The organism is Psychrobacter sp. K31L (assembly GCF_017942195.1).
Classification (GTDB): Bacteria; Pseudomonadota; Gammaproteobacteria; order Pseudomonadales; family Moraxellaceae; genus Psychrobacter; species Psychrobacter glaciei.
Map to the genome: position 1 here is coordinate 1 of NZ_JAGKSC010000007.1, position 57,671 is coordinate 57,671.

The following is a 57,671-nucleotide window of genomic DNA, read 5'->3' on the forward strand; positions in this document are numbered from 1 at the left end:
ATTCACTAGTCGTACTCTGTATGTCATTCGCTGATTCAAACTTGTTGCCCGTTAAGACGTTGATGGGGTTGCCGGCGACTAACCATGTCTCGCTTTGTTCTACGTTGGTTACGCTTGACGTTGTAGAACAAGTAGGCCTTCCATTAGTACCTGTGACATTACAAGCAATAGCTGCGGTGGTGGTACTTCTTGTTTCCTCAGTTCTATAGTCAGCCACTACAGATATAGGTAATAAAATGATGAAGCTCGCAGCAAAGGGTTTGAAGTGCATAAGGAATGATCTCAAGAATGGAAATATGACATAAAGTAATGTAAAGAAGCTTGCATGAACTACTGTTTTTTAGTTTTTAAATTCCAATATAATATCAAGATTGACTGAGATCTTTCTAAATTCAAAAAAAAGTACATTAGTAATTTTGATTACCATCGCTTTTAGGGATAAGTAAATTAGAAGATGTAGTGGGAACTGGACAAAAATTACCTTGTGCCCCAAAATCTCTTAACGAGCTAAGATCAGTAACTACATTACCGTTAGAACCTGTAGTAAAGGAGCTTCCTAAACTATCCAGTTGAGAAGCACCATAACCTACGATACCGACTGCTGCTAAGAGCTTTAACCAATCTATATTGCTCATACTCTTATCACGTTTGCCACCACTAACCATGATATCTTCAAGAATCTCTTCACGACTCATGCCCTCATAACCTTCAGGCAGCTTAATAGTCGATAAATCAGGTAACTCGTGGTTTCCGTCTATAGTACCTCCAGCACCTTCTGGATTGTATGCCACTGTTTTCAACCCATTCTGTACGGCTGGACTCAACATTTGTGATGATACATCAACCACAATAGGTATTTTACCTGCTGCGAATAACATAGTTCTAAAGGCGTCTTTAGGCCCAGACAAAAAACTGGCCACACTAGCGACTACGTGACCCACTAATGGAATCGCAGGCTCGTATCCGTAAGTTATTCGAAGTTTTAATACATTTGCCTCCGACACACTCATACCAGAACTTGATCCTTTTCCTTTAGAATGTTTAGAGTTTTCTATGTCAGTGAGTTTATTAGGAATAACTTTTTGTTGAGTTCCTAAAGTTTTCTGTAATGTGGGATTATTAAAATCATTAAAGGCTTCAGCAGTAGGGTTAATGATTTCGATCTTTGTGAAGGGTGCTTCTTCTAACCGAGTTTGTACTAACAGCTTTGCAACATCTGCAGGACTACCACTACTACCCTTAGAAGCGCTCAAATAAGGCAAAAAACCTTTAAATAATCCCATTTCAATCTGCTCAGGGCTGGCGTTTTCAATAGCACCCGCTCTAGCCGCTTCGTATGAGGCGTAAGTTAGATTAGTCTTTGCATTATACATAAGCGTATATTGCACACCCGTCATCCCCAAGAAAAATATCATTGGTCCAATAGTGATGAACTCTATTAGCGTTGCCCCAAGTTGATTTGATTTCATAGCCTACTCCCAATGAATTTCTTACCGATAACTGTCGAGGGTATTTCTTCGAACTCTGCTGAAAACTCTACTACCTTGGACGCCTTTGGAGAACCTAGACAAAATCGATTAGGTTTCAAGTTATTTTTGACCCTTAAAATCGTAAAATCATCCGATAAAAAAATGACATGGATACTGTAGCGCATGCCTATAGTATGTATAGACCCACAAGGCTCAATCAAGATGCAATCTGAGGTATTTAATTGTTTTATGAACAGCAGGCCCTTTAGACGCGATAAAAATTTATCCGCTGTGTATATATTAAGTTCGCCTAATATAGTTTTTCTTTGAATAGCTTTCATAAAAAAGCATCCTTGATCATTACATATACTGGAAAGCCTATCACTATAAAAGTACCAGGGAAAATAAAGGCAACTAATGGAAACAATAGTTTTACAGGCGCCTCCATTGCCATCTTTTCAGCCTTTTGAAATCGCTCTATACGGCGTTGATCAGCTTGACTTCTGAGTATCGGCCCCAAGTTCATACCCATCTTTTCAGCTTGAATGATAGAAGAAACTAGACTTTTTATAGATTGATCATCTATTCTTAGACTCATTTTTCGAAATGCGTCTGCCCTGCTCACACCAGTTTTGACATCTCTTACCACTTTTTCAAACTCTTGCCTAACAGGGCCATGCGGACTCTTATCTACCGCCTGTCTAATAGCACCGTTCAGGTTTAGCCCTGACTCAACGCTAAGAGTAATCATATCTAAGAAAAAAGGTAGATTCTTAGAGATACTATTGTTTCTTTTTTTCTTAGCTTCTTTTAGCCATAGATCTGGATATATATATCCAAAAAGGGTAGCTAGCAAAACGAATATCAATTTTTGCTCAGCTAATACCAACAATATAAAAACAAAGACTGTAAAAACAAAAGCGCTTATTATTTTACTGGCAATAATGTGTTCTGGCTTGAACTGATACTCTACTCCTGCATAAACGATTTTTTTCTCATAATTATCGTAAGTATTTTTGTTTATAAATGGAGAGAGATAAAAAGCTATTACGTTGATAAAAAAACCAAAAATCTTATAAAATAACGGTGGATCATCAAAATATTCTCTATTATCATCTGGAACACGAAGCATGATAAAAAGTAAATACCAGCATAAAACAAAGACTACGATAGCTATAAATCCAATAAGCGCATAGATTTGTAAAGAAGAATCAAGCATAAGTAACCTAAATATCTATATTGACGATTTTTCGAATAAAGACGATACCTAATATCTCAAAGATTATTAGCGCGCCCAGAGCAAGATAACCTTCCTTCGTCGTCCAAAGCTGTGACATAGCTTCAGGCTCCATTTTAGCCAAAACCATAATCAAAAATATTGGCATCGAACCTACTACCCAAGCTTGCATTTTTCCTTGAGCAGTCAAGGCTCTAATTTTACCCTCTGCCTGATCTATGCTTCTCAAGGTGCGAGCAACATTCTTTAATGCATAAGAAAGCTCGCCACCTGTCTCAACTGAGGTTCTGATGACAGATACGGTAAGAATGACTGAGTTAAGAGGCATTCTCGTTATAAAATTTTGTAGGGATTGATCGACAGAAACGCCAAGCTTTTGCTCTCGAACCACCATACCTACCTCTTGTGACAAAGGCGCAGGATACTCCTCAGCAATTAAGGCAAAGGCACCACTTAGACTGTTACCAGCTAGTAATGAGCCACCCATTAAATCAATAGCGTCCGGTAGTTGTTTTTCAAACAAACTTATACGTTTCTTCTTGATATGTCTTACGACTACATATGGAAAAGCAATTAAAGCTGAGATCAAACCAAAGGTTATTATGTAATTGTCTATAAAAAATAATATAAATAGCAATAATGTAAAGGAAAATATAATGTAGCCAAAAAAATACTTGTTAAAGGTACTTTCATTCATACTATTTTCAAGAACTTTTTTAACACCAGCCAATTTATCTACTTCAGAAAAATTAGAGGGTGCTTTTAAGAACAATGTATATAGTATATAAAACACAATTACTAGCATGAAAAATATGGCTGTAAATATAAACATATGTTTTTCGCTTATAAATTAAAGTAATCAGTTTTTACTTCACTACCACTATCTATCAGTTCCTGATAAAAAGAGGGTATAGTCTCAGTTGACTGAAATACCCCTTGAACAGAACCATCACTACCATAACCTGACTTTGAATACTTAAAGATATCTTGAAGTTGAATAGTATTTCCTTCAATACCAGTAACCTCAGTAATATGAGTTATTTTACGAGAACCACAGGCAAAACGAGTTTGTTGAACAATAATATCTATGGCAGATACAATCTGCTCACGTATTGCTTGTAGTGGCAGATCCATACCAGCCATCAATACTAGGGTCTCTAACCTAGATAGCGCATCTCGAGGTGTGTTTGCATGTAGCGTAGTCAAGGATCCTTCATGACCTGTATTCATAGCCTGCAACATATCCAATGATTCAGCACCCCTACACTCTCCTACAACAATTCTATCTGGACGCATCCTTAGTGAGTTTTTTACGAGATCACGAATAGTTACCGAGCCTTTTCCCTCAGCGTTAGCGGGTCTTGATTCCAGTGATATTAGATGATCGTGATCCAATTTTAGCTCTGCTGCATCTTCAATAGTGATAATACGCTCACCGTTTGGAATAAAGTTAGATAACACATTTAACAGTGTTGTTTTACCAGAGCCAGTACCACCTGATATGATGATATTACGTTTGTGCAAAACACAAGATTCTAGAAAGTCTGCCATGTCTGCAGATACACTATTCATATCAACTAAATCTTTTACTATCAATCTTTTTTCAGGGAACTTACGGATAGTGATAGTCGGACCTTTTAATGCCAGTGGCGGTATAATAGCATTGACTCTAGAGCCATCTTTTAAACGTGCATCTACCATAGGAGAGGACTCATCAATCCTTCTACCAATAGGTGATACAATTCTTTCAATAATATCGAGAACGGCTTGATCACTACTGAAAGCTGCGCCACTTAAGTATATTTTTCCTTTTTTTTCTATGTATATCTCATTCGCAGAATTAACCATTATCTCTGAAACATCTTTATCAGCCAAAAAACACTCTAAAGGTCCAAGTCCTACAGCCTCATTAAGGACTAGCTTTTTTATTCGCTCAATATTTGATCGACTAATATTTAAATCATTCTCTACAATCTTATTAAGACATGTAGAAGCTGTTTCATATAGTTCTTTGTCCGACATCTTAGAGATATCATTTCTTTGAAGATCCATAGTCTCAACGAGTTTTTTATGTAGCTCTTTCATAAGCTTCATATCTTTTTCTAACTGTGCTTTGTTGTCTCGAAACAGTGTCATACCTGTTTCGATAGTTTCTGCATTACTTAATTCTGAATTGAAAACTTGCTCATGTTTCTTTAATTTTATATGCGATTCTTCGTCTTGAAAACTTTCTTTCTGTTTGTTTTTAGCTTGAATACTTTCTATCTCTTTATTATTTTCCTCAAAATCTATTGAATCAATAATAAAGAGATACTTTCCAATTGATATTACGTCTTCTTCAATCAAGGGTCCATATAGGTCTATTTTTTCTCCATTAACATAAGTTCCATTTGCACCTCGATCTAAATCTTCAATAACATAACCCGCTGGTAGTTTTTTTATTACCGCATGGTTTTGAGATATTAGCCATCCTTTTATCTGTAACTCAGCATCAGAACCTTTACCAATTATTATGTTAGTATTATTGAAACTAACTACTGATTCATTATCCTTATAAACAACTTTAATTTGTAACATTCATTTAATTCCTTCTTGGAAGTAAATTCTATTACTATCGCTATTAAAAAAATCTTTAGGTAAAATCTTGTTGTTTGCATTGATAGTATCAACCACTTCATTCGCTTTAGCTGCTAAATTTTTAGAAGGGTCGTCTTTTTCGCTATAAATGAATGGAGTAACTATAAATAAAAGTTCTGTCTGAGAGTTCACTTCACTATTATTTTTAAAGAACCTACCTATCAAAGGTGCTTTGTGTAATCCTGGAACCTTGGAGCTAGTATCAGAATTTCTATTATAGTTCAGACCGCTTAATACTAAAGTTTCTCCATTTTGGAGACTAAAGTCTGTAGTTGTTTTTCTGGTTAGCAGACCGGGTACATTGTCTATCTGTACAGCTGGGTCAATCTCACTTATCTCAGACTGTATATTTGCAAGAATACTTCCATCGCTTTGGATAATTGGTGAAACATTTAGCTTAATACCATATTCTTTAAAATCAACTGAAGGCGTCCCTGTTGGGCCTGACGAAGAATAAGGAACTTCACCTCCCGATAAGAACTCTGCATTACCACCATTTCGACACGAAAGTACTGGATGTGCAATAAGGTTGGCAACTCCCTCACTCTCCATTAAGTTGATACTACTAGTAATAGATGATATAAGTCCTGCATAGGTTTGAAATGGACGAATCGCACTACCGACAGGGATATTATCAAACCCCAGATCTGACACATCTGGTGATTTAAAGGCATTGCTTTTTTTAAACTCTCCAATGACTCCTACACGTGGACCATTCACTTGTGATGACCATTGAATTCCAAGGTTCTGGCTTGCACTCCTAGTAACTTCTACGATTTTTACGTCGAAATAAATCATCCTAGTGTCGTTCTTATCAGCAGCCTGACTGTTAGGACTAGTTAAATTTGTTATATACTTATACTGAGCTAAGAAGCTATCTACCTTTCCTTTATCATCGTCACTTAAATTTGAACCCTCTACTATGATAGTATCACCAACGATATTAGCTTCCAAACCAGGGTATTTCATAAGAAAAAACTGAATCTCATTAAGCATTCTTGGTAAATTTGCTGGGTAGATATGAGTATTTATGCTTTGAACTGAATTGTTTCTCCAAACTTTTATAGTGGTATCACCATTCTTTACGCCTGTTAACAGAATACCTTTTTTATCAATGGGTAGAGCATTGACTATTTCATCACTACCAACAGATACATTCGTAATGCTACTATCTTTTACAAATTCAGATTGACCCACATATAAAGTCATAACTCCATTATTGATATTAGCAGCAGCGTAAGTAGAAGCGCTTATTAGAATTAAACATAATGATCTTTTAAACATAAGTTACTCTTAATTAGTTATTAGTACTACTGCTACTTCTATTGCCATATATCACATCAATCGAAGGCTTTTTTGGTGGAGGTGCTACATTTTGAACAGGGGGTTCTATTCTTGCTTCATTGCGATCTTGCATACTTTCTATTTGATCAAGATAGCTATTGAAATCAGACTCAGGAAGGCGTTCGTTCTCGATATTTGGTTGCTCAGAAAAAGTTTTGAGGTTTAATTCTCTTTGCAAAGTTTCAAGACTAACAACGTTCGTTGTGTAAGACATATCATTAGGATTACGTAGTACAGCAGATAGTCTTCCAAGCTCCAATGCTGTTGTCACTCTGGAAACGTCATCTATACTAAGATCTAGAGTTATCGTTGAATATCCGTCTCCATAATCAGAACTTTCTCCATAACTGCTATCAACGCTTACAGAATCACCAGTAGCGAGCACTCTAACGTTTTGCATTAGAGGAGCTGCTATAACATTCCCAAGTTTCTGATAAGTTAGTATAAGGTCGATGTGGTCATTAGGATTGAGCATTGAAGATATAGAACTTTGATCATCTACAGGGATAGTAAGAGCGCGTCTACCTGACAACAATCTACTTGAAAGCTGTCTTCTTTCATCGGTGTCAACAGATTGCCACGTTAGAATATCCCCTCTTTTGATATCTGTTAATAGCATAGCACCATCAACATTTTCTGCTTGTTCAGGTGTTATACCTGTAGACTGGGCAAATTCAGCTGGAATATCACTTCTTACTGCAAATTGTGTGTCATCAAAAGGATCTATTATTGTTCCTTCAGGTAGATCATTATTGGCGACAATATAACTAACTTTGTCAGTATCTAAAGAAGTCGCTATCTTTTTATCAACGACAACTTTTAGTAGTAAAGCGCACAATAATGCCAAGACGACTGATACTATCAAGGCTAAAACGTTTTTATTAATCTTAATTTTCTTCATTTTGACTCTGTTGTATTAGTAAATCTACGTTATCTAGGTTCTTGATAGATTGTGAATAGTTGTCGTGACGAGTTTGAAAAGAGTCTTGGAACATATCCCAAAGGTTTTTGTCATTTACTTGCACTCCAAATATAACCGCTACGACCATTGCGGTAGCGAGTAAATACTCAGTAGAGATGTTTCCTTTTTGACTTTTCATAATCATCTACTTTCTTCAATAATAAATATAAATTCTCCACGAGGAGTCAATTTGGATACTTTTATCACTCTTTTATCACCTTTTGATGTAAGTTTGTAGTTTACAAATCCAATGGTAGACTCTCTATTTTTAGTTAATCTATTAAGTTGACCTAATATTTTTGAATAACCGCTTTTACTATATTTTTCAAGATTAATAGTACGAGTTGTATTCTTATAGTCCGTTGTTTGCAGATCAAGTGTTATTTTTCTATTATTTAAAATTATAGGATTAGATACATACTTTCTCTTTGCTGTGCTTGAGCAAGTCATATATCCAGATATTGATTGTCGGTAACTGCTATCTATTATGATGGTCGCTACGCTATATTTATCGAAGATAGATATATTGTTATTATTTAATGAATGTGATATTCCTTTTTTTTTCAAATTTTTCAATAGACAACTGGTATTGCATTCGCTTACAAAGGAATAGTAATTAAGAGGTTTTCCATTGATTATCGCATTATCAAAAAGTGCTTCTGAAGAAAAACCCTCAATATTTTTAATTTGATTGCATACTGCGCTGTTAGCAGTGACAGAAAAAAAACTGATAGAAAAGGCTATTAGTAATTTATTCATTACGGATTAAACGTAGCGAGACGATCTTCAGGAACAGCATCATGATCTACCTTCACATCTTTTATCTTGTGGTGGTCTAATACATCAAGTAATCCTAGTGCAGAATCGCTAATTAATTTAAGGCCTTCTATAGCAAAATTCGCAGGTTCAACAAATAACTTTTGACTACTTCCATTATTTGGAATGACTACATTATCAAAATTATTCATTGAATTTTGGATCTGTGCCTGGTCTCTAGCAGTTAGCGCCTGATTATCCACATATAGACTTTTACTTATCACCATAGAACTTGCAATCTCTGGAATAACATCTAAGTTTTCTAACGGTACGTTGATACTTACTGTGCCCTTTTTATCATACATACCTAAATTAGTTACTCTATTTAGATTATTCCAGACTACTCCTTGAGTGCCACTCATGTTAGAGCTATCTGCATTATACTCAATGGTCACTGAATCATTTTGATAGATTTGCTGATTACTACGACCAGTTCCAAGATTGGCACCTTGGTCATTTATTCTTTCATCATCCACGATCAGTGCTGTTTCTCCAAAGTATCTGTCACTTACTTCTCGACTAAGCTCTTGGTCATTTGTATTGCCTTCGCGTACTCGCCAAGCTGCATAATCCAAAGCTTGAATACTCATGATATTTGCATTTGCAATTTTGGCTAAAATAGGTATCGATAACACTAGCGCTATGAGAACACTAAAAGATACTGCAAATTCAACTGCTGCCTGACCTAATTCTCTAGTTTTCATAATACATTAGACTCCGCTAGTGCTCTTCCACTATTGTTCGTCAATCTAACTTGCCAATAGGGGTTAAGAAGACTCGCTTTTTCCAATCTATTTTTATTAAAATAATTAGGTCTACCGAGCATATCCGTAAATGGGCGCTCAAAGTAGACTTCAGCAGTAGATACTGCGGTCACATCATCCTTTGAGATAATATTTAACTCATCCCCCACTTTTAAGCTAGAAGCACCGCTGGTCGTATCAAGTCCATTTGCTCTTTTTGATACTCGAATTGAAGTAGGTAGAGTCGGTTCATCTTGCGCCAACATTTGAGTTTCGAGATCCCAAAATTGCGGTACTCCAGATTCTCCTACATTCATGGTACGATTACGTCGGGAGTCCCAACGAGGTATAAACTGATTACTTCTTCTTAAAGCATCTTTATTCCTATTGGCGTTGTTGTAACCTGCATTATTTCTCCTGTCATTGTCTCCTGTACCACTATTTCTTACCACTGCACTACCATAGCCCATCTGATCTTCTCGCCATGTCAGTTTGGGTAGTCTCCATCTTCTGGTTTTCCAGAAGCGATAGTGATGAGAGAAGGTATCTACACCTTTCCATTGATTAAGATCGTTACTAAGCTCAGTGCCGCCTCTGGCTTCAAGTCGATTTTTAAACAAAGGGATTGAGTAATCATCAACACTCTTTTCCCGACGCTCGCGAGTAAAATCATCTCGTGATGCTAAAACAACATCTTTTAAGCGAGCACGACCTATGGAAGGGTTTGTACTGTTACCACTGTAACGCTTTATAAAACTTCCACCTAAAGGATTGACCGCATACTTTGAAGCCGTCATCAGGGGTCGAGAGGTGAATCCTGCACCTATAGAAGACTTATCTATAGTATCTTTGTGAACTTGTTGAATAGGTATGAGAGAAGTGCTGTTTAGCAAATTCTGTTGAAAAGATATAACTTCAGTTGCTTGGTTATTGATTAAGATAGTTGGAGCAGCTAGATCAGCGAGTGGCTGTACTGCTCTTGAATATTCAGTAATAGCTTCTTGAACATATGGACCAACATATGGTATGTATCGAATAGTACCAGTGTTTCGTGGCATAGGCTCAAAATGCTTGGCCCAGCTAGCGACACTTACTGCCTGCGCAGTAGCCAGTTGGTTCGCAATTTTGGCCTTATTCATATAGGCATTGGCATTGAGAAGCTGTGCTTGCTTGATTGCTGTATTATACGCAGCATGATCAGCGAGTACTTTTGCTTGTGTACGCTCAGCCAAAAGCTGAGAAGTATTAAACAAATAAATCATCGATACAGACAATACTAACGTGAAGGCAAGCATGAATATCAGTGCTTGTCCTTTTTGAGATGAGACATTTATAGGTGTTGAACTCATGGATAGTATACTTACTACATAGTTAAACTAGAATGAGATAGAATGAATAGAGAAATTAATTAGAATTTAGTGTTAATTCTACTGACCGTTATCATTAAAATTTTTCATACTTTTCTTAGCACTACCTTGTTTTCTCGATTCATCAGCAGCTTTTTTAGCATTTGCTGTATCAGTTGCGCCACTTTCCCCTGCTAATTCTTGTGCGGCGGCAGCGGCTTGGCTACGAGCCGTCTGACCAAAAAACTGAAATGATCCAATAGCTGCAATAGCTATCAATGCTACGATAATAATGTATTCAGTCATACCCTGACCTAACTGTTTACGCATGTTCGATAGTTGCATGTAAAATCTCCGGTTGGTCAATTAAATGTAAATTTTTGTCTGCTTTATTGACGCGATATTAAAACATAACAATTGTTATATCAACAACTATTTTAACTATTTCAACTAGATATATATATTTATTCTATACGAGTATGTTTTTTTGAAAAAACTATATTAACAATTGTTGTTATAATTGAGGCGTTAATGCTAAGATGTGAAAAGTGAAATGCTCAATATCTACCCAAAATGGATTAAATGGCTGGTGATAAAGAGATTTAAGCTATAAGAAAGCTGTCACTTATTATGAAATAAGATCGCTTAAATAAGCCTTTCAATCAATAAGATCGGAGGGCAAGATGAAATGTTAGATCAATTCAATATATATAACAGTGTTAGGAGTAGTAAATTTAGCTACATTTTTTTGCGAAAATTATTTTTTATGGTTTTCGTTAATGTATCCAAGGTTAAAATACTGGTTAGGTTATATTCAATATTTTAACCTTAATATATAATACTTTTATCGACCTTCTTTAACCATTCGTACTTGATAAAAAGAATAGCTATTTCAATATCCTTTAGACTATGCAGCACTTACTATAATTGAATGCAAATGATTTCGATACAAGAAGGAAGCCAAGTGTAAGCTATACATTACTAAGGTTAGCGAGGAGGAGGATGTAGCAGATTTATATAGATTTGATTATACGGAACCAACTCATAGCTCGTACTACGCCCTGAAGCCTCAGATTTTTTCAGCATGCCCTTCTCTACTAAATTATTGATATCCCGTAGTGCTGTATCTATGGAACACTTAGTCATAGTTAGCTTCCCATAAAAATCAGTTAGTAAAGTATTCAGCATAGTCACTTGCCTAGTGTTCAGAGCATGCTGTCGATGTGTCTGCCAAAAATTTGATTTATTAATAATTTTATTGGTGGTCGTTTGAGCCGCAATCAATGCCTGCTCTTAGCGGTTGTAAGAACCAGACTAGCCAATCAGTGATATCTTTACCACCTTTTTGCGTTCGCTCTAGTATTTTGTAGTAGTCGTTGCGCTCCTTCAGAATCTGCGCTGATATACTGTAAAAGCGCTGGGCGCTATCATCTCTTTGCGCCAGCACTCTCTGTAATTGCATGGGTCAACCGCCCATTTCCATTATCAAATGGATGGATCGTTATGAACCATAAATGAGCAATACCCGCTTTGATGACGACATCTACCTCAGCTGGCAACCTATCCGCACTCGGGGCAACAAAATAAACCTGCTCACAACCATAACTATCAAAAACTACTTGCATAGGTCCTTAACTGTCATCACGTATGCTGCTCGCTTTAATACGATGACGTCCACTATATCCGTTCGGAAATAATGCTCTATGCCATCTAAGTAAATCGTCCAGCGCTTATGGTTGTTGATAATGGTAGGTAGCATTTAACATCATCTCCATCCCTGCATTAATCTCATGAGTAGCAGTTGGTATACCTTAGTCATCTAACTCTAAATGCCACGCAATTGAGGAACGTACTGGCTCAGTATTTAATGCCTCACCTTCTATCTCAGAGGCTTCAACGATTTTTAAAGTACGACATCCAATTGCGCCCCAACGTTAAGATCAAGCCCTAGTGTTAGTAATTTTCCAATCAAACGGTCTTGTAACATCGGCACACGCCTGACCAATGGCAGCAGTTTTTTATCTGACCACTGCCACTCAATAAAAACAATACAGTGATGTACTGACAGCGATATTCAAGAGGCACCGATTCTCATCCAAATAGTCACGCCTGTGTAGGCAATGATTTTTGATGATGCAAGGCATACAAGTGCAGTTAGCAACCAAGGTAAGTAGTGATATAATGCCTCAATTATCGATATTTTATGAAAGGTTTACATTATGGCTCGTACAGCTAGCGCATTACATATTTTAGTAAAACACAAAGAGCAGGCTGAAGACATTATTGCCAAGCTTAAAAAAGGCGCCAAGTTTGATGTACTGGCTAAAAAACACTCAACCTGCCCATCAGGTAAAAAAGGTGGCAGCTTAGGTGAGTTTGAAAAAGGTGACATGGTACCGCCATTTGACAAAGTCTGCTTCAGCGGCGAACTCTTCACCCCACATTTAGTGAAAACCAAATTTGGCTGGCACGTGGTTAAAGTGCTTTATAGGACGTAAGCACTAGCGCCGGAGCTCTAAATGGTAGCTGACTGAAAGATGTCTTAAACATTGTCCTGACTCATATATGATCTAAAACAACTTACAATCTAATGTCAGTGTCATAGCTAACAACATAAGAGGCTATCCTAGATTATTTTACTTATCTAGGATAGCCCCGCTAACTATCATCTAAGATATTATGGACAGAGTAGAGGCCGAAAACACTGCCAAATGGCAATGCCCAATTACAAATTGAATATGAATTTACATCAATTTCATACCGATATATAGTCAGTCCAATATGAAAAAGATACAGCAGGACTGAGATGCTTAGTTTTTAATGTTGGTTTTGCAGCCTCTGTCGGTATAGGCACAGCAAGCCAAAAAAATTGATATCAGCAGTGCCGTAGCGTTTTTAGGGTGTTTTGACTATGAGCAAAAATTAGCATGGTAAATAGCAAATTTAGCCATCATAAAAGTATGATTCTCTCTAATAGAAAAACCTTGGCTCTCTACTTATTTAAGATTGACCGCTCTCACGACACTCCTAAAGTCATTATGCAAGCCATTGATTTATATCAATTCGATGGCGATTGAATACCTTTAGAGATGGTCACTAAATTAACCATATCGCATCGCCATTGTTCTCACGGTATAGAGTTATACCGAAATATATTAGGGGTCTGTGCTGAAATTTCTAGAACTAAAGATAGCCTGCGACGTATAGGCATTCCAACTTAACGCCTAAAATTCAGCCTTAGTAAAGTATGGAAGTGTGGGTAAGAAGTCCCCTAGTACGCCAGCAGCATCTTATGGCATTTTAGTGTTTTGAACGGCTTGATTGAAAACGGATAATGATAGCGGTGGTTAACGTTAGTCTTTTTAGATTAAGCATGAGTGATCCTGTTTATCATCGTGATATCCTTATCAAGTATGTTATCTATTAACATCTTAAATCTAACAAGATTATTGCAGGCGTCAGTAGATGCATTCGAGTCATTGATGATGCCTACTGTGACAATTCGGGGCGCGTTAGGACGTGTACTCAATCTAAACGGAAACGACTACATGAGCCAAACATAGATAAATCTTGCCAAACAGTGTTAAATAGCGGGTCAACAAAAATTTATAGCTTATTTTGGTACACAAATGGTGTTCCCATTTTATTTACTGAGTCAATGACGTTAGAAATTACTCAAAAACGCTAGAAAACACCGCCAACAAGTGGATAATGATAGGTCGAATCTTCTCAATTCCAGTTTATACGCTCATAAAAACCAAATATGGTCAGTCCTCTATAAATCAGATACGGTGTCAGGCTCGCTTAGTCTACTATTTGTAGTACTTTCCCTTGCCTTCCTTGTATCCAAATTATATTGAACCGACTATGGTTAACGAGCGTTCAGTGAACTGGAGTCATTATCAGTTAGTAGAATAAAAGGATTTAACATGCGACTGTCATCATTCATGCAAAAAATGCACAAACGCAACCCTAAACTGGGCAAAGTCGCCTCGCTTGCAACGGCCACAGGTGTGCTTGCTGGTAATAGCTTAATTGTTGCGCTACCCGTATGGCTGATGGGTGCCACCAAAGTCGTGACTGGTGCAGCGATCGCTGATGACACGATGATCAAAGTGACCAATTATTGGATAAACAGTAATAACACTTTAATCGATAATATCTTGCCAGAGAAAGACTGGCGTATCAGCCTACCCGATGACGTCAATATGCAGGGCAAATACCTACTGATGAGCAATCATCAATCATGGGTAGATACCAGTATCGTGCAATATATTAGTGAAAATCGCTTACCATTAACGCGCTTTTTCACCAAGTTTGAGCTGATATATATTCCTGTTATTGGTCAAGCTTTTTACTTTTTAGACTTTCCTATGATGCGTCGGCACTCTAAAGAAGCGATTGCTAAAAACCCAGCCTTACAAGGTAAAGATATCGAAGAAGCAAAACGCGCGTGTGCACTCCTCAAAGACAAACCCTTTACCCTATTGAACTATTTAGAAGGGACGCGCTTTACCCAAGACAAGCATGACAAACAGCAGTCACCTTATAAGCATCTGCTCAAGCCTCGCGCGGGTGGTCTCTCATTGGCGATCAATGCGTTGGGTGAAGAGATGGATGGCATCTTAGATATGACCATCGTTTATCCTGACGGGGTGCCGACGTATAGTGATCTGTGGAAGGGCAACATTAAGCGTCTGGGTGTCGACGTGCGACATGTCGAGATACCTGATGCGCTTTTTGATGCGGTCAAAAACGGTGGTTATGAGAATGATGAGGCCATCAAGGCGCAAATGTTTGCTTGGATAGAGGAAATGTGGCATCAAAAAGATCAGCGTATTAGCGCTATGCTGGCTGAATTTGATAGCCATCCTGACGTCTAAACCAATCAATAGAAAAGGCCATAAATAAGGCTTATATATTTTGATACTTTGACCCCCACATTAAAAAAGTGAGTGGGGTGTCAAAAAGTATGCTTGGTGGTTAGAGCATGACTATAATCAGGTTAATACAAGACAGAGAAAGAGAAAGAGAAAGAGACAGCGCAGAGAATATTAACTAGCTGTTTGGCAAGATTTAGCCGTTTTTAACCCATTTAGTCACTTTCGTTCAGATTGAGGACACGCCCTGACTCATCAAGGTATTTAAATATGAAACGTGCCAATCAATTACAGCCATTATCTCGCCAGCATCACCTTGGTCTCAACTTGTCTCGTCATGCGAAAGAATGCACTGACACGGCTACAGAGATTGCCCAGCACTGGCATAATCTCACCGCTTATATCGACGATATGCATTATCACTTTCAGATTGAAGATCATTTTCAGATTGAAGACAGCTTAATTGCTAATGCGTTAGAGCCTTATCGAGCATCTCAAGCTGAGGTGGCATCGGTATTAGCGGCGCTTGCTGGTCAGCATAAACGCTTGCAGACTCTGATAGATGCGGGACAAAAAACGGCAAGTCGGTCTCTAACGAGAGTACAAGTCAGAGAGCTTGCCACGTTACTATACGACCATATTCGTTTTGAGGAGCGCGAACTGTATCCCATTGTGGAAAAGTATCTAACAGAGGATGAGCTGGATGCTGTTTATCAAGCAAGCCCAGACAGTATTAAGCGCTCAAACGAGAACCGCTAGAAATTAGAGTATGTTAAAAAGGCTGTCTGCGTCGCTTCTATCGACGTTAATTGAGCATCAGCGTTGATTTAGCTTATTGACAGTGGCAATCAAGGCGACCATGATCATACCAATGATAATAAGAATGCCGGACATCATATGTGCCGCTTCATAATTCAGCGCCTCAACTTGCTCATAGATAGCAATCGAGACGACTTTGGTCTCACCTGAGATACTCCCACCTATCATCAATACCACTCCAAACTCGCCAATGGTATGGGCAAAGCTAATTAAGCTGCCAAGAATAATACCAACGCGCGCTTGTGGCAATGCTACTTTCATAAAGCGCCTCAGACGACTTGGCTCCAATAAATGCGCCACTTCGATGACGCTGGCTGGAATGCGCAAAAACTGAGCGTAGACAGGCTGAATATAAAAGGGCAACGAGTAAATAATAGAGCCGATGACAAGCCCTTCAAAGGTAAAGATGAATGGGCTGATATCATGCTCAGCGAGCCATCTACCGATACCCACGTTGGGGCTTAATAGCAGTAATAAATAAAAGCCAATCACGGTAGGCGGTAATACTAACGGCAACGCGATAACGCCCATTAGTAAGACTTTAAAACGACTAAGTACTCGGCCACGGCTCGGTTTGGCGAGCCAATAAGCGACAGGCGTGGCAAACAGTAATAAGCATAAGGTCGTAACACTAGCGAGCTTAATGCTCACCCACAATGGACTGAGCATGTCTGCCATAAAAGATTGGGCTATCATAACGTCATTGCTCTTTCTTGGTCGTTGCTAGCCATTAATGATCGTAACAAGTAATATAGTCAAAATATACTAAAAACGCGACGGTCTTGCTGATATCAATTTTTTGTCGCCTCTGTCTGTGTAAGCACAGCAAGCAAGGAAAATTAATATCAGCAGTGCCTGATGGTTCAATATTACTTTTCACTCACTATATCATTCACAAAAATTAGAGTAGCAAGGAAAAAGAGTACAAGTAATACGCATTGTAGGCCAAGCAATTTTGACACAGCTAATCGTATTTTTGGGTTTGGTATAAGGATAATGCTTGGTTATTTAACCATTAAATAGCCCGCTTGTGAGAAATAGTGTTGTCCTGCTTTTGAACGTAAATAATCTGTAAAATCTGTGGCAATGAGTGCATCACTAATGACGATTCCATCTTGCAAAATCGCTGGATAAGAGGTTGGTGCTAACGTGATAAATTGTTCGGGTTTGGCTTTGATAGCGATGATTTGCGACTGTGCAACAAAGCCATAGTCCACACTGCCCGTATGTGCGTATTGAAATGCTTGGCCGATATTTTCTGCTTGTATCAGGCGTTTTTGCTTATTTAAAGTGTTATATAAATTTTGCGATTTTAGATAGGTTTGTGCCGATGCGCCATAAGGGGCAAGCTCAGGATTGGCGATGGCTATCTTGCCATTAGCGTCTTTCACTAATAAGTCACTCACCGCTGCTTGCTCAAGCCCATGCAATGACTTAGTGACGCTATATAGTGCCAACTGACCTTGCGTATAAGTAAATGGTGTATAGCTCTCATCATTTTTAGCGTTATCCACGACTCTTTCAGCCGCCAGTTTGGCAGGAAATTCTTGATTGGCAGATAAGAATATATCGTAAGGTGCGCCTGCTTTTATTTGCGCGTATAACTTGCCTGACGAGGCATAAGTGACGTCAATATCCTGTGCCGCTAAGTTTTCATCTGTTTTATAACCGTCAATAATTTGAGGCAACACATCCGATAAATTGGCAGCAGCAGCGATACGCAGGGTTTGGGTTTGCTCAGGTGTCTGGCTAGCAGAATCCGTGTCAACCGTATTTTCTGCTGTACAAGCGCTTAACGCTACTAGTAAAAATGCAAAGATAGGTGTCACTGCCATCAACTTAGCCATTACTAACCATCCTCGTTCTTAACCGTTATTGCTAAGCCACTTCGAAACATCATTGTCGTAATACTCTTGTTTCCACACCGGAATGTCTGCCTTAATCGTATCTAGTATCCAGCGGCAAGCATCAAAAGCGGGATAACGATGGGCAGAAACCACGCCCACCCAGACAGCGACATCGCCTATCTCTAAAGCACCGATACGATGGATGGCAATAGCATGAGTGATTTCAAAACGCTTTTTGGCTTCTTCGATAATTGCGCGACCTTGATTCAGTGCCAAGTCTTCATAGCCATAATAGGTTAAGCGCTCAACGCTGGCGGCATTATTGTGATTGCGTACTCTACCCTCAAAGCAAACGAAAGCACCGCAGCTATCATCATCGAGGGTGTTTTTAAGTCGGTTTTCATCAATCGCCACATCCAATAACGCAAAGCCATCACGCTCAGCGATTAGGTAGGCCTCGTCGATGCTACGCTTGATGGTCATTGAGTGGCTATGGACGTTATCTGTCATGTGATATCTCTATTTGCTGTCTTTTTAAATAGGAAGCGGTCTACTAAAATTTAACCACCCGCGACTGGCGTGATAAATACCACACTGTCACCGTCATGGATCTGGTCTGTCCATTTGGCAAAGTAATCATTTACCGCCACGCGTAGCTCTGCCTGCGGGTGACTAAAGCGATGCTTTTGACTGAGTTGTTCATACAGCTCAGTCAACGAGGTCGACTGCTCAACGCTGACCGTTTCTTGTTGGCAGTTGGCTTCATCCGCTAAGCTGGCGAAATATAGCACGTTGATAATCATCGTTGCTTCAGTGTTTGATGCTACGTCAATAGTACTCATAAAAACCTTCCATTCTGTGTAAGCTATCGAGCGTTATACTGATATTATTGCTCATCTGGTACTGCTCATCGTGAAAAAATTCCATCAATCTAAGCCTGATTTTAAGCATGACTATAGTCTGATTTGCCGCCTGTTTTTGTCACCAAATGAATATTATTAATAACGATATCATGCGATAGTGCTTTGGTCATATCATAGATGGTCAGACAAGCAATACTAACGGCGGTTAAGGCTTCCATCTCGACCCCAGTTTTATGCGTGACTTTGACAGTGCCGCTGACGATAATGGCATGCAGCGCATCATCGTAGGCAAAGGCTAGACCAATCTTGTCTAGCGGCAATGGATGACACAGTGGAATCAAGTCGTGCGTGCGCTTGGCGGCCATGATACCGGCGATATGCGCCGTCTGAGTGATGCTACCCTTTTTGGTCATGCCATCAGCAGCTTTGATTTGTGCATAAATCTCGCTTGGAAAACGCACTTGTCCAACCGCGTTGGCTTCTCGCGTCGTTGCCGTCTTGCCACTGACATCGACCATGGTAATATCGCCGTTGCCGTCTAGATGCGATAAGCTAGATTGCTTGCTTTCCTGATTATTGCTATTCATTGCTAATTTCTCTTAATAATGTCTCTTGATAATTTTTTATAAATCGCTTAACGCTGCGCAGGCACGTTGGAAATCTTCAGGGGTATTAAAGTTGGTCAGATGCTGCCAATTTTCTGTCAAAGGCACAGCTTGCGTAAGAGGCTTAATACATGATATGACACGGCGTTGACCACTATCAATATAAGCCTTCAAATCAGCCTCAATACTTAATTGATAGAGTCCCAATAATGGATATAGATGGCTATCATCGGTTAGACAAACCACTTTTTTATCGGCCACTTGACTAATCACTGGTTGTAATTTTTGCCATAAATCAGTTGCAGGTATTAAGCTATCGCAGCTAATAACGAGTAACCATGAGGAGCCGGATTTTTGGTTTGGCGTTGCATCAGTGAGCTTGGCTAATGTCTGCAAAGCTGATTCAATAGCAACCAAAGCCCCGCCGTTATCGCTCTGCTCATTACCTTCGATAGGATTATAATCAGCAATATGCATAATTGGAGATTGTGGATTACCAATACTTAAATCTAAATCAACCGTAAAACCACGCTCATTGTCTGCAATCATAATCGGTATATTGAAACCAGCGGTATTTAAATCAGCCGCTGTTAGTTCAAGGGCATGACGCACATGATAATCTAACAGCCGCTCACCTGTCGGTAGGGTGAGTTCCGCTTTGGGCACGCCCATACGCTTGGACGCGCCACCCGCTAAGATGACCACGCCTGCTAAGCTATTTAGATGTGGTGCAGTATTAGCCATCATTGAATATCAGTCATGGCTAGGATTTTGTGCCAAAAAGTGCGGCACAAAATTGCACGGACGAGTACGACTATCAAACTGCTCTTTTAAGATATTTTCCCAGCCAGTACGACATGCGCCTGATGAGCCCGGTAAGCAAAATATACCTGTACCATTCGCCATGCCAGCAACCGCTCTTGATTGTACCGTAGACATGCCAATTTCATCTTTTGAGATGAGACGAAACATTTCACCAAAGCCATCGATCGACTTATCAAACAGTACTTTTACCGCTTCTGGCATGCTATCTCTGATAAAAAATCCCGTACCGCCCGTCGTAATCACCGCATGAACCTTTGGATCTGCAATCCAGCCACTGATAACCGCTCTTATCTGATAGATATCATCAGAGATCAGCTGCCGATCTGCTAAGTGATGCCCTGCTTCGGTTAAGCTGTCTGCCAAGTATTGTCCTGAAGTATCTTCTGCGATTGTGCGACTGTCAGAGACGGTTAATACGGCAATATTAAGCGGTGTAAATGCTGCAGCGGGTTTGCTCATAGCGTTTCCTAGAGAAGGTGATGTTAATGTTCAAAAAAGCGTAACGTGCTTATTAATTTAACCGCCAATGATTGACAGGTTGTGCATAATGCCACTATTGGCATCATGCAAATGATGATGCTCAGGTTTGATCGGCATAAAACTATGTAGGTCATTGACCAAACCCTGCACATCATTGTTCTGTAAATGCTGACGAATATCATAGTTGCCTTGATCAAATAAGCACAGATGCACTTTGCCTTGACTACTCACCCGCAAGCGATTACAGGTATCACAGAAATGCGCCGCGTAAGGGGCAATCATACCAATGCGCCCCAGATAATCAGGATGGCTGTACTCTACTGCAGGACCATCGCTACTGCCACGCTCGTGTGGCTGCCAACCATGCTTTAATAAATAATCGGTGATAATATCGGACTGGGCATGCTGGGCAAAAAACAGGTCGCTATTGTCACTCGTCTGCATGAACTCAATAAATCGATAAGTCACTTGTCTATCTTTGACGTAATCAATGGCATCTATCAGATTTTCAAAGGCAGTTTCTGCCATCAACACACTATTAATTTTAAGCTTAATATCCGTGGTTTGGAGTAAGGTATCCATATCAGAAAGTAGTTGTGGCAAGCTATCAAAGCCCGTCATCTTATGAAAGGTAGCAGCATCAAAGCTGTCCATGCTGATATTTAACTGGTCGAGTCCAGCGGCTTGCCAGCTGGCTAAATGCTTACCGAGCTTATAACCATTACTGGTCATCGCCACCGTTTCAATGCCATCAGTTTGTTTGATGGTTTCAATAATCTCGACGACATCGCGACGGATAGAGGGCTCACCGCCAGTGATTCTAACTTTTTTGGTGCCGACTTGAGCAAAGCCGCGTATCAGTGTGGCAATCTCAGGGACACTGAGCTCATCATCAGGGCGTTTGCCTTGATAGCCGTTCGGCAAACAGTATTCACAGCGAAAATTACAGAAGTCAGTAATAGACAAACGCAGATAAGTGAGACGTCGAGCAAAACCATCAGTTAACGGTTGAGAGTGCTCAATATCTTGCTCGGTAGGTGCTGCTACAGACGGGGCTTGATATTTATCAAAAGCCGTAGTGGCTGTTAATGTAGACATACTAGGCGAATACAGTTGTGCATGGCCTATCTTAATGTTGTCATCACTCATATTTTCCTACCATCAGTAGTGCTTGTGAGCAGCATTACTTTATTATTCGTGTTTGGCCTACCATTGTATGATTTATTTTCAGCTTTTTTGTATTCATCTTATAGAGATTTAGAAAACTATCACTACGCATGTAGCCAAGGGAACGGCTGCACAATGACGCTATCACCTGATGCCACATTACCACTGTCTTTGTCCAAAACAACAAAGCAATTCGCTCGGCTAAGCTGTTTGATTCTATGTGATTGCTGACCTGAGAAGCACTCAACTTGATAACTGCCAGCATCGTTTTGTGTGAGAACGCCGCGCTGAAAGTCCTTACGACCGGCTGATTTTCTGATATCGTTTGTGAGTGTCGCTTTGACACTCAGTTGCATAGGTCGCTCTGCTAGATCAGCGCCTGACATTTGCCACAATGCTGGTATCACAAACTGTAGTGCCCCAACGACCGTCGATAGTGGATTACCCGGCAGACCAAAATATAACACGGGTTTAGCTATATCTTTATTTAATTCACCAAACACAAACGGCTTACCCGGCTTCATCGCGACTTTATAGTGGTTAATCTGACCCAGCTGTTCAATCACAGTGGTCAAAAAATCATAATCACCAACCGAGACGCCAGCCGTGGATATCAGAACATCGCAGTCTTGCATTGCTTTATGGACAGCAGCAGTCGTCTGCTCTAGATTGTCAGGGATAATGCCGTAATCACGAATGGTCATCGGCAGATCAGCCAGCATGGTTTTGAGTGTGGGCGTATTGGAATTATATATTTGCGCCAAGCTTGTCAGCTCATTGCCAATAGCAACCAGCTCATCACCAGTTGCTAACAAGCCTACGATCAACGGCTGAAATACCTTGACTTGGCTGACTCCCAAATTAGCCAATAAGCTAATATCAGTAGCATTAAGGCGTTTACCTACCTTCAATACGGTCTCGCCCGATTCGATTTCTTCACCTTGTTTGCGAATATTGCTATCGATCTGAGCCGTTTGCGACAGCGTCACCGTGTAAGGTTTTGATTTATCGATTGTATCTCTAATAGTGGCAAAGTTAGTATTCTCTTGCATGATGACCGTGTCACAGCTATATGGAACGACAGCGCCAGTAAAGATACGCACACCTTGTCCCGCTGCTAGCTCGCCAGTATAAGCACTGCCCGCTTGTGATTCGCCAATGATTTGAATGCTGCTGTCGTTTGATATATCACTGCCATGAGCAATGGCATAACCATCCATCGCTGATAGATTCTGCCTTGGTATATCGAATGTTGCGGTGATATCTTGCGCCAGTATTTGATTACGACTGGCTAGCAGCTCACAGGTGTTGAGCACCCTTGTTGGTAGTGGAAAGTCATTATTATTATAAGTATCTACGCGCAGCTTTATCGCTGTCTGTAACGCTTCCATCGTAATCATAAGAGCACACTCAGTTTGTCGGTTGTTATTAGTATTACATTATAATTATTCATTATAGTGAGGCATTGCTGACAGTTTATCATTTGCAGCCCGTATTTTTTGCTATCAGCGTTAATTGCATCTCTTCTACAATTGCATCCTTTCTATATTGTTGTAGCCGGTTTTATATAACGTCAATGTAGGCATACTTACGTTTTTGATAGCATCATACAAATAGGTTTATATAGCACCGTTCTCGTTAAACACTAACAGATAATCGACATCAGGGCATGTCCTCAATCTGAACGGAAGAGACTAAACAGGCTAAATACTACCAAACTGTATCAAATAGCTGGTCAATATCTCGATATTATCTACGCTATTTTTCTTGTTTGGCTACCATTTATCTCGTTTTTATCGCCATTTTTAAAATGATGACATGCCCGAATAGTGAGTACTTAATTTTAACTGCTTAATTTTCAATGCGAGCCTTTTAAGTAAGCTGACACCTGTAAATCAATGCCTTTAGATAGGGCATAAAAAAGCACCTAGGTTAAGGTGCTTTTTGTGTTCATAATTATTTATAATCCTGAACACAGTCGTCAAAAACGGTGGCGTTGATTATTACATAATAACGCCAGCAACCAACTTCACCATGATGTCAATGAAGAAGCACTCCGCTGACTGATAAAACCGTCTGGCGTTTGGCTATTATCGGCTTGCCAGCGCTGGAATGCTTTGCGGGTATTGGTACCGATAATACCATCTGTACCTTTGGTGTCATAACCTGCACTGGTTAAGCGCTGCTGCAATCTGGTCACTTGAGAAGTCGATAATGGGTTTTCGTAGCGCGGCCATGATTTTCGTAGACCACTTTGCCCAGCCAGTGCTTTACCGAGCAAGCTCACACCCAGCGCATAGCTCGATGAGTTGTTATAGACTTTGATCACATCAAAATTTGGGCTTAACAATAGCACTGGGCCATCTTTACCCGCTGGTAGCCATAGCTCCATTTGCGTATTGGCATCAAGATAAATATCATCTATGGTATCAACGCCAAGCGCTGCCCATCTGGCCGCAGGTTGCTTGCTACCGACAACCGAGTAATCAAATGAAGCCGGAACCGTTACTTCATAAAAAGGCGCCAGACCGCGAACCCAGCCTGAATTGCTGAGATAATTGGCAGTAGAAGCTAAGGCATCACCCGTTGACCATGGGTTGCGATGACCATTACTATCGCCATCGACACCATGCTCTAACCAAGTACCTGGGATGAACTGTGTCTGTCCCATACCGCCAGCCCAAGAGCCTTCTAACTGCGACCAAGACACATCACCACGCTGCAATAGCGTCGCTAATGATAGCAACTGCGTTTCGGCGAACTCTTGGCGACGACCATCATAAGCAAGGCTAGAGAGCGCGCTTGGTAAGTCACTATTGCCAGTCACCACACCATATGACGACTCCATGCCCCAAATCGCGGCGATGGTTTCTGCACTTACCCCATACTGCGATTCCAGTTGTGACAAAAATGCGCGTTGCTCAGCAAACTTACGCTTACCCGTACTCACACGCCCATCTGATACCGCAGAATCAACATATTCCCACGGCATCTTTGAAAACTCTGGCTGTCCTGAATCAAGCGAGATGACCTGCTGATTTAGGTAAGCAGAATCCATCAGACGTCGAATCGTTGAGGCATCATAGCCTGATGACAGCGCACGCATGGAGAAGTCAGACTTCCAATCAGAAAAGCTGTTGTAGCTTGGTTTTGCCACTGGTTGCGGCTTGATAACCGGTGCTGGTGTTGGCTTTACTTGAATGGTTTGGGTCTGGGTAATCTGTACATTACCTTGACGCACAGGCTTGCTAGGCTTCTGCATCGCCTGTTGACTGGTACAACCTACCATCACTAAGGCAGGAAAAAGGGCAATATACTGTTTTTTTAACATCATAAAAACTCTCAATTATGAATAAGTGACTTAGCGATTAGCGGCAACAATTAGCAGCAGTTCATCAAATTTAACGTCTAAGCATTTAACGTCCAAGCATTTAACGTCAAGGTATTTAACGTCCAAGTACAGCCCGTGGATCGATAGGATTGCCATTCAAGCGCACTTGAAACTCTAGGCCGACTTGGTTGGTTTGACCACTACTACCCATACTGGCAATACGCTGGCCAAGTTGTACTTGCTCGCCTTCTTTGACTAATAATTGACTATTGTGAGCGTAGGCGGTGATGTAATTATCGCTGTGGCGAATCATGATGAGGTTGCCATACTCTGGTAGACCACTGCCCGAATACAGCACAGTTCCAGATTGGCTGGCAAGCACAGGATCACCTTCGTTACCAGCAAACCACATGCCCATGTTACCCGCTGCCGCATCAAAGTTGCGAACCACTTGGTTGCGACTTGGATAGTCATAGCCCGATGTCGCGTTGGCCGTTACTTCATATGCTGGCGTTGGCGTGCTGGTGACAGGAGGGGTATAAGTCGGCTGTGACGGAGCAGAGGTATTAGCACCATTATAAGTGTTATAGCGATTGTTGCTAGTTGCCGTTACTGGCGCGCCTTCCCATAGCTTCAACCATTGACCGCTATAGATAGTATATTTACTATCCAAACCGTTCATCGCCCCAATTTGACGATAGCTCAAGCGATAGCGCTCAGCGATTTGACTGACCGTATCGCCACGCTGCACGCGATGATAGTTAGGAACGCCTTTAGCATTGGTAATAATCTTAGGTCCCGCTTGGTTAGCTGATTGGTAAGTAGGCTTCGTCGCACAGCCGACTATCGCTAACGATGCTGCTGTCAACGTCCCTATCAATACTACCGTTGCCAAGCGCGATCCAGCAATAAGCTTCTTCATACAAGATTTCCTATTCTTTATGTTACTCACAAACTCCTTGTGCTAATCACAAGCATTTTGCTAACTTTTATACCGTTTAATTTTTGTCAAATACCATCGTCAACAACTCGATAATAAATGATTTTTCTAATTTTTGGCAGCGCTAAATTATAGCATTAACGCCGACAGCCTATTGAGAGTGTCTGCTGGCGTATGATGCAAGCGTACTGGTGATAGACTAATATAACCCGCTGCCACCGCTTGGTCGTCCGTCATATTAGTTGCCGATGACTGAGTGTCTTCAATTTCTGATGGCGACTTGTATTGCTGCTTACGTAGCGATAGCCAATAGGCATCTCGCCCGCGCGGATCCACCACATGGTGCACAGGCCGTGCTATTTGGCTATGTCCCAGACAAGTAATTTTTCGACCTTTGATGTCATCGGCATCATTTACATCGGGGATATTAACGTTTAATACATGATAGGGCAAACTTTTGAATGCCTCTACTATAGATGTTTCGGTTAGCAGTTTGACGATTTCATCGGCGGCCATTTGATAGCGGCTCGTTTGATCTTGTCCATCGCCTGTCATCCTTGCACCGACTAGAGAAGTTGCAATTGCAGGCAATCCAAAGAGCTGCGCGGTCAATGCCGCGCCAAAAGTGCCCGAAAACAATACATCTTGCCCCAAGTTAGCCCCTGAGTTAATACCGGTAATCACGCAGTCAAAGTGTGTGTCTTGATATAGCTCGTGTAACGCCAAATAAACACAGTCCGCAGGCGACCCATTAACCGCGATAAACCCCGAGGGTAATTGATGAGTATATAATGGCTGGGAGATGCTCAAGGCACTACCACAGCCGCTCTGCTCATTGTTTGGTGCAACGACCATCACCTCGCCAACCTTTGATAAGGCTTGCGCCAATGCTAACAATCCTGGCGCATGTACCCCATCATCATTACTCACTAAAAATTTCATTTGTACTCAATATATTTAGGTTTGACCGTCTGTCTGCTTGTCTACTTTAAAAGGATAGAATTGTTATACTCAGCCCGTTATTTGACGGTTTATTGCTTAGCGCAACTCACACTGACGGACGGCTAAAAACGATTGTTATCACTCAGTTTTCTCGTAGCAATGGTCATTATTAGGTAGCACCTTACCCTTATAACGGTGTTAGGTGCAACGACATTGTGGGCGATTATACCTTAATCGTGGAGAGACACGAACCCACTCTTTGCGCTGAATCTGCCTGTTGTTTGACACGACCCTTGATCTTTCACGGCAGTCAAATCGTAATTTGAAAGTAAAACTGGTCGGTAACACGTTACAATAGACAACAACGCACAACAATATAAACTTATACTTTTATGCTGACGTAACTTATAAGCTGATACTACTGATATGTTGCTGCAAAATGCCTTTGGCTCACAATATATCTACACATAAATCAATATTTTATGTGACTTTTGTTTTTTTACCCATTAACATATGACCATTAAATAAAGATAAGCGAGTGTGATACTGAATGAATAATCAATCGATATTATCTATAGCTTCTGTGATAGCAAAGACCGCCTCAAAAATTGGTTTTGCAGGACTGATAACGTCTGTTGCCATGCTGTCTCAAGCGACCAATGCTGCACCCAATCCAGCAACCACTATCCCATTGGATATGTCTGGCATGAATATCACCAAGCATGAAATTGCCGTGATGCAAGTATTGTCTGAGATTTGTCCACCGATGCTAAATGGCAAACAGAAACAGCGTTTTTATAAGTCTTATACCGTTCAGTTGCATGAATTGATGCCGTCTTTAGAAGATCCAAAAGCGGCGATTCAATATCTATCAACACAGCAGGATTATCGCCAAATATTACAAGGCATCCGTAGCTGGACTATGGGCTTCTCCAAGCAAGAGAACAAAGCCTTGTGTGAAGATTTGGCAAATGCTGAATATTAATTACGATGCTTTTAGTTTTATGGCTAAAACGTAGACATTATTAAACCTAAGAATACTACTCCATATAACCAGCTCTATTATTCAATCGGATATAAGCAGCAATAAATAACCATAAAAAGCACAGATATTGCTGCTTTTGCCCTATCAAATTCAATAACTGGAATGATAGCGTAATGGGCTTAATAAATAAGCTCATTACGCTTAGAAGAAGCTTGCTATCACCCGACTGTTCAATTGCAGTGGGTGCGGCAAGCTTTTTTGTGGTACGTGAAAAATATGCATAAATCCTGATATATCGAAATGCTTTATAAGCATTGTCTCTCTTTTTTAGTCGGGTCCTATTTTTTGTATTTATCGATTCCCCATCGGTTGGCATTTTGCTAAGATAAGGCGTTAATTTTATGTCCGTCGCTCAGGCATGGTTTTCCTCATTCACATACTCTTTTAAACCCTTATATTTAACACATACGGTTTGATAGAAGGTGTGAGGTTTATTACCAGCTATGATGCGATAGATACATTTGGTTCCATGATGCGGTGTAACAATCTATGACAGTAAAGCGTGTAAAAAAACAGCTGGTGCAGCTGGTAGTTGGCATGAGTATTTCTATGAGTGCAGTGATGGCGAGCGCCGCCATTCAGCCACCTGAAATGGAAAATACAGCCTATGTGCTAATGGACTACAATACTGGTGAAATTTTGGCACAAAAAAATGCCAATCAAGCTCTTCCACCAGCGTCTCTAACAAAAATGATGACCAGTTACATCATTGAGCAGCGCTTAGCATCAGGTGATCTCAAAGAAGAAGAACAAGTATTGATGAGCAAAAATGCTTGGTGTCGCGGTAGTAGCAGTCAATCTTGTATGTATGTGCCGGTAAACAAGACGGCCAGCGTTATCGATATGCTGCGCGGTATTATCATTCAATCAGGTAATGATGCCTCAAAAGCGATGGCGGAGCATATTGCTGGTAGCGAAGACTCATTTGCCATCTTAATGAATGAGCAAGCGCAAAAGCTTGGTATGGAGAACACCCACTTCGTTAACTCTACCGGCATGCCTGATGAAGGTCATGAAGCCTCTGCATTGGATTTGGCCAAGTTGGCGCGCGCTATCGTCAAAAATAGCGGTGACTATTATGGTATTTATGCCGAAAAAGAGTTTACCTACAATGGCATTACGCAAGGTAACCGTAACGCCCTACTAAGCACCGACTCTACTGTTGACGGTCTAAAAACAGGTCATACCGATGCCGCGGGCTATTGCTTAGTCGCCTCAAGCAATCGTGATGGCATGCGCTTGATTTCTGTGATTATGGGAACAGAGAGCCAGCAAGCACGTGCCGACCAATCACGTGAGCTGCTCAACTGGGGCTTTGGTCATTTTACTACCGTAACCAAAGCACCTGCTGGCCAATTCGTAAGCAAAATCCCTGTATGGTTTGGGGAAGCTGAGGAAGTAGAGCTAACCACGGGTGACAATCTGCAAATTTTAACCAGCAAAACGCAGAAAAATAAAATCACGACCGTGGTTGATATCCCTGAAAGCCTAGAAGCACCTATCAAAAAGGGTCAAGAAGTTGGCAAATTGATGGCTATCATTGATGGTAAAGCAGTCGCATCAGTGCCTATCATCGCGACCAATGATGTCGAGCAATCAGGCTTTATGAGTCGTATGTGGCAACATGCGGTACGCTGGGTACAAAACTTATTTTAAATTGGTGCTTTAGTAATAACACAAATACTTTTTAAAAGTATCAATTAATAAAAAAGACGCCTTAAATATGGGCGTCTTTTTTATTGCTATGTTAAGGCGTGTTGAGGTTTACGCTAATTTATATTGAAACCAGTTCATTTGATGTAAGGTTATCTCTAAACTTAGTCTGTCTAGGCTAATCACTTTCAGAATAATTTATTTAAAAGCCATCCCTTTAAAATAAGAAAGTTTTATAATGAGTTAAGCCCATATTAGCCAACTTTTTAGCAGATCACTTAAGGCTTTATCATCATAGGCGGCGCTATGGCAATAATCGACACCAGCCGCTTTTAGCCCATGCTCAAAACTGTCTAAATATTGCGACTGATCTGGGGCGTACCAATACACTAATAAAGCACGGTACTCACTCTGGTAGCTTTCAAACTGGCGTATACGCTTGGCTATGACTTCAGCATTACTCGAGGGCACGTCTTCTGCAAACATCACCATATCGACTTTTCTCGTATTTAGCTCATCGATAACGAGATGCCCCTGCTGATGACAGATGACCACCGCTCCCAAACGCTGGAGCTCATCCACCAAAAACCCTGTTTCATGAATATAATAGTAAACTACAACCAAACCAGCCAACAGGTTTTGCTGATGAACTTGGTGTTTATTGGGCAAAGGAATAGTGAATATGAACTGTGTACCGACGCCTAAGGTACTCTCAACCTCGATAGTCGCGCTCATTAGCTGAGCGATTTGTTTGACCACTGGCAAGCCGATACCCGTCCCCTCATATTGACGGGTTTGTGATGAATCCACCTGAAAAAATGGGTTGAAAATATCCTCGATATAATCACTATCGATCCCAATACCGGTATCTTTAATAGTGATTTGCCAACGGTTACTGTTGTCAAAGTGAGTCAATTGCGAGGTAATACTCACTTGCCCTACTGGGGTAAACTTAATCGCATTACTAAGGAGTATCGATAGTACCTGTTTTATTTTGTCGACATCGCCTTCAAGAGTATAGTCTATATGATAGACATGGCTGAGTAACGTCAAGCCTTTTTGTTTAGCAATAGACTCAAAATCCACCAACAGATCAGCAATTAACTGAAGCGGATTAAACTCGCTCGAATGGATGCTAATCTGACCTTTTTGTATTTGATTCAACTGAATGATTTGGTCAAGTGACAATACCAATTTTTCACTGCCATTACGAATGATATCTAACGCGTCTTTTTGCTCATCACTTAGTCGCTCATCATCTAATATCTGTAAGCCGCCCACAATAGCATTCAGCGAGGTTTTTAACTCATGGGTAATCATGCTTTGAAAATTATGCAACTGTACATTTAAAGACAAATCCTTATGATGTAACTGCTGCTCAAAAACAGCAAGTGACTCATAGTCTTGTTGTGCCTTTTGCAAGCGATCAAACAAGACCGTAAAAGTCTGCTTAATTTGCAGCAGTTCTTGAAACTCAAACTGCTGCGAAATAACGGGCAGCTGTTCAAGCTCTGGGTGCTTGCTAACGATTTCACATACGTCGGTTAGCGCTGCAATATCTTTGACAGGCCAGCTGAGTTTGCGCAGAATATATAGCATCCAAATGACAGCCAATATAGTGGTGATAAGCCATAATAGTAAGTTACTGCGCAACCAGTTGGCACGCAGTTTATCTACGTCTAAAGTTATATTAATATAGCCAACCAAGGTACTATCATCAGTTAACGCCTCAAGGTCTGGCGGATCGATCATGTTATCTGATAAAGACTTGTCTGTTTGCTCAGTAGCGGCTATCGTTGCAGCGCTATCGGTAGTGATATCGTCACTGACAACCGGATAATTGAAGCTGACCGTATCAGCGAACAAAGCGTTTTGCCAATCATCGTGTGACTGGTAGGCTGTGAACCTATCTATATCTGCAATAGGCTGCGGTGTTGAATAAAATAAAATACTTTGGATATTGGGTTCTGCTGCCAACACAATACTAACTTGCTTGGCAACAGTATCTGCACCGTCTATCGTCGATGCACTGCTCGTCAATAAGGCAGCCAACTGCTGAATATGGCGATGCTGTTGCTGATAGTGATGCACAAAGCCATAGACAAAAGACAATAGAATACCTACCAGCACAGCCAAAATGATGGCTTGCACGACAGAGCGCCAGATAAACTTAGGAAGGATTTGCAACGGTTGGTTGTTCATGTCACTCAACTGAGTTAAGACGACTGTGTGTTTATATCACAAGTATTTATGAGGTATTATAAGAGCAACCCCAAAGTATACTCTGTTGCAGCCTTGTTATAACAAAGCTGCAACAGAGTATACTTTGGGGCTTTATAAAGAGCTAAAAGGTAATAAGTCTACCGCGTTAACGAGGTTTTTTATCTTTGGTGGTGAACTTTTGCGCTCGATTGCGTTCACGCTGACGCAACTGCTGCGCCTTCGCTTTGGTCGGCGTATCGCTTTTGTTGGCGTATGGGTTTTCGTTCAGCTTAAAGACTACGTTAAGCGGTGTGCCTTCGAGCTTGAACACCTGACGGAATTGGTTTTCTAGGTAGCGCTGATAGCTTTTGGGTAGCGAGCCAGTTTGGTTACCATGGATGACAATCACGGGTGGATTGTGACCACCAATATGGGCATAACGTAGCTTGATACGACGACCAGCAACCGTTGGTGGCGGATTGGCGGTCACTGCATCTTGTAAAATCTGGGTCAAACGGTTGGTTGACACTTCAAACATAGAAGATTGGTAAGCGCGTAAGATAGATGGATATAAATTACCCACACCAGTACCATGTAATGCTGAGATTAAGTGCACTTTTACATACGGAATGAAGTTGAAACGGCGATCCATCTCAATTTTGATATAGTCTCTTTGATCTTGTGTCAGACCATCCCATTTATTGATCGCTACCACTAAGGCACGACCTGCATCGAGTGCATAGCCTATCATATGCAGATCTTGGTCAACGATACCTTCGTGGGCATCAATGACAATGACCGTGACGTTAGAGTCTTCAATCGCTTGCAAGGTTTTGATAACCGAGAATTTCTCTACTTTTTCATCGATTTTGCCGCGGCGACGAACACCAGCGGTATCAATCAATACGTAGTCTTTGCCATCGCGCTTATAAGGGATATAAATGCTGTCACGTGTGGTGCCAGGCATGTCAAACACCACGACGCGATCTTCACCCAATAAGCGGTTTACCAAGGTAGATTTACCAACGTTTGGACGACCAATGATGGCAAGCTTTAAGCCTCTTGGTTCTACCATCGCATCTTGTTCAGGCATGTCGGCGGTTAGTATTTCTAGCAAATTACCGACACCGCGACCATGACTGGCAGCCATTGGATACGGCTCGCCCAAGCCTAAGGCATAAAACTCTGCAGGCGCGGAGTCATGTACACCATCGACTTTATTGGCAACCACATAAACGGGTTTACCAAGGGTATGCAAGAATTTGCCGATTTCGGCATCAGCGCCAATCATACCAGCACGAGCATCAACCACAAATACGATGATATCCGCTTCGTGAATAGCAGTATGCGACTGCTCAGACATATAATCATCGATGTTGCCGCTACCATCATCAGCCTCACCAATACCGCCCGTATCGACGACAATAAAGGCTTTGCCTTCATATACCGCATCGCCGTATTGACGGTCACGAGTCAGCCCTGACAAATCAGCAACCAGTGCCTGCCGACTTTTAGTGAACTGATTAAATAAGGTAGATTTACCGACGTTTGGACGACCAATTAAGGCGACCACAGGCTTGATACTCATGGGTTACTCTCAGTGAAGGGTACAATGACGGATAAGACAGCTACTCGTTTAATAATATGAGTAAATATACTGCGCTTGACCGTAAACTAAAATGAATGATAAATATAAAACGATATAGTCAATACTCTATAAATAAAATACGATGTCAGGCTCGTTTAGTCTACTATTTGTAGTACTTTCACTCGCCTTTCTTGTCTCTAAATTATATTGAACTGACTATAGCAATAAAAGTGAATTATTGGCTATTTTACAATAATAGATGATATATCTAGTGGCTGCATTATTACCGAATACTGGGTATAGATGTCATATAATAGACATCATATACAGGCACTACATACCGCTATTATATAGAGATAATGTTGGCAGCGCATCGGTCGCATAGAGTACGCGAAACCTCAGCGTTAAACAAGCCATTTGCAAAAGGCATGAAACGCCGACGAAGCAGCGTTTATTCCTCGTAACGTCGGCATAGCCTCATCATAGCATCGACATTGAGCAGTACGCTTAATCACAGGCTTAAAAAAACCTTATTAATAAAGCGCCTGCTCATAAAACCTTAGCGAGCCAATTGCCAAATAGCCACTTGACCAGAAGTACTTTGGGTCAACAAACGGCTACCTTCTGCTTGCAAGTTGGTGAGCGCGCCTTTGGTCTCTACACGGCTGACGATTTTTCCGCTGGCAGGGTCAAATAAATGCACGACCCCATCGTAATCACCCACTGCAATATAGTTTCCAATCATAACAGGGTTGGTTAAGTGGCGATAAGCCAACTCTTCACTTTCCCACAACATCTCACCACTGTTGCGATCATAAGCGACCACTTTTCCGTCTAAGCTGGTGGCAATGACTTGCTGGTTGTTTACTGTAAGCGCTTTTAGGCTAGCAAGATCATTAATGAACATGACTTGACGTGACGCTAAATCAATGCCTAATAATTGCCCACTATAGCTAATGGCAAACAGCTGATTGTTACTGACGACAGGCTTGCCATCGACATCGCTCATACGCTCAACTTCGCTACTGCCCGCACCAACACCAACACGTCTTGACCACTGCGGTAAACCGCTATCGGTAGTCACAGCATGTAAACGCCCATCAGCCGTGGCCAATAATGCTGTTTTATCATCTAACAAAGTTGGTGCCGCACTACCACGTACGCTGATAGCGGGTACTTGGGTAGCAAATTGCCATACAGACTGGCCAGTCTGTAGTGATAAGCCATGCAAGAAACCATCATTAGCTGACAAAATCACCCGATTATTAGTAATAAGTGCTGGTGACAATACCGATCCTGATAACTGCTGCTGCCAGCGTTTTGCGCCAGTAGTGCTATCAAAGGCCATAATTTGACCGCCACGCGTACTGACAATCGCAGTTTGACTCAAGGCATCTATTGCAACACCACCTGTGATTTGATCACCTACATTCACTGACCACAGCTCTTGACCGGCATTATTAAAACCAGTCAAATCACCACCGCGCGAAGCAGTAACAATTTGCGAGTTGGCGTAACCCACTTGCAAATCAAGTGGATCTTTTTTGCTGGCTTTTTTGTTACCGACATCAGTGCTAAACACGGGCTGTAGCACACTAATAGGCTGCGCAATTTGTACCAGTTTAACAGGATCGTTGACGACAGGTTTGATACCGCGATTACAGCCAGCGACAGCTGTTGCCATCGCTGCGATGACAGCCACATGCATGATCGTCATCTTGATGGTTTTAGCCTTTAACGTGTTGCTAGAGCGAATAGATTGAGTCATTATAAGTTCTCACTACAAATAAATTAACAATTAATAAATTAGCCATCAGTAAATAAGCAATTGATCCGTAATAAAAAAGTTCGGTATATTGACCTTAACTTTGAATACTACCCTGCTGACTTGCTGCGCTACTTAGTTTGTAGAACGGTTTTAGTCATTCGATAATTGAGTTATCAGATAAATCATTAAAACTAAGAGGGTTGCTCAGTAGCAGCTGTCGTATTTTCAATCACTAATGGCTGCTCAGCAGTGGCAGACTCTTGAATTAGGCTAGCTTGCGACTCGATAGGCTCAGGCACTATACCCAGACTTTCCATTTTTAAAGCCAATACCGCACGTGTTTCTTGACGACTGCGTAATAATTCCCAAGCATTGTTATAAGACTTAATCGCTGAGTCTTTATTGTCTTGTGCCAAATACACATCACCCAATAACTCTTGCTGACTGGCTTCAAATGAGCTTGGCATATCGTTGATGGCTTCGGCTAAGGCTGCATCTGCATCACCAGCAGCCAATAGCGTTTTGGCATAACGCAGACGGGTAATTGCTGTTAAACCTGCATCACCCAAATCGATTGCCAGTGCTTTTTTTAGCGTCTCGCTTGCCCCTGTAAAGTCATCACTATCAACTTGCTGGCGCGCTTTAATCATCAGTGCTTGCCACGCATAAACTGACTCACCATGCGTGCTCACCAAAGTATCAATATCTTTGTCTAACTGCGTACGGCTCTCTGCCAGTGCCGTTTTCGCCTCTGCTTCTAAATCTGGGTTCTGTGATGCCAGACTGACTTCTTCATTCAACCGCTGGATGTCCGCATAATGATCAGCAGCAACCGTATCCACACGGGCATGATTGTCCTGCCAATACGTCCAGCCAAAATAGGCAGCCAGTGCCAACAGAATCGCAGTGACAATATAACTGCCGTACTGCTTTAGGGCTTGCATTGAGTTGTCTGCATTCGGCGAATTGGGTGTCAGAGCCATAGGTAGTTACCTGATATAATTGTTATTAAATTACTGATATTAAAAACCAAAAAAGCCAAAACTGATTATTTTCGAGAAAAATTATCTTTACTTAACAACCAGTCTTGCATGACGGTCTTTTGCTCGCCTGTCTGCATGTCTTTGATGCTAATGGTATGATCGTCCAGCTCTTGCTGCGCAATAATAACTGTCAGCGCTGCACCAGATTTATCCGCTTTTTTCATTTGCGCTTTCAGACTCGTCGCACTGGCCATTTTTATCTGTAAGTCTGCGCGGCTATAGCGTAAGTTTTGCGCATAACCAATACCCGCGCTATAAACATCTGGGTGAGCCACGACAAAGACATCGCAAGCTGGCACATCAGCAATCGGAGCGACAGCTTCCATGAGCAATAATAAACGCTCAAGTCCCATAGCAAAACCAACCGCAGGCTCAGACTTTACTGGTTTTTTGTCGTCTTTATCATCACGTCCGCCGAGAGACTTTAGCTGCCCGATCAAACCATCGTAACGCCCGCCAGCACAAACCGTCGCTTGACTACCAAGCTTGTCGGTTACCCACTCAAAGACGGTTTTGTTATAGTAATCAAGACCACGCACTAAATGCGGGTTAATCTCAAAACTGATGCCAAGGTCGGTCAAATACGCTTGCACTTGTTCAAAATGCGCCACGCTCTCTGCCCCTAAGAAGTCAGCAAGCTTTGGCGCGTCTGCCAATACCGCTTGGGTGCTCGCCTCTTTACTGTCTAAAATGCGCAATGGATTGGTCGTCAAGCGGCGTTTGCTATCATCGTCTAGCTGATCTTGTTTGTCGGTTAAATAAGCAACTAGTGCCTCGCGATAAGCATGACGCTCATCCAGCTCGCCCAAGCTATTCAGCTGCAAATGCATCTCATCTTTTAGACCCAGCTCTTGCCACATCAGATGCGTCATGGCAATCAGTTCAGCATCGGCATCCGGTAGCGCACTACCAAAGCTTTCGACACCCAATTGATGAAACTGACGATAGCGACCTTTTTGTGGACGCTCATAGCGGAACATCGGGCCGATATACCATAATTTTGGTGTGTCACCGCGCAGTAGATTGTGCTCAATCACTGCCCGTACCGCGCCAGCTGTGCCTTCAGGACGCAATGCTAAGGGCGTTGGTGGCTCAGACTTATCCGTAAAGCTATACATCTCTTTTTCGACAATGTCGGTTGCTCCGCCAATAGCACGGGCAAACAAATCAGTTTGTTCTACAATTGGTAAACGAATATGTTCATAACCGTATCTACCCAGCACATCAGCCAATATCGCCTCTAGATGCAACCATTTTGCGGATTGGTCAGGCAAAATATCATTAAACCCTTTAATAGCTTTAATCATGGTACGGTCATATCCTTAAAAATTTTAACAAGTATTCTATTATTGTTGTGACGTTTCAATGAGCGCTATCGGAATTATCCCAGCTTATTTTACCCGAATGATCTCATTCTCACGTTTTTTGGCCAGCTCTTCTGCATGTGCGCGAACCATACTTTCTATTTCATCAACCAAGTTATTGGTGTCGATAAGATGGCTTTTTTCACCCATACGATAGACCAATGACTTACGTGCAGCGCCAACGATACCTATATCAGATTCCTTCGCCTCACCTGGGCCGTTCACTTTACAGCCAATCACTGACAAATTCATCGGTTCGCGCACATCTTCTAAGCGTGACTCTAATGCGGTCATCACTCTAATCACATCAAACTCTTGACGAGAGCAGCTCGGACAAGCAATAAAGTTCACGCCATTAGAACGAATATTGAGCGATTTTAAAATATCAAAGCCAATTTTAATTTCTTCTTCTGGCTCTGCTGCCAACGAGATACGAATGGTATCGCCAATGCCGTCCAATAATAAGCCACCGAGAGCAATGGCGGACTTGACCGAACCGGTACGATAAACGCCAGCTTCGGTGACACCTAAATGCAGCGGATTGTCGATTTGGGCAGAGATAAGACGGTAGGCATCCATAGTCAAAAACACATTACTGGCTTTGACCGAGACTTTGTATTGATCAAAGTTCAGACGTTCTAAAATATCGATATGACGCATCGCCGATTCTAGCATCGCCGCGCCATTCGGCTCTGTATATTTGCGTTGAATGTCTTTTTCTAATGAGCCAGCATTGACACCGATACGAATAGGAATATTATGATATTTGGCACAAGCGACGACTTCACGTACTTTGGCATCGCTACCGATATTACCTGGATTGATACGTAGACAATCTGCACCCGCTTCGGCAACCGCTAGCGCTATTTTATGGTCAAAATGTACGTCGGCAATCAATGGTACGCTGACCAGCTTTCGAATCTCGCCAAAGGCTTTGACCGTGTCCATCGTTGGCGTTGATACGCGCATCAGATCGGCACCAGCTTCGACGCAGCGTTCGATTTGAGCCACGGTCGCGGCCACATCACAGGTGTCCGTGTTGGTCATGCTTTGCACACTTATCGGTGCATCGCCACCAATCGCGACATCACCGACATAGATTTTTTTGGTCAAACGACGGTTAATAGGCGATGGCATTGACATACATAAATCCTTTAATTAAAACTAAAAAAGCAATAGGCTCAAATACAAAAAAGACTAAGGAGCCAACTCAAAACTGGCCTGCTTATCCGTTGCATAAGTATCTAGAGCGACGGCTTCTTGATTCAGCATTAAGCTAACATTATCGACATTATCAATCTGTACATTAAATGGTGGCATGCCTGATAATTTATAGTCACCAGCGGTCTGCGCACCATTCATCAAGTTGCTACCAGAAGCGTCAGTAATGCTGATAATGGCGTCATCTTTCAGTTTGACATCTAAAACTGCCACATTGGTATTGGTGTCACCGCCTAAATTGAGCGCAGAGCCAGACGCGCCGACCCCATTGGCATTCGTATTAATCGCTGCACCTTGTGCTTGCTCGACGGCTGATATGTCCTCGACAGCGACGGTTGGTTCTTGGTTATTTTCTTTGCTCGCATTGCTCACCATACGAAATAGAAATATCGCTAAGATGATTAGCCCGATAACACCTATGATTAACAAAGGGTTAAAACGAATACGGTTATGCGTATCACGCTGCAATGTACCCATTGGGCGCAAAGGCGTATCGGTATTGTTTGCCAATTGAGCTTTGAGCTCTTTGGGATAAGCGGCATCAAAGCTGCTTGCAATTTTTACCGGATCTAAATCCAAAAATTTGGCATAATTAATCGCAAAACCACGAGCAAAAGCGGCTTGCGGTAGCTCAGAGAAATTCTCACTCTCTAGCGCTTGTAGATGTCGTTTTAAAATAAATAGCTCAGCTGCCACCTCTTCTAAGCTGACTTGCTTATTTTTTCGGGCTTGTTGCAATACAGCACCAAATGATCCCTGCTGGTTAGATTGAGTGTTTGATGATGGGGTGGTCATTTCCATGGTGCCTCTGGATTATTAAGCCAAGTCTTAAGTTGTTTTGCCTCATCGCTTAACGGATAAGCGGATAAAAGCTGCTGTGCCAATTGCTGGCGCGTTGTTTTGTTATTTTGTGCAGCGGCAATTTTGATGCCTTGCAATAGCAAGCGCGGGCTAATGCCCTGCCCTTGTACCAGTATCAAAGTCTCATCATAGAGCCGCTGTGCTTGTTGCACACGCTGCTGCTCAAGCAATAAATCTACCAATTCAATATGGGCAATAATACTGTTGCGATTGCCATCTAACGCCCGCAAGAATGCTTTGGCGGCTGCCGGATGATCGTCGAGTTGCAGGTAAGTGCGACCCAAGTTTTCTAACGCCCCAATACGGCCTTCATAGCCTAATGCTGCACCGGCGATTTCAAACTGCGCCGCTGCTTCTTTGTAACGCTTCATCTGCGACAAATAAACGCCGTAATTATTGTGCGCCTGCTCAAAATCTTTATCAAGCGCGATGGCTTTTTTAAAATACTGGTCGGCTTTTTCAAGATTGATGCGGCTGCCTTCTTGCTGCAACAAAACGCCCATCATATCATAGGCTGGCGCGTAACGGCTATCCGCAGCAAAGGCTTTTTCTAGCTGACGCTGCGCGGTATCAAGCTCGTTTTTGCGGATATATTGCGCGGCAAGTGAGGTGCGCACACGAGCAATCTCTTGTTGATCCAAGTTGCGATCGCTAGTCGGTCGCGTGGACGTTTGATAAGGGGTGCTACCCTTTAGATCATTGGTCGTCGTACTTTGACAGCCGCTCAATAGCAAGCCTGCCAATGCACTTGCCAGTAGCATACGCTTTGGCGTAGCCAATGACTCAATCGCTGATATCAACGGCTTGAACGCTGAAAGAAATGGTTTTTGATATTTGAACTGACAAGAATCTTTAGAAGTCATCATAGCCGCCATCATAAAACTGTGGTTCAGTACAGGGGATCAAAGAAGCATCAGTTTAATAGATTTAGCCCCTATAAGTACAATTTAGTTACTATTAATTGCTGCCTTCATGGTTATTAGCGGTTATGACTACAATTTTATTACCGTTGTGATGGATAAAAGACAGCTAATTGTCCAACCTTTATAGGTTGTTTATCACTTTTATCAACGCTGCCCTAAACCATCAATATCACAAACCATATTACCCTACACGTTTTCACGGTCTTTAATGCTTTGCTGCCACGCTGCCGAACGTCTAGTACGATCAGCAACTTGTCCGACCAATTGACCGCAGGCCGCATCAATGTCATCACCACGGGTTTGGCGAATCGTACAGACAAACCCCGCTTCACTTAAAATATTGCTAAAAGCGTGGATACGATTATTGCTTGATTTATCGTAATTGGCATGTGGGAATGGATTAAACGGTATCAGATTAATTTTGCTTGGCAAATCACCTAATAAAGCCACCAATTGATGAGCGTGCTCATTGCTATCATTGACACCATCTAGCATCACATATTCAATCGTCACATGCTTTTTATGGCGCGGATTGACGTCATAAACATAATTGCGAGCGGCTGCCATCAACTCTTCTAGCGGATACTTTTTATTAATCGGCACTAGCTCATTGCGCAGCTCATCATTGGGTGCGTGCAGTGAAATCGCTAACGCCACATCGATATCTTGCGCCAACTGATACATTTTTGGCACGACACCTGAGGTTGATAATGTCACCCGACGTTTTGACAAACCATAGGCGTGATCGCTAAGCATTAGCTCCATCGAACCAACCACTGGCTTGTAGTTTAGTAGTGGCTCACCCATGCCCATCATCACGACGTTGGTGACGTTATTTTCCCATAAGCTATGATCAACGTTTTCTAAGCTGTCATTTTCGTCAGTCATATAAGAAGCATTAGCTACCCATAATTGTCCGATGATTTCAGCCGCCGTTAAATCGCGCTCAAAGCCCTGTTTGCCAGTACTACAAAAACTACAATCCAGCGCACAGCCAACTTGTGAAGACACGCATAAAGTCTTACGGCCATTTATCTTGCTGTCATCTGCTGGAATCAGTACCGTCTCAACCAATGAGCCACCAGTCACTTCGAACACCCATTTTCGCGTGCCGTCATCACTGTATTGGCGATGAATGACTTTTGGCGGAACGACGCAAGCATTGGCTGATAATTTATCACGCAATGATTTGCTTAAATTGGTCATTTGCTCAAAATCTGTCACGCCCTGCTGGTATATCCACCTAACCACCTGCGTTGAGCGAAAAGGCTTTTCGCCAATGCTCTTAAAATACTCTGCAAGTTGGGCTTGCGTCATTCCTAGCAGATTGGTTTTTGCCTGCGCTTCATCTACTAGCTTGATACTATCTGTCAGCTTAGTAGGGATATGTTGGATCGGTGATTGAACAGTGGACATAATAGATAACCTTTTTGCATAAGCTTAAATAAGCGGTGCAATTGTTTATATGGATGTTGTCATACATACATAATATATGAGTGCATGAGCAATCCGTTATGAGCGCATTTGATAAAAACATACTGATAAGGGATTGATAACGCTACGTAAAACCAATAATGAGGCAAGTCGTTAAAGATTTCAATGAATAATAGGATTATTATAATAGCTAAAACGGCTTATACCCATAAGATATAAGCCGTCTTGCAAAACTAATTATTAATAACCAACACTATAAACGGATATTAATAATTGCTGCTACTAGCGCGTACGTGCACAAACTTCATCTTCATTGAAGAAGTAGCTGATTTCACGTGCAGCTGATTCAGCTGAATCTGAACCATGAACGGCGTTTTCATCGATGCTGCTAGCGAAATCAGCACGGATAGTACCTTCAGCAGCGTCTTTTGGGTTAGTAGCGCCCATGATTTCACGATGCTGAGCGATAGCATTTTCGCCTTCTAGTACTGATACCAATACTGGACCTGACATCATGAAAGATTTTAGATCGTTGTAGAATGGACGCTCAGCGTGCTCAGCGTAAAAACCGCCTGCTTTTTCGTCATCAAGTTGCATCATTTTTGCTGCAACAATTTTTAGACCAGCTTGCTCGAAGCGGCTATAGATAGCACCGATGTGGTTGCCAGCAACTGCGTCAGGTTTGATGATAGATAAAGTACGTTCGTTAGCCATGAAAAGCTCCTAATAAATGATAAATTCAATAAAAATAAAATGGTCAATGCTTTGTTTTATCTTTGGCCACAATGCTGGCTTGGGCAAACTTAAATAACTCATTGTCTATCAATACGATAATATGAGCGCCAACATAGGATTGCTGCCTATTATAATGATTAAGACTATAAATGATAGGGTTAATTTATGACCGTACCTTGCATAAAAGTAAAAACCCCAATGCTAAGCACTGGGGTTTTATCATTCAATACAACTATTAATAGTGGGACAAATATAAAGATGTTACTGCAATTACGCGTCGTATGGGTCACGCAATACGATGGTCTCTTCGCGGTCAGGGCCAGTTGAGATGATATCGATAGGGCAATCGATCAATGCTTCGATACGCTTGATGTATTTTTTCGCATTTTCTGGCAAGTCGTCATAATTGGTGATACCAACGGTTGATTCACTCCACCCTTGTAAGGTTTCGTATTTTGGCGTAACTGACTCATAGAATTCAGCATCGTGCGCGCCTTTACATTCAGTCTCAGGCAAGTCGTAACCCACACCGATAAGCAGCTCTTCTAAGCCATCCAACACGTCAAGCTTAGTCAAGCAAATACCTGATAGGGAGTTCAGTACCACTGCACGACGTAAGGCTTCGGCATCGAACCAACCACAGCGACGCGCACGACCAGTGGTGGCACCAAACTCATGACCGACTTTGGCTAAATGTGCACCAACATCATCAAACAATTCAGTTGGGAACGGGCCACTACCAACACGCGTGGTGTAAGCTTTGGTGATACCCAGTACGTAGTCTAAATACAATGGACCGATACCAGTACCAGTCGATACGCCACCAGCAGTGACGCTTGAGCTGGTCACAAACGGATAAGTACCATGATCGATATCAAGTAATGTACCTTGAGCACCTTCAAACATCAGGTTCTTGCCAGCAAGGCGCAATTGATTAAGGTCTTCGGTTACATCAGTAACCATGCCTTTGATCTCTTCTTTCCACTCTTTACAAAGCTTCAACGTCTCATCAAAATCAATCGCTTCAACTTTGTAATACTGAGTCAGTTGGAAGTTATGATATTCGATTAGATTGCGCAATTTTTCTTCTAAATCATCACGGAATAAATCAGCAAGCTTGATGGCACGGCGCGCTACTTTGTCTTCGTACGCAGGACCGATACCGCGACCCGTCGTACCGATTTTACCAGTACCGCGCTTGGCTTCGCGTGCTTGGTCAAGTGCGACATGGTAAGGCATGATAAGTGGGCAGTTCGGTGAAATGCGCAGACGCTCACGTACTGGTACGTTATTGTCTTCCAGCTCTTTCATTTCTTTTAACAGTGCGTCAGGTGCTAACACCACGCCGTTACCGATGAAGCAGGTGACGCCTTCACGCAGGATACCTGATGGGATTAAATGCAAGACGGTGGTTTTGCCATCGACAACTAACGTGTGACCTGCGTTGTGACCGCCTTGAAAGCGAGCAACTGCTGAGGCTTTTTCGGTTAGTAAATCAACAATCTTACCTTTACCTTCATCGCCCCATTGGCTACCCAAAACTACGACATTCTTACCCATGATCAATCCTTACCTTTATGTATTGAGGTGTGTGCAATAACGGTTTAAAAAACTAAAATGATTTTGATAACGTCAAAAAATAACAGTCGCAATAGCAACGTTAAGTATGGCTTAATAAAGCTATGTTTACACGCTCTGTAACTGCCACTCATTGTCTGCGAAACTTAAGCGATGCGTGACATCTGCTGGATGGTCTTGAGTATCTAATGGCATGGTAACGCGATAGCCCTGCTGACGTAGACTTTCCACTTGTTGTAACAGCGTCTGCTTCTGGGTCTTATCGGCATTGTGTAATGCGCTATAATCCACCAGCACAATGCTTGGCGTATCAAGCTGCGTATGCGCGAGTAAACGGCTGACATCCATACTAAAGCCGGTGGCTTCACGCGGCTGCTGGGTATAGCTCTGCATACCATCAAAACGTCCACCCCGTACCAACGGCTGGGTTTCATTATTGATATAACCGTTAAAGACAATACCCGTATGATAATGATAGCCTGACAGCTCTGTCACATCGATACTGACCGGACATTGCCATTGCTCTTGTAGATGGGCAGTGAGACGTTGCAACTCATCAACAGCCGTTGCGATTTGCGTATCCTGCTGTGCTGTCGCTGACAATTTTGCCAATAAATGCGCCATATCATGACCAAAGCGCGCCAATGCGTAAAAATCATTACCCATCGGTAGTGTTTGGCAAACCCGCTTTAGTTCTGGCAAATTCTTATTGGCATACAAGTTCATCAACTGCTGAGTATCGTGCGCTGGCAGTTCAGCCAATTCAGCCAAACGCTTAAATATCGCTACGTGACCCAAGTCGATGTGCAAGGTGGCGCTCATATCCAAGCTATTCACCATGCTAAATAATACATCTATCAGTTCGATATCGGCAGCCAATTCGCCGCAACCAAAAATCTCAGCACCCAATTGCAATGGCGTCCGTGAGCCAAAAAGCCCTGATGGCAAGGTATGAATCACATCACCTGCATAGCAATAACGAGCAATACCCGTGCCACCGTGATGCGCATCGATACGTAAAATCTGCGGGGTAATATCAGCACGCACGCCCATCAAGCGACCAGTTAGCTGATCGATAATCTTGAAAGTTTGGCGCTTTAGATCTTCTGAGGCATCACTCAGCAGCGACTCGGTGAATTCAATCATTGGTGGATTGACCAACTGATAGCCGTGAGTAATCAGCTGCTGCGTAAGCTTGTGCCTGAGCACTTCTTGCTTTTGGGCATCTTCAAACAGCACATCCACCACCCCATCAGGCAACAACCAACTATTGGCAACGTCGCTGGCAAAGTTATTCAAATATGGCATGCTAGTGGAGGTAGCCGTGTTTTCGGCAGGCTGAGCCACCGCTTCATTTGTCGTATTTAACTGGGCAAGTTTTGCAGAATCAGAACTGACAGACACAATAAATCCTTGTTTGGCGTATCGCTTACCAAAAACGCGGTACTGATGCGGTACTTATGCAGTACTTAAAGGTTATCTTTACAATTGCATTGACACTGTGCATTTTTATTTTTAACGCGCAACATCATTGACCCAATTATTTATGAACAAACTAGGTAACCGCAAAAGGGTGAGTAATAAGTATAAGTTAGGACGATAAGACGAGTATCTTTATGCGCTAGTAAACCTTAATAAATCACCAAGGCACTTTATGCTTTAGTTTAGCATAGCAGTTAAGGTTCGCCTAGTGACAATTCGCCACAATCACTATCTAATTGCTGGTCATTACTGTCAAAGACACGGCGATTATAATCGTGTTAGATACGTTGTGGTTCAACTAAAAATGTTAATATCGCCTTGGTATAATGAAGACTGTCATCAGCATGGTGAGAACCACGTTTTCGACTCAGACTCATGGTACACTACCCTATATTTTTATCTCGGAAGCCTTATGTCATCTGATTACCACCCAAACCCAGCCATTAACCAAAGCAACGTCTTAGGCACTGCCCTTGCCAGCTGTTGCTTTGATCCTATTACCGGCTTTTATCGCAATGGCTTTTGTCACACTGGCAATCACGACGTCGGTCAACATACCGTTTGTGCCAAGATGACCAGTGAGTTTTTAAACTTTTCAGCCAGCCGTGGCAACGATCTTATCACCCCACTGCCTGAATACAATTTTGCTGGTTTACAGCCCGGTGATTACTGGTGTATCTGTGCGCTGCGCTGGGTCGAAGCCCTAGATTTCGATATCGCGCCACAAATAAAGCTAGAAGCTTGTCACGAAAGCTTATTAAGCTTAGTCGATATTGAAACCCTAAAAAGCTATGCCCTATAGCTAAGGTGAGCAAACGATAGCAGCGTTTACGACAGATTTGGATTATTGAAGTTTTTTATTATATGACAGGAAAGTATATGGAAAATGATAATAATCAATTGATTAAAAAAACGGCTCATATTGCACCTGACTCCAATATGGATCATATCTATGCCAGCATGAGTGACAAGCATCTCTATCTAGACGATGATGATAGCTATATCTATGGTGATGCCGCTGCCACGACTGAGGACACCATCGAGACCATGACGGTCTATGACCCCGACTCTGAACGCTATGAGGATATTGACTCATCAAGTGGGGATGAGGTGGTCAGCTGCTATGCCTACTCGCGTAAAACTGGGGAAAATCTCGATACAGTAGCGCTCAATGATGTCAGTCGGGCGCTAAACAATAATGGTCAGTTTATTTGGCTCGGTCTCTACGATCCCAGTCTAGAGACCATGGTCAAGGTAAAAGAAGCCTTTGGTCTACATGAATTGGCGATTGAAGATGCTTTTGCCGATCATCAACGTGCCAAAGTTGAAAACTACGACAATGACATGGTGTTTGTGGTACTGCGTACGGCGAAGTTAGAGGACAATGTCATTCGTTATGGCACCACCGCGATATTCATGGGTAAAAACTACCTGATTACCATCCGTAATGGTCCGTCAAACTCCTACGCGCCTGTCCGCGAACATTGTCACCGTCGCCCTGAAAAGCTGCGTATGGGCCCGATATTTGTACTGCATGCCATACTCGATTTTATCGTGGATAATTATATGCCGATCACCGATCGGTTGGGTCGATATTTGCGCGAGCAAGAGCGCTATGTCTTTACCTATGAGTTTGACAAAGGCACGCTAAAAAATCTCTACGAGCTTAAGTCACAACTGGTACATATGCGCGCCATTATTTTGCCCGTGCAAGACATCTGTAGCTTTTTTATTAACCACAAAAAAAGTGAGCTGGTCTCAGGGTTTTCTCAAGCGGCAAAACCTTACTTTCGCGATGTCAACGATCACCTTTTACACTCGCTAGATGCCATCAATGGTCTCAATGAAATGCTCAGCGTGGTGATGAATACCTATATGGCCATGGTCAATATGGGGCAGAACGAAGTCGTGCGTAAGCTTGCGGCATGGGCGGGTATTTTAGCCGTACCCACAGCGATCGCTGGTATTTATGGGATGAACTTTGACTTTATGCCCGAGCTGCATTGGAAGTACTCGTACCTTGTTATCATGACTGTTATTATCGCTTTGTGTAGTTACTTGTACTACAACTTTAAGAGACTTAAATGGCTGTAATGCCAAACGCCATCCGTAAAAAAAAGAGCAACCACTGGTCGCTCTTTTTTTATATTGCTATCTAATTATTCACGGCGGTGCTTAGTATGACTATCAGGCGCTTGGGCATTATCAGGCAACAGTGCTTTAACCGTTAGATTGGCATGCTGTTTATCGAGGTTGTCTTCTGGACGACCGAATGTTTTTGCCGTCCACGTTAGTACCACGATAGAGCCACTCAATAGCATGATGGCCACAGAAATCGTCGCTAGTAGCCATAAATGAAAATAGTCTGAGACCGCCTGCACATCGACGACCAAGTGCCGTGACAAAGCGGTGATAGCAATAAATATCAAAAACTGTACTGGCAGACGATGGGTTTTAAAATAAATACCTATCATAGCGAGCAGCTCAAGATAAATGAATAGCATCAAGATATCTTTTAAATCTGCTGAGCCTTTTTGAATAATACCAACGAACTCTTTACCGGCGGTCCAAACGACAACCACACTGATTAAAAATAAAATAACGTAATGACAGATATCGACAAACTCTCTACCAATACCTTGCAGTCGCTCGTGAATACCTACGTTTTTTTTAGCCATGTTTAAGTCCTATCAACTGAGATGTGGTTGATTTAGCCTGAGTCTTTGTACTGTGGAGACTCAGACCCCTTATCTATCGGCAATCAGTATTCGTATGACTATCTTTTTAGCCAACATTAAATCCGGCTGATTTTTCAGCTGCATCAACCGTTTGGCGAATCAGCGTATTGATGGTCATTGGGCCAACGCCGCCTGGCACTGGCGTATACGCACTGGCAAGATTTTCCACACCTTGCATTTCAACATCACCGACACCGCCATCAGCTGTTGGATGGAAACCTGCATCAATAACTACCGCGCCAGCTTTGATCCAATCCGCTTTAATCAATTCAGGCACACCTACAGCACCAACAACGATATCTGCACGCTTGATATGTGCCGCTAAATCCTGAGTTCTTGAATGACAGATAGTTACGGTACAATTGGCATTTAATAGCATCATCGCCATTGGCTTACCTAAGATAGCACTACGCCCTACGACCACAGCCTCCAAACCTGCCAGCTCGATACCATGATGCTCTAATAAATGCATGATGCCCTGCGGTGTGCATGAGCCATAAGCAGACTGCTGCATCGCCATCCGACCAAAGCCCAGACAAGTCACGCCATCGACGTCTTTTGCCAAGTCAATCTGCTCAAAGCAAGCACGCTCATCGATATGCTCAGGAACAGGATGTTGTAGCAAGATGCCGTGGACGTCAGGGTTATTATTGAGCTCATCTATCTTAGCCAAGAGCTGCTCAGTGGTCGTGATACTCGGCATCTCAACACGTATAGAGTCCATACCAACACGCTTACAGGCATTACCTTTCATACGGACATAAGTGGCAGAAGCTGGATCATCACCGACCAATATCGTCGCAAGGCTTGGGGTGCGTCCCGTCTTATCCTTGATCGTATCCACGCGCACGCGTAGTTGCTGTTCTATTTGTTTGGCAAGTGCTTTGCCATCTAAAACGGTGGCGGACTCTTGGGCAGTAGACGCGGTAGACATAGTAACTCCAATAGAGGGTACGATATAAAAAAATAAAGACAGCGCGCGCAAATACTTTGCATGCCTGTCTTATCCTTAATCAAGGTGTGATTTATACTGATATTGTACCTGCCTGCGTCTAAAAATCCTAGCCTGTATTGGGGCATGTCCTCAATTCAGTCGACAGTCATACGCTCATCTAGCCACAATCGACACCAGCCGCAATACTCTCAGCATCGCTGCCTAACGCATGCCCAAGTGGATAGCTTTGCTAATAATACACTTGAAGCATTCATCACTAACAAGCCTCACGATTTAGAAGCTATTATAATTAATAACGACTAGGGGCTGTATAGCCATCACAAATAGCGTAGAATAGTTAGTCTAATTTTTTACATTGAGAAATGTAAACCCACCGACTCAAGGACATGATTATGAAAGATGAAAAATTACAGAAAGCCCTCGCCCGCATGGGGCTTGGCTCACGTCGTCAAATGGAAGAAGTTATTAAATCTGGACGCGTAACAGTCAATAACGGCCCAGCAACCATCGGTGATCGCGTCGAACCAGGCGATGAGATTCGTGTTGATGGTCGTCAGATTAAATACACCGCCGAAAATGAGAAGCGTCGCCGCGTATTGGCTTACTATAAGCCTGAAGGTGAAGTGTGCTCTGCCAATGATCCAGAAGGTCGTCCAACGGTTTTTGAGCGTTTGCCAAAACTGACCCATGACCGCTGGGTCATGGTCGGACGCTTGGATATTAACTCAACAGGTCTGTTATTGTTTACCAATGATGGTGAAATGGCGCATCGCTTGATGCATCCCTCTGGTGAAGTCACTCGTGAATACGCAGTACGTGTATTGGGTGAAGTGACGTCTGATATCGCGCGTGCGTTAACAGCTGGCGTGATGTTAGAAGACGGTATAGCAAAGTTTGAAGATATCAAAGAAGGCGGCGGTGAAGGCGTCAATAAATGGTATCACGTCCAGCTAAAAGAAGGTCGTAACCGCGAAGTACGTCGCTTATTTGAGTCGCAAGGCCTAAAAGTGAGTCGTCTACTGCGTACGCGCTATGGCACGATTGCATTACCAAAAGAGTTGCGTACTGGTCGTTTCTTAGAGCTCGACAGAAAAGACATCAATACCTTGACTGATCTAGTGAGCTTACGTCCACGTTATGGTACGGGTCTACATGGCGCGGCGAAAGAGAAGCAAGAGCGTATCAGAAACAAACCACTTAAAGCACGTCGCACTACTGACAGTCGTAGCGATAGCCGCAGTGGTAGCGACAATCGCAACAGCAGCGCGAAGCCTAAAAGCAGTGCTAGCCCTGCCAGTCGTGGTACACGCAATACCCGTGACCGCAACGACAAGCGTTAATTTAAACCTGCAATAGATTTAAATTAGACCATAAAAAAGCTGCCCATAATGAATATTTATGGGCAGCTTTTTTATGGGTTTTTTATAATAATTTTACTAACCCAATATTTAGCTATCATGACTATTAATATAGTTTTTCATGACTCGTAAATCTTGCAACTGCTGCGTGTCCATTTGCGCTAACAGATTATCTAAACGCTGCTCAATATTATTGAATACCTGTTGTAATAACGCACTCGCTTCTGCTTTCTTGTCATTACTCACATTGTGAGCATTTATATTCACATTCGCTAGGTGGTAATGACTGGCAAGCATTTCGGGCAAACGAGTATGCAGCAGCTTATGCAACACAAACTGCGCTTCTGTGAGTTCGAGCATTTTATGTTGTGCTTGCAGGGCCTTTTGATAGCGTTGATAGTGATTTACTTTTTCATCGATACGTTTTAATTGGCGCAGTTGCTGCTCTGACAAACTTTGCAGATGTTTCTTATGCAAATTCAATTGCTGCCAACTGAGTTTGGATAGTGATAGCGGCGCATCATAATCTTGATAAGTAAGCATACCTGGCGTAATACCAACGGCTTTATGCAAAGCTTGCCAGCCTTTTTTACCCAAATAAACGACCGTGACGGTTGTCACAACCCCAACGCCGATTAATATGCTCATATATATTTACTCTTTACCCTATTCTTTGATAATACGACTCTACATCTACAGCTTAATATCCTCAGCACTCACATTTGCACCAGTTTGACTGTCAATTTCTTGAATATTCACATCATTACTGACACTACTATCGAGCTTTTGAAACTCTGTATTATCAGCAGGATTGTCAAAGCGTTTTTGCAAATAGCGATTGGTTGCGAGCAATTTTTGTCCATCTTGGTGATATGAGGCATTGAGCAAATCATCAAACTGAGTATTAATGGTACTCAGTACATCTAGCAACGCCTCTTTTCCGGTGACATTAGAATGCTTAATCTTAGTGGTATCAGCAAGCGCCCCATCCCCCACATCTAAGTCATGCAAGCGTCGATAGTCAGCTACCGCTAGCGGAATATGTCTGTCCATCAAGTTTTGAATCATAATATAGGTTTCGTTGACTGTGTCTTTATCATCTATCTTGCCATCATTATTGGTATCGCCATAAATGACACGTAGCTTCTCACCTTTTTCATTGATTTGGTCAAGGGCTGTTTTAACTTCAACGGGTAAGCTTTTTTCAGGAATATAACCCAACTGCGGCATCGCTTTATATTCAAGCATTTTTGGCGCGGTCACTTTTTTGATACCACGATATCCTAGATATAACCCAGCTGCTGGTAGCATCCCGTATAAAACAAACATCACTAACATCGCCGTTACTTGGGTCATAGGATTGTCCTCATTATTCATCGTAGTTATTATTGTTCTAGATAGCCTTAAAACTCTAAACTCTAAACTCTAAACTCTAAACTCTAAACTCTAAACTCTAAACTCTAAACTCTAAACTCTAAACTCTAAACTCTAAACTCTAAACTCTAAACTCTATGAGATTAAACAAAAAAATAAGGCTTTATTAAAGCCCCATATTGTTATGTATTTAACTGCTCATAGCTGATAATTAATAGCAGTCATTAAAATAAATACACATTAGCTTTTTGTACGGCTTTTGACATAACGGTGCGTTGAAGCCAGACGATTCATAACCGTTTGATGCAACTCGTCCAATAACTCATCAAGCTCATAATCAATTTCTAAAAACAAATCAGTCAGCATGTCGCCTGCCGTCATTTTTCCCTGCATCATCGTGTTTTTGGTGCGATGTGGACTAAAACGTTGCAATTGCTCATAATGATGTAGTGCTTCTGGAATGCTCTCTGACACCAGCTTGTCGATGACAAACTGGCGCTCGTTATGTTGCTGCTGTTGCTGCTCGTTGAGCTCACTGCTCCACTCACGGTAACGCTTGAGCTTGCCGTTAATTCGATCTAGTATCGCAACAGCTTCTATAGGCATAGCATTTAGGGTGGCCTCATCAACCACATCAATAATCTCAGTCATAATCGGACAGCGTCCATGTTTGAGATACCATAGGGTATCGGGGTCGAAAGGCGGTCTATTGGTCGGGCGCATCGCAGCACGATTGGACAAATAGCGATCGGTCAGTGGCGTTGCCGTCCGAATATCGTTGACTTGCGATAACGCTTCACAAATACGATCGGCACGCTCGGGTGCAGTCAATGGCTGGCGTTTACTAATGCCGTTTTCATCACCAGCACTGTCTTCATTGTGAATAATATTATCAGCAGGGCTGGCATCATCTTCTGCATTAGGAGCGATAGCGCCTTGCTGAACATGTTTGGCAGCTCGCGTTGGCAAATCATCTTGAGCTTGCCCAAATGACTGTAACATTCTTGTCAAACTTACGACCATGTTCTGCTCTGCCCCTTGCCCATTTACTGATTGCATTCGACCACTCAATCCCTTATCTTAACAGTTTTTTGTCACGCTGCCAGTAAGCAAACGTCAACGTTTTGGTCTTTAACATTGAGTAAATGGTTATGAATGCACCCGATTATATTTCTGGTTTTTTGCTGGGATTATCGCTCATTATCGCGATTGGTTCACAGAATGCCTTTGTGCTTAAACAAGGACTCAAACGCGAGCACATCTTTTTTATCTGTCTCTTTTGTGCGGTCAGCGATGCGTTTTTAATCTCTGCAGGTGTTGCGGGCTTTGGCGCGGTGACCGCTCAGTATCCGCAAGTCGTCAACATTGCCAAAATTGCGGGCGTCATATTTTTGCTGGGCTATGGCATTCAAAGCTTGTATGCCAGTATACGCCTATCCCATGCGCTGACTGTCGACGGACAAGTTGTGACCAGTTTAAAAAAGGCGCTATTGCTCTGCTTTGGCTTTACTTGGCTCAACCCACATGTCTATCTAGATACCTTGGTGCTCGTTGGCATGGTTTCAACTGGCGCTAGTAGTAAACTGGCCTTTGCGGTTGGGGCTGTCAGTGCCTCATTCTTTTTCTTCTTTGCATTAGGCTATAGCGCACGCTTACTCAGACCTCTGTTTGCCAAGCCAAAAGCGTGGAATATACTTGATGCCTTGGTGGGTATATTGATGTTCTATTTGGCTTGGCATCTATACCAAAGTTAGAAAATAGCGACAGTCAAATTCATATAAATGTACAGTCAAAATCAAAAAACCCAAACACATTCTATAAACGTGTTTGGGTTTTTTTAGGATTAACAAAAGCTATATTAAGTTAGGAAATAACGTGCGCAATCCATTGACGATAATTTCAATAGAAACCGCAGCCAATAACATACCCATGATTCGGCTCATGATATTAAGTCCAGTATCACCCAATAAACGACTAATACGACCTGCCGCCATCAATGCCAAATAGCAAAAAAGACTGATTAAAAAGCCTGCAACGATAACCGCAGAAACACGCAATATGCCTGAAACTTGAGAAGAATAAATAATGACCGTAGAAATACCACCCGGCCCAATCATCATAGGAATAGCCAGTGGTACTACTGCTGAGGCGGTACTTGGTAGTGCATGTTTATCGTATTCAACATCGAAATTTTCTTGATCAGGCTTAGCTGGATTACCATCGCCGTTCATCATATTCAAAGAAATCAAAAATACTAATATACCGCCTGCCAGCTGGAACGAGCCAATAGAGATACCAAGTGCCTTCAAAAGCACCTCGCCTGCCACGGTGAAAAAGCTGATGGTGATAAAAATAGTCAAGCAGGCAATGCGTGCTACTTTACGTCGATCAATCATCGAGTAGCCGCGCGTCAAGTCCAAGAACAGCGTCAAAGCTGCAAAAGGATTAATCAAAACCACAAAGGCCAAGATGATTTTAATAATTTCAGTATCCACTGAGCGCTCGCTTATCTATCGGTAAAACTTGGGCAAAAAGATAAGGCCATCGTGCGAGTGCAACGATGACCAATAGGCGGTTAGCAGTGACATTGTAGCATAGGCAGATAAGCTAATTAAATCATTAACTTTGCTTACCTTTGTGACACGAGTATCTCAGTGAACATAGTGGCTGACCATCGACCGCTCAGCAGTCATTTGGTGGATAGATACTCTGATGAAGACTAAGCGTTAAAACAGGTATATTAAGACAGGCGTGTTGAAAACTACGCACTAAAATCAAGACCGATATCTAGCGCAGTGGTACTATGCGTCAAATAACCCATCGCGATAAAATCAACACCCGTTTTTGCGACTGCTTGCACGGTCTCAGGGGTGATACCACCAGAGGCTTCTGTCTTGGCGCGACCTTTACACATGGCCACTGCTTGCGACAATATTTCAGGTGACATGTTGTCTAATAGTACCAAGCTCACACCAGCGTCCAAAGCTTGCTCTAATTGCGCTAGCGTATCGACTTCTACTTCAATCGGAATGAGATGACCCGCGAAATTTTGTGCTTGCTTGATAGCTGTTTTAATATCGCCTGCAATAGCAATATGATTGTCTTTGATCAAAATTGCATCATCTAAACCCAAACGATGGTTGCGACCGCCGCCGCAGCGCACCGCGTATTTTTGCACGATACGTAAACCGGGAATGGTCTTGCGCGTACAGGTGATTTGCGCAGGATAATCCGCCACAGTATCGACAATCTGCTGTGTCGCCGTCGCAATACCACTCAAATGCGTCATGAAATTCAGTGCCGTACGCTCTGCCGTTAATAGATGACGTGCATTACCGCGTACGATAGCCAATATTGTATCTGCATCAACCTTCTCACCATCGATGACCTGAGCGATAAACTCTATCTGCGCATCAACCAAAGCAAAGGACAGACGCGCCAAATCCATACCACAGATCACGCCTGCTTGGCGCGCCTTAATCTGGAGCTGCGCCTGCATATCGGCGGGAATGGTGGCTTGCGAAGTCACATCTCCGCGTCGACCCAAGTCTTCGGTGAGGGCAGCCTCAACCAAGGGCTTAAGCAATACTTCATCCAACGCTGGCTCTCGTTCAACTGTCATCTTTAACCCTTATATAAGTATGCTATGAATATAAATTCGATTGATTTAAACTCAAAATGAGCATAAATATAGCGCAAAGTGAGCCTTCTCGCAAGGATAGGTCGGTATTTTATGTGTTTAGGGCGTGCCCTCAATCTGAACGAAAGCGCCTAAATGGGCTAAAAATGGCTAAATCTTGCCAAACTGCGTCAAATAGCTGGTCAATATCATGATATTATCTGTGCCATTTTTCTTGTTTGGCTGCAATTTATCTCATTTTTATCACCATTTTCAAAATGAGGACACGCCCTAGTCACCGTTTATAAACACAGCATATGGCAGAAATATCGTAGGAATAATCTGACAACTATTTGTTTCGTTTGGGCAATTTGCTGTCCATTAGCAAGCTTTGCAGCTCAATATCGTGGCGGAAGCGATAGAGCTTGGCAGGTCGACCGCGCTGAGCGCTACTACTCTCTCCTGTCTCCATTACTAAGTTTTGTGAATCAAGCAAACGGCGAAAATTCTGCTTATGCAAACGCACTCCTGATAAGGCCTCGACGCTTTGCTGCATCTGTGACAAGGTAAAAACATCTGGCATCAAACCAAAAATAAGCGGTCTGTATTCAATCTTAGCACGCAGCCTCGAAATAGCCGTCGCAATCACGCGGCGATGATCGTAATACATCGGTACGCCTATACGTTGTGACCAGTCATCTGGCAAGACAACGGCTTGATAAGTTGGCGGGTAATTGGGCGCTTCGGGTATCAGCCCCCCTTCATACAGCATCTCATAGCGGAGCAGTACGTGCTCTGCGATCCACTCCCTACTTTCATGAGCATGGTCGCTAACCAATTCTGTGTCTGTCAGTTCGCCACCTGCTAAAAACGTCTCACTCAGTCCCCAGCATAAGCCAATACGCTGGCGTCGACGCTGTTGCACAATCAAGTCTTCGGCAGTATTTGCCCACTCTAATAACACAGGTACGATAAAGTCTGTGATGATACTGGGCATACCATCTAAGTGATTTTCCCACGGGAAATAATCATACCAATCTCGCCACAGTGCCTCGCTTTGTAGCTCTTGCATCTGCGTCTCTTGCACCAAACCCAAATAGCTCACATAAACCAGCGCATGACCATCGATATTACGTCTATTGGTATCAACAAAGGTATATAACTGCTCCAGATAACCAAGCGGTTGCTGCGTCTGCTCCTCCACCCATTGACGCACGCCTGCTTGCAAAGAGCGATGCAACGGCATCAAAGGACCATTGGGCAGCAGCTTGCCTTGATCTACTGTTAATACACGGGCTGTGTGGTCAGTGATGGCGACTAGCACTGCGACCACTTCAGTGGTACCACTTCCCTGTTGATGCGCATGTGAATAAGACAAAGTCATAGTTTTGGCGACAATCCTTTAAATGTAGTCATTGAATAATAAGTTCATAAAATGCGGCTTTGATACTGTAGATCAGTATAACGTGAATCCCAGA

The 57,671-nt window shown here is 42.3% G+C and carries 57 protein-coding genes; 9 read left to right on the plus strand and 48 right to left on the minus strand.

Going from position 1 to position 57,671, the window contains the following annotated elements:
- The 16 genes from J5X94_RS11060 to J5X94_RS14085 all read right to left on the minus strand — a co-directional run.
- A partial coding sequence (locus J5X94_RS11060; protein WP_210541291.1) for a hypothetical protein occupies positions 1–271 on the minus strand: 271 nt, incomplete at its 3' end.
- A 136-nt stretch (positions 272–407) separates the two neighbouring features.
- Positions 408–1,469 carry a TadE/TadG family type IV pilus assembly protein gene (locus J5X94_RS11065; RefSeq protein ID WP_210541292.1) on the minus strand — a complete coding sequence of 354 codons (1,062 nt, stop codon included), beginning with the start codon at positions 1,467–1,469 and terminating at the stop codon, positions 408–410.
- The gene (locus tag J5X94_RS11070; protein WP_210541293.1) at positions 1,466–1,810 is read right to left on the minus strand and encodes a DUF192 domain-containing protein; all 345 of its coding nucleotides are present in this window, start codon (positions 1,808–1,810) and stop codon (positions 1,466–1,468) included. The genes J5X94_RS11065 and J5X94_RS11070 overlap by 4 nt, the downstream gene beginning before the upstream one ends.
- Complete coding sequence (locus tag J5X94_RS11075) at positions 1,807–2,688, minus strand: type II secretion system F family protein (protein ID WP_210541294.1); 882 nt, start codon at positions 2,686–2,688, stop codon at positions 1,807–1,809. Before J5X94_RS11075 ends, J5X94_RS11070 begins: the two co-directional genes overlap by 4 nt.
- A gap of 7 nt (positions 2,689–2,695) precedes the next feature.
- Positions 2,696–3,538, minus strand: a complete 843-nt coding sequence (locus J5X94_RS11080) for a type II secretion system F family protein (RefSeq protein ID WP_210541295.1) — start codon at positions 3,536–3,538, stop codon at positions 2,696–2,698.
- Between the two features lie 11 nt (positions 3,539–3,549).
- Positions 3,550–5,283 (minus strand): ATPase, T2SS/T4P/T4SS family, encoded by a 1,734-nt coding sequence (locus J5X94_RS11085; protein WP_210541296.1) that lies wholly within the window; start codon positions 5,281–5,283, stop codon positions 3,550–3,552.
- The gene (locus J5X94_RS11090; RefSeq protein ID WP_210541297.1) at positions 5,284–6,627 is read right to left on the minus strand and encodes a type II and III secretion system protein family protein; all 1,344 of its coding nucleotides are present in this window, start codon (positions 6,625–6,627) and stop codon (positions 5,284–5,286) included.
- Between the two features lie 13 nt (positions 6,628–6,640).
- Entirely contained in the window at positions 6,641–7,588 is a 948-nt protein-coding gene (cpaB, locus tag J5X94_RS11095) for a Flp pilus assembly protein CpaB (protein ID WP_210541298.1), read from the minus strand.
- Entirely contained in the window at positions 7,575–7,787 is a 213-nt protein-coding gene (locus J5X94_RS11100; RefSeq protein ID WP_210541299.1) for a hypothetical protein, read from the minus strand. The genes cpaB and J5X94_RS11100 overlap by 14 nt, the downstream gene beginning before the upstream one ends.
- A 2-nt stretch (positions 7,788–7,789) precedes the next feature.
- The gene (locus tag J5X94_RS11105; RefSeq protein WP_210541300.1) at positions 7,790–8,407 is read right to left on the minus strand and encodes a hypothetical protein; all 618 of its coding nucleotides are present in this window, start codon (positions 8,405–8,407) and stop codon (positions 7,790–7,792) included.
- Entirely contained in the window at positions 8,407–9,168 is a 762-nt protein-coding gene (locus J5X94_RS11110; RefSeq protein ID WP_210541301.1) for a TadE/TadG family type IV pilus assembly protein, read from the minus strand. Before J5X94_RS11110 ends, J5X94_RS11105 begins: the two co-directional genes overlap by 1 nt.
- A complete protein-coding gene (locus tag J5X94_RS11115; protein WP_210541302.1) occupies positions 9,165–10,556 on the minus strand; it encodes a pilus assembly protein TadG-related protein in 1,392 nt (463 codons plus the stop codon). The genes J5X94_RS11110 and J5X94_RS11115 overlap by 4 nt, the downstream gene beginning before the upstream one ends.
- Positions 10,557–10,634: 78 nt before the next feature.
- Positions 10,635–10,898 carry a pilus assembly protein gene (locus J5X94_RS11120; RefSeq protein ID WP_210541303.1) on the minus strand — a complete coding sequence of 88 codons (264 nt, stop codon included), beginning with the start codon at positions 10,896–10,898 and terminating at the stop codon, positions 10,635–10,637.
- A gap of 910 nt (positions 10,899–11,808) precedes the next feature.
- Positions 11,809–12,015 carry a hypothetical protein gene (locus tag J5X94_RS13930; protein WP_228293238.1) on the minus strand — a complete coding sequence of 69 codons (207 nt, stop codon included), beginning with the start codon at positions 12,013–12,015 and terminating at the stop codon, positions 11,809–11,811.
- Complete coding sequence (locus tag J5X94_RS13935) at positions 11,981–12,178, minus strand: Fic family protein (RefSeq protein WP_228293239.1); 198 nt, start codon at positions 12,176–12,178, stop codon at positions 11,981–11,983. The genes J5X94_RS13930 and J5X94_RS13935 overlap by 35 nt, the downstream gene beginning before the upstream one ends.
- Before the next feature lie 186 nt (positions 12,179–12,364).
- Entirely contained in the window at positions 12,365–12,475 is a 111-nt protein-coding gene (locus tag J5X94_RS14085; RefSeq protein WP_416346179.1) for a DUF4172 domain-containing protein, read from the minus strand.
- A 297-nt stretch (positions 12,476–12,772) separates the two neighbouring features.
- Between J5X94_RS14085 and J5X94_RS11130 the strand changes: the two genes are divergently transcribed.
- The 3 genes from J5X94_RS11130 to J5X94_RS11140 all read left to right on the plus strand — a co-directional run bounded on the left by J5X94_RS11130 (position 12,773) and on the right by J5X94_RS11140 (position 16,192).
- A complete protein-coding gene (locus tag J5X94_RS11130; RefSeq protein WP_010199082.1) occupies positions 12,773–13,051 on the plus strand; it encodes a peptidylprolyl isomerase in 279 nt (92 codons plus the stop codon).
- Positions 13,052–14,482: 1,431 nt separating this feature from the next.
- Positions 14,483–15,436, plus strand: coding sequence for an acyltransferase (locus tag J5X94_RS11135; RefSeq protein WP_210541304.1), 954 nt, complete (start codon positions 14,483–14,485; stop codon positions 15,434–15,436).
- 267 nt (positions 15,437–15,703) lie between these two features.
- Complete coding sequence (locus tag J5X94_RS11140; protein WP_210541305.1) at positions 15,704–16,192, plus strand: hemerythrin domain-containing protein; 489 nt, start codon at positions 15,704–15,706, stop codon at positions 16,190–16,192.
- A 57-nt stretch (positions 16,193–16,249) separates the two neighbouring features.
- Here the strand turns inward: J5X94_RS11140 and modB are convergent, their stop codons facing one another.
- The 12 genes from modB to surE all read right to left on the minus strand — a co-directional run bounded on the left by modB (position 16,250) and on the right by surE (position 27,252).
- Entirely contained in the window at positions 16,250–16,948 is a 699-nt protein-coding gene (modB, locus tag J5X94_RS11145; RefSeq protein WP_210541306.1) for a molybdate ABC transporter permease subunit, read from the minus strand.
- Between the two features lie 308 nt (positions 16,949–17,256).
- Positions 17,257–18,099, minus strand: coding sequence for a molybdate ABC transporter substrate-binding protein (modA, locus tag J5X94_RS11150; RefSeq protein ID WP_210541307.1), 843 nt, complete (start codon positions 18,097–18,099; stop codon positions 17,257–17,259).
- A gap of 18 nt (positions 18,100–18,117) precedes the next feature.
- Positions 18,118–18,609, minus strand: coding sequence for a molybdenum cofactor biosynthesis protein MoaE (locus tag J5X94_RS11155; protein ID WP_210541308.1), 492 nt, complete (start codon positions 18,607–18,609; stop codon positions 18,118–18,120).
- Between the two features lie 50 nt (positions 18,610–18,659).
- A complete protein-coding gene (locus J5X94_RS11160; protein WP_210541309.1) occupies positions 18,660–18,941 on the minus strand; it encodes a MoaD/ThiS family protein in 282 nt (93 codons plus the stop codon).
- A 101-nt stretch (positions 18,942–19,042) separates the two neighbouring features.
- Positions 19,043–19,549: a cyclic pyranopterin monophosphate synthase MoaC gene (gene moaC / locus J5X94_RS11165; protein ID WP_210541310.1), complete on the minus strand. Its 507-nt coding sequence runs from the start codon at positions 19,547–19,549 to the stop codon at positions 19,043–19,045.
- A 36-nt stretch (positions 19,550–19,585) separates the two neighbouring features.
- Positions 19,586–20,314, minus strand: a complete 729-nt coding sequence (gene mobA / locus J5X94_RS11170; protein WP_210541311.1) for a molybdenum cofactor guanylyltransferase — start codon at positions 20,312–20,314, stop codon at positions 19,586–19,588.
- Between the two features lie 6 nt (positions 20,315–20,320).
- A complete protein-coding gene (moaB, locus tag J5X94_RS11175; protein WP_210541312.1) occupies positions 20,321–20,851 on the minus strand; it encodes a molybdenum cofactor biosynthesis protein B in 531 nt (176 codons plus the stop codon).
- Positions 20,852–20,908: 57 nt separating this feature from the next.
- Complete coding sequence (gene moaA, locus J5X94_RS11180; protein ID WP_210541313.1) at positions 20,909–22,021, minus strand: GTP 3',8-cyclase MoaA; 1,113 nt, start codon at positions 22,019–22,021, stop codon at positions 20,909–20,911.
- 122 nt (positions 22,022–22,143) lie between these two features.
- Positions 22,144–23,439, minus strand: a complete 1,296-nt coding sequence (glp, locus tag J5X94_RS11185; protein ID WP_210541314.1) for a gephyrin-like molybdotransferase Glp — start codon at positions 23,437–23,439, stop codon at positions 22,144–22,146.
- Positions 23,440–24,068: 629 nt separating this feature from the next.
- Positions 24,069–25,373 carry a lytic murein transglycosylase gene (locus tag J5X94_RS11190; protein WP_210541315.1) on the minus strand — a complete coding sequence of 435 codons (1,305 nt, stop codon included), beginning with the start codon at positions 25,371–25,373 and terminating at the stop codon, positions 24,069–24,071.
- 112 nt (positions 25,374–25,485) lie between these two features.
- Complete coding sequence (locus J5X94_RS11195; RefSeq protein WP_210541316.1) at positions 25,486–26,292, minus strand: LysM peptidoglycan-binding domain-containing M23 family metallopeptidase; 807 nt, start codon at positions 26,290–26,292, stop codon at positions 25,486–25,488.
- 147 nt (positions 26,293–26,439) lie between these two features.
- A complete protein-coding gene (gene surE, locus J5X94_RS11200; RefSeq protein WP_210541317.1) occupies positions 26,440–27,252 on the minus strand; it encodes a 5'/3'-nucleotidase SurE in 813 nt (270 codons plus the stop codon).
- Between the two features lie 550 nt (positions 27,253–27,802).
- Between surE and J5X94_RS11205 the strand changes: the two genes are divergently transcribed.
- Both J5X94_RS11205 and J5X94_RS11210 read left to right on the plus strand, forming a co-directional pair.
- Positions 27,803–28,237 (plus strand): MCR_0457 family protein, encoded by a 435-nt coding sequence (locus J5X94_RS11205; RefSeq protein WP_010199041.1) that lies wholly within the window; start codon positions 27,803–27,805, stop codon positions 28,235–28,237.
- A gap of 549 nt (positions 28,238–28,786) precedes the next feature.
- On the plus strand, positions 28,787–29,953 hold the full coding sequence (locus tag J5X94_RS11210; RefSeq protein WP_210541318.1) for a D-alanyl-D-alanine carboxypeptidase family protein: 1,167 nt from the start codon (positions 28,787–28,789) through the stop codon (positions 29,951–29,953).
- Between the two features lie 240 nt (positions 29,954–30,193).
- Here J5X94_RS11210 and J5X94_RS11215 read toward each other — a convergent pair whose 3' ends face one another.
- The 12 genes from J5X94_RS11215 to J5X94_RS11270 all read right to left on the minus strand — a co-directional run bounded on the left by J5X94_RS11215 (position 30,194) and on the right by J5X94_RS11270 (position 46,071).
- Positions 30,194–32,152: a sensor histidine kinase gene (locus J5X94_RS11215; RefSeq protein ID WP_210541319.1), complete on the minus strand. Its 1,959-nt coding sequence runs from the start codon at positions 32,150–32,152 to the stop codon at positions 30,194–30,196.
- A gap of 166 nt (positions 32,153–32,318) precedes the next feature.
- Positions 32,319–33,740, minus strand: coding sequence for a ribosome biogenesis GTPase Der (gene der / locus J5X94_RS11220; RefSeq protein WP_010199034.1), 1,422 nt, complete (start codon positions 33,738–33,740; stop codon positions 32,319–32,321).
- Positions 33,741–34,299: 559 nt separating this feature from the next.
- Positions 34,300–35,508, minus strand: a complete 1,209-nt coding sequence (gene bamB / locus J5X94_RS11225) for an outer membrane protein assembly factor BamB (RefSeq protein ID WP_210541320.1) — start codon at positions 35,506–35,508, stop codon at positions 34,300–34,302.
- A gap of 191 nt (positions 35,509–35,699) precedes the next feature.
- A complete protein-coding gene (locus J5X94_RS11230; protein WP_210541321.1) occupies positions 35,700–36,491 on the minus strand; it encodes a YfgM family protein in 792 nt (263 codons plus the stop codon).
- A 65-nt stretch (positions 36,492–36,556) separates the two neighbouring features.
- A complete protein-coding gene (hisS, locus tag J5X94_RS11235) occupies positions 36,557–37,858 on the minus strand; it encodes a histidine--tRNA ligase (protein ID WP_210541322.1) in 1,302 nt (433 codons plus the stop codon).
- 84 nt (positions 37,859–37,942) lie between these two features.
- A complete protein-coding gene (gene ispG / locus J5X94_RS11240) occupies positions 37,943–39,058 on the minus strand; it encodes a flavodoxin-dependent (E)-4-hydroxy-3-methylbut-2-enyl-diphosphate synthase (protein WP_010199030.1) in 1,116 nt (371 codons plus the stop codon).
- 54 nt (positions 39,059–39,112) lie between these two features.
- A complete protein-coding gene (locus tag J5X94_RS11245) occupies positions 39,113–39,931 on the minus strand; it encodes a helix-turn-helix domain-containing protein (protein WP_210541323.1) in 819 nt (272 codons plus the stop codon).
- Positions 39,928–40,863 (minus strand): type IV pilus biogenesis/stability protein PilW, encoded by a 936-nt coding sequence (gene pilW / locus J5X94_RS11250; RefSeq protein ID WP_228293240.1) that lies wholly within the window; start codon positions 40,861–40,863, stop codon positions 39,928–39,930. Before pilW ends, J5X94_RS11245 begins: the two co-directional genes overlap by 4 nt.
- A gap of 243 nt (positions 40,864–41,106) precedes the next feature.
- Positions 41,107–42,336: a 23S rRNA (adenine(2503)-C(2))-methyltransferase RlmN gene (gene rlmN / locus J5X94_RS11255; protein ID WP_010199027.1), complete on the minus strand. Its 1,230-nt coding sequence runs from the start codon at positions 42,334–42,336 to the stop codon at positions 41,107–41,109.
- Between the two features lie 300 nt (positions 42,337–42,636).
- On the minus strand, positions 42,637–43,068 hold the full coding sequence (gene ndk / locus J5X94_RS11260) for a nucleoside-diphosphate kinase (RefSeq protein ID WP_189586527.1): 432 nt from the start codon (positions 43,066–43,068) through the stop codon (positions 42,637–42,639).
- A gap of 291 nt (positions 43,069–43,359) precedes the next feature.
- Positions 43,360–44,649: an adenylosuccinate synthase gene (locus J5X94_RS11265; RefSeq protein ID WP_010199020.1), complete on the minus strand. Its 1,290-nt coding sequence runs from the start codon at positions 44,647–44,649 to the stop codon at positions 43,360–43,362.
- Positions 44,650–44,775: 126 nt separating this feature from the next.
- Positions 44,776–46,071, minus strand: coding sequence for an ATP phosphoribosyltransferase regulatory subunit (locus tag J5X94_RS11270; RefSeq protein WP_210541325.1), 1,296 nt, complete (start codon positions 46,069–46,071; stop codon positions 44,776–44,778).
- 490 nt (positions 46,072–46,561) lie between these two features.
- Between J5X94_RS11270 and J5X94_RS11275 the strand changes: the two genes are divergently transcribed.
- Together J5X94_RS11275 and corA are read left to right on the plus strand one after the other, a co-directional pair.
- Entirely contained in the window at positions 46,562–46,951 is a 390-nt protein-coding gene (locus J5X94_RS11275; RefSeq protein WP_010199013.1) for a DUF2237 family protein, read from the plus strand.
- A gap of 137 nt (positions 46,952–47,088) precedes the next feature.
- Positions 47,089–48,243 (plus strand): magnesium/cobalt transporter CorA, encoded by a 1,155-nt coding sequence (gene corA / locus J5X94_RS11280; protein ID WP_413191364.1) that lies wholly within the window; start codon positions 47,089–47,091, stop codon positions 48,241–48,243.
- A 65-nt stretch (positions 48,244–48,308) separates the two neighbouring features.
- Here corA and J5X94_RS11285 read toward each other — a convergent pair whose 3' ends face one another.
- Positions 48,309–48,827 carry a phosphate-starvation-inducible protein PsiE gene (locus tag J5X94_RS11285; protein WP_010199010.1) on the minus strand — a complete coding sequence of 173 codons (519 nt, stop codon included), beginning with the start codon at positions 48,825–48,827 and terminating at the stop codon, positions 48,309–48,311.
- A gap of 106 nt (positions 48,828–48,933) precedes the next feature.
- A complete protein-coding gene (gene folD / locus J5X94_RS11290; RefSeq protein ID WP_210541327.1) occupies positions 48,934–49,821 on the minus strand; it encodes a bifunctional methylenetetrahydrofolate dehydrogenase/methenyltetrahydrofolate cyclohydrolase FolD in 888 nt (295 codons plus the stop codon).
- Positions 49,822–50,234: 413 nt separating this feature from the next.
- Between folD and rluB the strand changes: the two genes are divergently transcribed.
- Positions 50,235–51,182: a 23S rRNA pseudouridine(2605) synthase RluB gene (rluB, locus tag J5X94_RS11295; RefSeq protein WP_189586509.1), complete on the plus strand. Its 948-nt coding sequence runs from the start codon at positions 50,235–50,237 to the stop codon at positions 51,180–51,182.
- Between the two features lie 108 nt (positions 51,183–51,290).
- On the opposite strand, the gene J5X94_RS11300 is transcribed toward rluB, so the two are convergent.
- The 3 genes from J5X94_RS11300 to J5X94_RS11310 form a co-directional block, all read right to left on the minus strand.
- Entirely contained in the window at positions 51,291–51,848 is a 558-nt protein-coding gene (locus tag J5X94_RS11300) for a hypothetical protein (RefSeq protein ID WP_210541328.1), read from the minus strand.
- A gap of 45 nt (positions 51,849–51,893) precedes the next feature.
- On the minus strand, positions 51,894–52,556 hold the full coding sequence (locus tag J5X94_RS11305) for a hypothetical protein (RefSeq protein ID WP_228293241.1): 663 nt from the start codon (positions 52,554–52,556) through the stop codon (positions 51,894–51,896).
- Positions 52,557–52,814: 258 nt separating this feature from the next.
- Positions 52,815–53,633: a hypothetical protein gene (locus J5X94_RS11310; protein WP_228293242.1), complete on the minus strand. Its 819-nt coding sequence runs from the start codon at positions 53,631–53,633 to the stop codon at positions 52,815–52,817.
- 92 nt (positions 53,634–53,725) lie between these two features.
- Here J5X94_RS11310 and J5X94_RS11315 point away from each other — a divergent pair, with 92 nt between their 5' ends.
- Complete coding sequence (locus J5X94_RS11315; RefSeq protein WP_189586500.1) at positions 53,726–54,328, plus strand: LysE/ArgO family amino acid transporter; 603 nt, start codon at positions 53,726–53,728, stop codon at positions 54,326–54,328.
- A gap of 99 nt (positions 54,329–54,427) precedes the next feature.
- Here the strand turns inward: J5X94_RS11315 and J5X94_RS11320 are convergent, their stop codons facing one another.
- From J5X94_RS11320 to J5X94_RS11330, 3 genes are all read right to left on the minus strand, one after another.
- Positions 54,428–55,069 carry a MarC family protein gene (locus J5X94_RS11320; protein WP_210541329.1) on the minus strand — a complete coding sequence of 214 codons (642 nt, stop codon included), beginning with the start codon at positions 55,067–55,069 and terminating at the stop codon, positions 54,428–54,430.
- A 266-nt stretch (positions 55,070–55,335) separates the two neighbouring features.
- Positions 55,336–56,196 carry a carboxylating nicotinate-nucleotide diphosphorylase gene (gene nadC, locus J5X94_RS11325; protein WP_210541330.1) on the minus strand — a complete coding sequence of 287 codons (861 nt, stop codon included), beginning with the start codon at positions 56,194–56,196 and terminating at the stop codon, positions 55,336–55,338.
- A gap of 346 nt (positions 56,197–56,542) precedes the next feature.
- A complete protein-coding gene (locus J5X94_RS11330; RefSeq protein WP_210541331.1) occupies positions 56,543–57,577 on the minus strand; it encodes an NUDIX hydrolase in 1,035 nt (344 codons plus the stop codon).
- Positions 57,578–57,671: the final 94 nt, after the last annotated feature.

What these genes read in the sequence shown, in the direction of transcription:
- J5X94_RS11065 (WP_210541292.1), bottom strand. Translation starts at nt 1,469, where the DNA reads ATGAAATCAAATCAACTTGGGGCAACGCTAATAGAGTTCATCACTATT.
- J5X94_RS11070 (WP_210541293.1), bottom strand. Translation starts at nt 1,810, where the DNA reads ATGAAAGCTATTCAAAGAAAAACTATATTAGGCGAACTTAATATATAC.
- J5X94_RS11075 (WP_210541294.1), bottom strand. Translation starts at nt 2,688, where the DNA reads ATGCTTGATTCTTCTTTACAAATCTATGCGCTTATTGGATTTATAGCT.
- J5X94_RS11080 (WP_210541295.1), bottom strand. Translation starts at nt 3,538, where the DNA reads ATGTTTATATTTACAGCCATATTTTTCATGCTAGTAATTGTGTTTTAT.
- J5X94_RS11085 (WP_210541296.1), bottom strand. Translation starts at nt 5,283, where the DNA reads ATGTTACAAATTAAAGTTGTTTATAAGGATAATGAATCAGTAGTTAGT.
- J5X94_RS11090 (WP_210541297.1), bottom strand. Translation starts at nt 6,627, where the DNA reads ATGTTTAAAAGATCATTATGTTTAATTCTAATAAGCGCTTCTACTTAC.
- cpaB (WP_210541298.1), bottom strand. Translation starts at nt 7,588, where the DNA reads ATGAAGAAAATTAAGATTAATAAAAACGTTTTAGCCTTGATAGTATCA.
- J5X94_RS11100 (WP_210541299.1), bottom strand. Translation starts at nt 7,787, where the DNA reads ATGAAAAGTCAAAAAGGAAACATCTCTACTGAGTATTTACTCGCTACC.
- J5X94_RS11105 (WP_210541300.1), bottom strand. Translation starts at nt 8,407, where the DNA reads ATGAATAAATTACTAATAGCCTTTTCTATCAGTTTTTTTTCTGTCACT.
- J5X94_RS11110 (WP_210541301.1), bottom strand. Translation starts at nt 9,168, where the DNA reads ATGAAAACTAGAGAATTAGGTCAGGCAGCAGTTGAATTTGCAGTATCT.
- J5X94_RS11115 (WP_210541302.1), bottom strand. Translation starts at nt 10,556, where the DNA reads ATGAGTTCAACACCTATAAATGTCTCATCTCAAAAAGGACAAGCACTG.
- J5X94_RS11120 (WP_210541303.1), bottom strand. Translation starts at nt 10,898, where the DNA reads ATGCAACTATCGAACATGCGTAAACAGTTAGGTCAGGGTATGACTGAA.
- J5X94_RS13930 (WP_228293238.1), bottom strand. Translation starts at nt 12,015, where the DNA reads ATGCAATTACAGAGAGTGCTGGCGCAAAGAGATGATAGCGCCCAGCGC.
- J5X94_RS13935 (WP_228293239.1), bottom strand. Translation starts at nt 12,178, where the DNA reads ATGCAAGTAGTTTTTGATAGTTATGGTTGTGAGCAGGTTTATTTTGTT.
- J5X94_RS11130 (WP_010199082.1), top strand. Translation starts at nt 12,773, where the DNA reads ATGGCTCGTACAGCTAGCGCATTACATATTTTAGTAAAACACAAAGAG.
- J5X94_RS11135 (WP_210541304.1), top strand. Translation starts at nt 14,483, where the DNA reads ATGCGACTGTCATCATTCATGCAAAAAATGCACAAACGCAACCCTAAA.
- J5X94_RS11140 (WP_210541305.1), top strand. Translation starts at nt 15,704, where the DNA reads ATGAAACGTGCCAATCAATTACAGCCATTATCTCGCCAGCATCACCTT.
- modB (WP_210541306.1), bottom strand. Translation starts at nt 16,948, where the DNA reads ATGATAGCCCAATCTTTTATGGCAGACATGCTCAGTCCATTGTGGGTG.
- modA (WP_210541307.1), bottom strand. Translation starts at nt 18,099, where the DNA reads ATGGCTAAGTTGATGGCAGTGACACCTATCTTTGCATTTTTACTAGTA.
- J5X94_RS11155 (WP_210541308.1), bottom strand. Translation starts at nt 18,609, where the DNA reads ATGACAGATAACGTCCATAGCCACTCAATGACCATCAAGCGTAGCATC.
- J5X94_RS11160 (WP_210541309.1), bottom strand. Translation starts at nt 18,941, where the DNA reads ATGAGTACTATTGACGTAGCATCAAACACTGAAGCAACGATGATTATC.
- moaC (WP_210541310.1), bottom strand. Translation starts at nt 19,549, where the DNA reads ATGAATAGCAATAATCAGGAAAGCAAGCAATCTAGCTTATCGCATCTA.
- mobA (WP_210541311.1), bottom strand. Translation starts at nt 20,314, where the DNA reads ATGATGGCTAATACTGCACCACATCTAAATAGCTTAGCAGGCGTGGTC.
- moaB (WP_210541312.1), bottom strand. Translation starts at nt 20,851, where the DNA reads ATGAGCAAACCCGCTGCAGCATTTACACCGCTTAATATTGCCGTATTA.
- moaA (WP_210541313.1), bottom strand. Translation starts at nt 22,021, where the DNA reads ATGAGTGATGACAACATTAAGATAGGCCATGCACAACTGTATTCGCCT.
- glp (WP_210541314.1), bottom strand. Translation starts at nt 23,439, where the DNA reads ATGATTACGATGGAAGCGTTACAGACAGCGATAAAGCTGCGCGTAGAT.
- J5X94_RS11190 (WP_210541315.1), bottom strand. Translation starts at nt 25,373, where the DNA reads ATGATGTTAAAAAAACAGTATATTGCCCTTTTTCCTGCCTTAGTGATG.
- J5X94_RS11195 (WP_210541316.1), bottom strand. Translation starts at nt 26,292, where the DNA reads ATGAAGAAGCTTATTGCTGGATCGCGCTTGGCAACGGTAGTATTGATA.
- surE (WP_210541317.1), bottom strand. Translation starts at nt 27,252, where the DNA reads ATGAAATTTTTAGTGAGTAATGATGATGGGGTACATGCGCCAGGATTG.
- J5X94_RS11205 (WP_010199041.1), top strand. Translation starts at nt 27,803, where the DNA reads ATGAATAATCAATCGATATTATCTATAGCTTCTGTGATAGCAAAGACC.
- J5X94_RS11210 (WP_210541318.1), top strand. Translation starts at nt 28,787, where the DNA reads ATGACAGTAAAGCGTGTAAAAAAACAGCTGGTGCAGCTGGTAGTTGGC.
- J5X94_RS11215 (WP_210541319.1), bottom strand. Translation starts at nt 32,152, where the DNA reads ATGAACAACCAACCGTTGCAAATCCTTCCTAAGTTTATCTGGCGCTCT.
- der (WP_010199034.1), bottom strand. Translation starts at nt 33,740, where the DNA reads ATGAGTATCAAGCCTGTGGTCGCCTTAATTGGTCGTCCAAACGTCGGT.
- bamB (WP_210541320.1), bottom strand. Translation starts at nt 35,508, where the DNA reads ATGACTCAATCTATTCGCTCTAGCAACACGTTAAAGGCTAAAACCATC.
- J5X94_RS11230 (WP_210541321.1), bottom strand. Translation starts at nt 36,491, where the DNA reads ATGGCTCTGACACCCAATTCGCCGAATGCAGACAACTCAATGCAAGCC.
- hisS (WP_210541322.1), bottom strand. Translation starts at nt 37,858, where the DNA reads ATGATTAAAGCTATTAAAGGGTTTAATGATATTTTGCCTGACCAATCC.
- ispG (WP_010199030.1), bottom strand. Translation starts at nt 39,058, where the DNA reads ATGTCAATGCCATCGCCTATTAACCGTCGTTTGACCAAAAAAATCTAT.
- J5X94_RS11245 (WP_210541323.1), bottom strand. Translation starts at nt 39,931, where the DNA reads ATGACCACCCCATCATCAAACACTCAATCTAACCAGCAGGGATCATTT.
- pilW (WP_228293240.1), bottom strand. Translation starts at nt 40,863, where the DNA reads ATGATGACTTCTAAAGATTCTTGTCAGTTCAAATATCAAAAACCATTT.
- rlmN (WP_010199027.1), bottom strand. Translation starts at nt 42,336, where the DNA reads ATGTCCACTGTTCAATCACCGATCCAACATATCCCTACTAAGCTGACA.
- ndk (WP_189586527.1), bottom strand. Translation starts at nt 43,068, where the DNA reads ATGGCTAACGAACGTACTTTATCTATCATCAAACCTGACGCAGTTGCT.
- J5X94_RS11265 (WP_010199020.1), bottom strand. Translation starts at nt 44,649, where the DNA reads ATGGGTAAGAATGTCGTAGTTTTGGGTAGCCAATGGGGCGATGAAGGT.
- J5X94_RS11275 (WP_010199013.1), top strand. Translation starts at nt 46,562, where the DNA reads ATGTCATCTGATTACCACCCAAACCCAGCCATTAACCAAAGCAACGTC.
- corA (WP_413191364.1), top strand. Translation starts at nt 47,089, where the DNA reads ATGGATCATATCTATGCCAGCATGAGTGACAAGCATCTCTATCTAGAC.
- J5X94_RS11285 (WP_010199010.1), bottom strand. Translation starts at nt 48,827, where the DNA reads ATGGCTAAAAAAAACGTAGGTATTCACGAGCGACTGCAAGGTATTGGT.
- folD (WP_210541327.1), bottom strand. Translation starts at nt 49,821, where the DNA reads ATGTCTACCGCGTCTACTGCCCAAGAGTCCGCCACCGTTTTAGATGGC.
- rluB (WP_189586509.1), top strand. Translation starts at nt 50,235, where the DNA reads ATGAAAGATGAAAAATTACAGAAAGCCCTCGCCCGCATGGGGCTTGGC.
- J5X94_RS11300 (WP_210541328.1), bottom strand. Translation starts at nt 51,848, where the DNA reads ATGAGCATATTAATCGGCGTTGGGGTTGTGACAACCGTCACGGTCGTT.
- J5X94_RS11305 (WP_228293241.1), bottom strand. Translation starts at nt 52,556, where the DNA reads ATGACCCAAGTAACGGCGATGTTAGTGATGTTTGTTTTATACGGGATG.
- J5X94_RS11310 (WP_228293242.1), bottom strand. Translation starts at nt 53,633, where the DNA reads ATGCAATCAGTAAATGGGCAAGGGGCAGAGCAGAACATGGTCGTAAGT.
- J5X94_RS11315 (WP_189586500.1), top strand. Translation starts at nt 53,726, where the DNA reads ATGAATGCACCCGATTATATTTCTGGTTTTTTGCTGGGATTATCGCTC.
- nadC (WP_210541330.1), bottom strand. Translation starts at nt 56,196, where the DNA reads ATGACAGTTGAACGAGAGCCAGCGTTGGATGAAGTATTGCTTAAGCCC.
- J5X94_RS11330 (WP_210541331.1), bottom strand. Translation starts at nt 57,577, where the DNA reads ATGACTTTGTCTTATTCACATGCGCATCAACAGGGAAGTGGTACCACT.